The following is a 54,014-nucleotide window of genomic DNA, read 5'->3' on the forward strand; positions in this document are numbered from 1 at the left end:
ACACTAAAGTGCATAGTTTTAACTACTTCTGAGACCAATAAAAAATGAAACAACTAATACAGGAAGTGAAACCCATAGTCCATTGATCCATTCTCCATCGTTCATGAAATTAATACCATTAATAGCAAGTACAATTGATATTAAAAGTGCGGACAAACCATAACTATCAAAATCGCAAATTAAAATGTCGTTTTTGAGTAATCTTTTATTACGCAATAGAATAAGCGCTAAAAGCCAACCAACTCACGACTATTTGCTATTGACTGCTGACCATTTAACCCTATCCCCTTGGGCTGCATTTTTCTTTCAAACGGCATACTAAACTTACCATCTGGTTCAATGATCAAACGATGGTTAAGTTCTGGAAAATCTATACGAGTAAGGTCTTTAATTTTATGAATAACGCCATGACTATGGTCGTAGGTCAGTGCTACATTTTTTATTTGCTTGAAAGGGATAATCTCACCTTTTACAAATTCGCCACTTCGAGTTGTATATACTTTTATGATTGGTGTTAATGCATTGGGACCTGTAAGGTTAAATCGCGAATAGGTGGCAAAATTACCCATGCTATAAATAATAAATCTGTTATTATAGATCTCCATGGCTCGGGTAACATGGGGGCCATGACCAAAAATAATATCTGCCCCAGCATCAATCATGGCGTGGGCAAACTCGTACACATTACTGCGATTTTCGCCATAAAACACTTCTTTTTCACGGGTTACGTGCTGGTGTTTGGCTCCCTCTGCTCCACCATGAAAGGACACTATAACAATATCGCAGGAGTCCTTTAGGTGTTTAACGATTCGGATGGCGTTGGGTAAATCATTGATATCCACCGTTCCTGTGTTAGGGGAAAATCCGGCCATTCCTATTTTAAGTCCCTTGGCAGTAATCGTATCTGTTGGTTTATCTAACAGTCCGGCCCAGGCTATATTCATTTTATCTAAATGATATCGGGTGGTAGTCATACCCAACTGACCAAAATCGCGAATATGGTTATTGGCCATATTCAGAAAATCGAAACCCATTTCTTTCAGTGTCAATCCGTATTTCTCAGGCATTTTAAAGGCGTAACATTTGGTGGTATCTTTACATCGTTTAACTACAGGACCTTCATCTAACAAACAGGTTTCCAGATTACCGAAGGTTACATCTCCGCTCTTGAGATAAGGAATCGCTTCCGACACGTAAGGCAAAGGGTCGTTATTGGGTGGCAAATATTCTTTCTTCGGAAAATCGGTTCCCAACATCATATCGCCCACTCCAATAAATGAAATTAAAGTATCGTTTTGTGCCTGAACAACAGATAGTCCAGCAAAAAGGGAAAGAGTAAGTATAAAAAGTAACCTCATAGTTTAAATAATTTGACTTCAAAAATAAGATTAATGCGACAGAGAACTTACTTTTAACAAAAAAAGTTCAACTCGATAATGGATTCAATATGAATAGCCCAATACGAAGTGCAGGGAACACAATAATTCACCTTTTTACAAGCACAAAGAGCTTGAATAATTAGAAGTTATTTTCAAGATGAATGGACAACGATATCAATTCACATTTCAAACATTTACTTTACACCAAAACTTTGTAAAAAATCTGCCAGCACCACCTCTCTGTTTAAATTCATTTTTTTACGTAGCCTACTTCGTGTGGTATTAATTCCCTCTACCCCAATACCCATTATCTGCGCCATATCTTTGCTCGAAAATCCTAAGTTAATAAATGCACAAATTTTTAAGTCGGTGGCTGTTAACTTAGGAAACTCAGCTTGCAACGAAGTATAAAACACATTATTCACTGCTGTAAAATGCGTTTCGAACTCTTTCCACTTCTTCGATTTATCGAAATTAAGCGATTTAATAATTTGCTTAATAATAGGAACATTCTCCTTTTTCACTTCTAAGGATTCCAGTTTCTTTTTAATTTCCTGCTGTTGCGTATCTCGTTCAATCAGTTGCAAGGCAGATGAAAGCAACTCCTTATTTTTTATTTCAAGAATAGCATCTTGCTGTTGCTTTAAATATTTTTGCTCTAGATAATACGCCTGTGCCTTTCGTTTAAAATACAACCAAATTAACACTACAATTATTAAAAGAAGAAAACATGCCACCAGCAACTTAACCAACCAAAATTGTTTTTCCTTTTGCAACATGGCCAGCTTCTGCGATTTTATTTCTTCCTCATGATTTCTTAATTGCATTTCGTATTGGTCCTTAATCTCAAATAACTTTTTATTCTGCGCACTGGTGCTACTAAAAACACTATCGCTTAAAGCTTTTGCTTGCACTATATAATCATACGCCAACTGAGCATTTCCTTCTTTTGCATAAATATCCGAAAGACCATTGAGTATATCCACTTTGTTAGATATATGAACTTTATGAAAATCTATCAGATCTATAGCCTTATGATAAAAATAGATGGCAGAATCAGCTTGGCTTTTACGCTGGTAGTAACGCCCTCGATATTCGTACAGCAGACAAAAAACACTGGCCTTTTTATTCTCAAATGCCAAATTCACCTCATGCATAATAGCATCAGCCTCCTTTAATTTGTACATTTTAATATATAATTGAGCCAACTGAAGTTTGGTATAATGCTGCTTATGCCTATCGAAACCCTCGCGCTGAAATAACTCTAAGGCTTTTAATATATGTCCTTCTGCTTTACTCAGATTTTGGCTCGTCTCTGTTTCTAACCATCCTCTATACGAATGTAATCGCCCCTCAAAGTCAGCCTTCTTTATTTCATCCTCAACGTAGGCATCTATCAACTGAAAAGACTTATCAATCGTTTTCTCTGCCGTTACAAACTGCTCATAAATCATGTATAACGTAATTATCTTCTGCAGTAAAATAATATGCTGCTCTGCGTACTTAGAAGATTGAACGTAAGGCAACAAACCCCAGGCAACATCATACGATTTTTGATACTGAGCAATACCCGAGTAAATACTGACTTGTTGTTGTTTAATTTTTATTATCTGAACAGTATCCTTTTGCGCTTCAAAAAACGCTATGCACTCATTGTAATATTCCAAAGCTTTGGGTGCATCCGAATAACGAAATTGCTCAGCCTTTTTCAGGATAGAATCAGCCTCTTTTTTAGTTAATGATTTTGCTTCCGACAACTGAAAACAAAAAACTAACAAGCCACATAACACAAACCATCTACTTTTAAAAACTGCAAGATGCATAAATTGCTAATCATTTATTAGTGAGGATGTAAATATAAACACAAATACCCATTGCTTATATGAATGAGCCACATTTTTATTTTTTGCTTAGCTTAAACTATGCCTAAATATTTTAACTTTAGATGAATAAGAATGTCCTTTAAGCTCAATTAAAAAATGCGAAACAAAAGTTTACATCATGAAATTTAATTACACGAAGAATCTTACTTTATTAATCACTGCTTTAACGCTTCTATTTAGTAGCTGTGTTCAACAAAAAGAAACCAGTTCAACTCCTCCTTTCTCAAGTCCTGAGCTAGATGCTAAAGTCGAAAAGCTCATGTCGACCATGACACTCGACGAAAAACTTGCTCAAATTGAAGGTATTCGCCCCATGGATATTATGGAAGATGGAAAAATATCGCTTGAAAAATGCAGAGAGGTGATACCTCATGGAATTGGTCATTTCTGTCAATTTTCATCTGGCCTAACCATGAGCCCCAACGAACTTAGGGATTTTGTTAGAGAGATACAGCACTATTTAATGACAGAAACCAAGACTAAAATTCCAGCTATCTTTCATGAGGAAGCCATTACCGGTTTCTCTACACAAGGAGCTACTACCTATCCACAACAAATAGGTATGGGCTGTGCTTGGAATCCGGATTTGATAAAGAAAATCACCAATACTACACGATTAAATATGAGGGCCGCAGGTGCTACGTTTGCCCTTTCCCCTATGTTAGATATCAGCAGGACTGCTCATTGGGAACGAATTGAAGAAAGCTATGGAGAGGACGCCTACTTAACTTCGCGCTTAGGTGTAGCTTTTATAAAAGGTTTACAAGGTGAGGATTTAAGTACTGGCGTGGCGGCTACCACCAAACACTTTGCTGGTTATGGTACACAAAACGATAATCCTAAAGAATTATACGAAGAATATATTATGCCGCACGAAGCTGCCTTTAAAATAGCGGGTGCCAAAAGTGTGATGCCATCGTATGGAAAATATAAAGGGAAAGCCGTGGCTATCAGCAACGAAATGCTTACAGATATTCTTCGCGATCATTTAAAATTTGATGGTTTAGTGGTAAGCGACTACGGTGCCGTTAACTTAGTTTACAAAGGGCACAAGCAAGCCAAATCGTCTAAAGAAGCAGCGGTTCTTTCTTTAAAAGCAGGTATCGATCTTGAATTAGCCAAACCCATTGCTTTCCCATTGTTACCTGAAGCGATTGAAGAAGGAATGATTACTATAGAAGAGGTTGATGCGGCTGTAAAACGCTCACTCATTATGAAAGCTAAATTGGGCTTACTGGATGAAAAACCACAAATTGGTAAAGATGGTGATTTAGATTTCGACCCGCCAGCTTATCGTCAGTTGGCTTATGAAGCGGCTTGTCAGTCAATTGTTCTATTAAAAAATAATGGAGTTCTTCCATTAAAAAAGGAAGTGAAGAAAATTGCCTTGGTAGGTCCTAATGCAGCTACCGTTCAAAATCTTTTGGGCGATTATACTTACCAATCTATGATTTCATTTTGGTGGAGCACTCCCTTTGACCCGAACAACCCAAAATTAGTTAGCTTAAAAGAAGGATTGCAAAACAAATTAGCCAGCGATATTCAGGTACAACACGAAAGAGGTTGCGATTGGAGTACTCCTCTAGAAATGGAAGTGAATACAGATGGGCTAGGCGACGACCGCTTGAGCAAAATAAAAATTCTGGCCATAAAAGGTCTGCCTCAACCAGATTTAGATAATGCGGTAAAAATTGCTTCTGAGAGTGATGTAATTATTGCTGCTGTTGGCGAAAATTTATATTTATGTGGCGAAGGCCGTAAACGAAAAGGCATTAAATTACCCGGCGAACAGGAGCAATTTGTTGAAAAACTATTGGCAACCGGAAAGCCTGTTATCCTTGTCATGTTTGGTGGACGTCAACAAGTAGTGAGTAAGCTTGAAGATAAATGTGCTGCTATTATTCAGGCATGGTTTCCTGGAGAGGAAGGTGGAAATGCTGTAGCCGACATTATTGTTGGAAATGTAAACCCTTCCGGAAAACTTTGTGTCACCTACCCAAGTTCTGAAGAAAAACAGGAGATCAATTATAAATCGGGATATAACACCATTACACCTCAATATCCTTTTGGTTACGGGCTTTCATACACGCAGTTTAACTACTTCGATTTGACATCACAACCAAGTGCAAAACTTACAGATGAGTTTCTTCAAATTTCGTGTAAGGTAAAGAATACTGGCTCCATGGACGGTACTGAAATTGCCCAACTTTATTTATCGCCTTTAGATGCTTCATCCACTATGAAACCAATTCAATTAAAAGGATTTCAGAGAGTAGAATTAAAAACTGGAGAAGAAAAACAAATCACTTGGAAGTTCTCTCCGCAACAATTGGCACAGTTTAAAAATAATCAATGGGTATTAGAAGGTGGCCAATACGAATTTAAAATTGGTGCATCCAGTACAGACATCAGATTAACCACTGTTGTTAATATTGAAGGAGATAAGCAAGTATTAGAAAACGGTCGAACTGTCTTCTTTTCGGTAAATCAGTAATATCTATATGATGAATAAAATACTTATCACATTATTTTTTTCGCTCCTACTATCTATAACCTTTCAATCTGCTCTTTTTTCTCAAGACATTGAGCGCACAAGGCCTGCTGAATGGGATGGACTGGTAGAGGGAGCTAGATTTATGGATCGTTTTTTACCCATGCCCGCTGTGGGTGAGTTATCATCCGAAAATTGGGGTGCCGATGGGGTTAACCCCCGTTACACGGATAATGGAATAGAAGACAACACTTGGTCGTATTGGGGCGGAAATATTATTCAAGATAAAGATGGTAAATATCATCAGTATTTATGTCGCTGGCGCGAAGATGCTCCCAAAGGACATATGCAATGGCCACATTCGCATGTGGTGCACGCCATTTCTGATAACAAATTGGGACCATTTAAGGTCGTTGATTCCATAGGTAAAGGTCATAACCCAGAAATTCAACAGTTAAAAGATGGTCGTTATTTTTTATATGTCAATGGAGGGTACTATTTATCTCATTCACTTGATGGGCCATGGCAGTATAACAAATTTACTTACGATCAGCGTCAAAGGCCTATTTTTGACCACTTAGCCAATTTTACTTTTGCTAAACGCGAAGATGGCTCTTTTTTAATGGTTTGTCGAGGAGGAGGAATTTGGTTAAGTCCAGATGGACTTCCTCCCTACTTTCAGGTCAGTGAAAAAAGCGCTTATCCACCTTACGATGGCCGCTACGAAGACCCTGTGGTTTGGCGAACAAATATTCAATATCATATGATTGTAAATGATTGGCTAGGAAGAATAGCTTATTACCTGCGATCAAAAGATGGAATTAACTGGAAACTTGATGCAGGAGAAGCCTACGAACCCGGAATTGCTCGTCATAAAAATGGCCATATTGAAAATTGGTACAAGTTTGAACGGATTAAAATGCTCCAAGACGAATATGGTAGAGCCATTCAAGCTAATTTTGCTGTTGCCGACACCATCAAAAAGCAAGATCTGGGAAGCGACAAGTACAGCTCAAAGAATCTGGGCATTCCATTAACCATTGGTCGTTTAATTAGTATTTTAAATACAGATAAAATAGATAGCCAAACGGAAACTATTGAAGTATTGGTAAAAGCGGAAGACGGTTTCAACCCTCATCGCGACATGAATATTAAGTCATTAAGATTCGGTGCCAGTGAAACGGTTAATTTTGGCAAAGGTTGTAAAGTGATTAAAACAGAAAAACAAGGTGAGAACTTAATACTCATTTTTGACGCAGAAGGCCACGACTTTAACTATGAAAATTTTGCGGCTAAACTATTAGGCAAAACCCGAAAAGGAAAATTACTATTTGGCTACGCACGTTTACCTTGGTTAAATTACCAACAACAAGCGTTGTCTGCAAAATATCCCGGGTTGACCTTAAACGGTAAAAAACTAAAAGTAGATGTCGAGATTCAAAACTTTGGACAAGTAAACTCAGTGCCCTCCGATGTTAAAATTGAGTATAATAAAAATGGACAATGGCATAAATTAGTAACAGGTAAAGTACCTGTTTTAAAACCATTTGAAAAAAATACGCTTAGTTTAAATACAACTAAATTTGCCCAAAGTGGCGAACCAGCCTTGGTTAGAGTTACCTTGCTTCAACCACAACAAAAACCAATAATACTCGAAGGTAAAGTCATCATTAGATAATCTTAAAACACATAATAAAAGTCGGTATTGTTATTGCAAAACAATATCGACTTTTATTATTTTACATCCCCAATCTGCATCTCATCATTCTATTCATTGTACTTTTATTAAAAATGAAGTAATATTGTTGTTGGAAAACAATATTGGCTATTAAGTAATTGCTAATAGCAAACAACCAATGACAATTATAACATGCCTTACAAACAGCCAAAAATAGAAAAGATGTACTACACTATTGGTGAAGTAGCTAATATGTTTGATGTTAAAACTTCATTAATTCGTTTTTGGGAAAAGGAGTTTGCCATTATAAAACCTTTTAAAAACAAAAAGGGCAATCGCTTATTTACACCAAGCGATGTCGACAATTTTCACCTGATATTTCATTTGGTGAAGGAAAAAGGCATGACTTTAAAAGGAGCGCAGAAAAAACTAGAAGAAAACCACGACGATACGGTCAATAATTTTGAGGTAATATCAAAACTTAAAGACATTAAATCGGTTTTACTTGAAATGAAAGAAAATCTGGAGAAAGATGACGAACTAAAGGCTGATAGTTAAAACCTTCCTTTCATTTTTCACTCATCAGATCCAACTTACTTATTTTATGCAAATAAAAGATATCACTCAAATATTGGAGGACTTTGCCCCTTTGTCCTTTCAGGAAAGCTATGATAATGCAGGGCTTATTATTGGCAACAATAAAACTGAAGTTTCGGGCGTATTAATCTCCTTAGACATTACCGAAGAAGTAATTGATGAAGCCATAGAGCTAGGCTATAACTTTGTTTTAGCTCATCATCCCATTGCCATGGGCGGTGTAAAACGTTTTAATGGAAATAACTATACTGAGCGAATAATTATCAAAGCCATTAAAAACGATATTGCCATATATGCTGGTCACACTAATGTGGATAGCGTACTTCAAGGGGTAAACGGAAAAATTTGTGAGAAGATTGGTTTGAAAGATTGCAAAATTCTTGACCCTAAAAAAAATGAGCTTTTTAAAATAGTTTGTTTTGCTCCTGCAGATAAAGCCGAAGAAGTAAGATCTGCAATGTTTAATGCAGGTTCGGGCAATATTGGTAATTACGACTCGTGTAGTTTTAATATTGAAGGCAAGGGTACATTTAAAGCAAACAGCAGCGCTAATCCTTATGTAGGAGAAAGAGGCAAATTACATACTGAAGATGAAATTCGTATTGAAACGGTCGTCCCTGCTCATTTGAAAAGAAAAGTAGTTTCTGCTATGATAAAATCGCACCCATACGAAGAAGTAGCATACGATATTTATGCTTTAGATAATATTTATGAACAAGCAGGTTCTGGTATGTATGGCGAATTAAAAACGGCCGAAGATGAATTGACTTTTCTGAGAAGAATAAAGGAAACTTTTGGTGCTGGAACGGTTAGATATACCAATCTTTTAAACAAACCCATTAAAAAAGTGGCCGTTTGTGGAGGAGCTGGAAGTTTTTTAATTAATAAAGCCAAAAGTGTTGGAGCAGACATTTTTATTAGCGGAGACTTTAAATACCACCAGTTTTCGGATGCTGAAAACGAAATAATTATAGCCGATATTGGGCACTTTGAAAGCGAACAATTTACTAAAGAAGTTTTTTTTGAGCTACTTACAAAAAAAATACCTAATTTTGCGGTTCGTTTATCGAAAGTAAATACAAATCCTATTAAATATTTGTAGCAGAATGGCAAAGAAAAATCAAAACGCTGAAATGTCTGTAGAAGAAAAGTTAAAGGCATTATATGACTTACAAAAAGTGGCAACTGAGGTTGACAAGATTAGAACACTTAGAGGTGAGTTACCACTTGAAGTACAGGATTTGGAAGACGAAATTGAAGGTCTTGAGACCCGTATTTCCAATTACGACAATGAAGTAAAAGCGTTAAACGATTCTATTTCTGGAAAGAAAAATGAGATTAAAGAATCGGGTGTACTAATTAAAAAGTACGAAGCCCAACAAAATAACGTTCGTAATAACCGCGAATTTGACTCATTGTCTAAAGAAATTGAATTCCAAAAGCTTGAAATAGAATTAAGCGAAAAAAGAATTAAAGAGTTTGCAGCTGAACTTAAAAACAAAGAAGCTGTTATTGGTTCTTCGAAAGAACTTTTTGAAGATAGAAAAGCTGACCTTGCAGCCAAAAAGAAAGAGCTTACTGATATTGTAGGTGAAACTCAGGTTGACGAGGAAAAGAAAATTGAAAAAATTGCTTTAATCGAAAGTAATATTGACGAGCGCTTGTTAACTGCATTTAAACGTATTCGTTCTAATGCTATCAACGGCTTAGCTGTTGTAACAGTTGAGCGTGATGCTTGTGGAGGTTGTTTTAATAAAATTCCACCGCAGCGTCAGTTAGATATTAAATCGCACAAAAAAGTAATCGTTTGTGAGTACTGTGGTCGTATTTTAGTAGATGCCGAAATTGACCAAGAGCCTGTTAAAGAATAATCGAAAGATTTTAATATATATGAAAGGTCACTTTTTTAAGTGGCCTTTTTTATTGCTTCACATTTCCTTTCTCACTATGTTTGTTATACCAACATTATTTCGGAATTAACTCTAAATAATTTAAGAGGTTTAGCATTTAATCAAGGTAAAAAGTAAATGCATAAATATGCTGAAGCTTTTTAAGAAGAGTTTATGCTAAAGAATAAAATTATTGAGCTAATTGGAATGTAATATTGGTATCTGTCTAGAACACAAACTATAAATTTCTTGTTTTGAGAATAGCTGTCGTTAACATACTTACTGCAATTATCTTATTTATTGCAGCACCGCAAGGCTATGCTCAACACTCACCTATCTTTGAAGAGACTTTACATGCGTTGTTAAATCTCAACCAACAGACATCGGACTCTCTATTACCGAAAAACACCTCAGCAGAACAAGCCTATTTAAAGCATTATAATTTATTCATTAATACAATGATTAAGAATGGTGCTACAGAAGAGTACGAAAACCGTTTTAAGGCGTTTAATGATACTTTACTGAAGTACGAAAACAAAAGACAAAGCAACTTTGCTTTTTTATCTGAAATGCACTTACAAAAAGGAATAATTGAGTACAAAAAAGACAAAGGTGGAGCGGCTGTATTTTCATTTTACAAGGCCTATAAATATTGGAAAAAGAGCACAGAACAATATCCTAAATATTTGGGCAATCTTAAATTAAATGGCATATTCAACCTACTCATGAGCAATATGCCACAACCGTATAAAAAATGGGCAGGATGGATTGGCTTTGAAGGAAATCACAAACTCGGCATAACTTATCTACAACAATACGTCAAAGAAACTAATACACAACTCGGCTCTAGTCAAGAAGCATTAATTTACTTGGGATTCTCCTACCTTAAATTCTTGGATGACCAACTGTTGACAAGTGAATATATTTTAAATCATATAGGCAATGAGAATCTTCCTTTAACCCAGTTTGTAATTTCACGATGTGCCTTTAAAATACGAAAACCTCAATTGGCTATTGAAAACATTAAATGCATTGGTGAAAATTCAGGATTACCTTTTTGCTATTTAAAAGGAAAATGGGCCGTTTTTAACCAAGACAGTGTGGCATACCAATATCTTAATCGTTATATCCTTGAAGTTAAGTCTGAACAGTTTAAAGCAGATGCGCACCGATATCTTAGTTGGCTTCATCTTTTAAATGGAGACACCATACGATATCAACAACAGAAAAATATCATTAAACAGCATGCCAACTTTCCAACTAGTGAGGATAAACAAGCGCTTTACGAGAGCAATTTAGCTATACCCAATGTACAACTATTAAAAGCTCGCCTTTTATTTGATGCAGGCTCATATCAAAAATCTTTGGAGTGTTTAATGGATATTACACCTGACGAATTAACACTAGCGACGCATAAGGTTGAATTTCAATATAGAATAGGAAGGTGCTATCACCTACTACAACAAAATGACAAGGCTATATTTCACTATAGCGAATCGATAAAACTTGGCGACGAAGATGTTCGGTACTACGCACCTTATGCAGCGCTTTACGCCGCTGAATTGGAAATAGCAAACAACACTACTCATGCTAAGTTTTTTATGGAGGAAGCAAAACGATTGAACAATGGTGAGTACAAAAACTCCATTGAGCAAAAACTAGCGCATCTTTCGAAAATACTAAATCTATAAACTAAAAATATTTTAGGCTAACTACTAAAGCTTTCTCAAAAGTTTAGCTAATAGGCTAACTTTCCGTATTTGCAGCAAACTACTCTGTTACAAACTCCTTTCTATATCAGGCATTCACTCAGTATATGAACTACTTATGAGCATTATTTTTATATAACTATTTTGAATATTTATATTTTTATTATTAACTTACCTACACTTAAGTAAAACTAAACCACATAACTATGAAAGCGACTTTACTTTTATGTATTGCATTTTTTATTTCTACGTCTGCAATAAGTCAATTATCTATTGACCAAACAGGAGCCAATTACACCATCGATTTTGACAATTCAGTATCAGGAATCAACGATGGAGCATTTGCGGGTTCAGGATTTACACCAACTCCATCAACTGGTCAATTAAATTCGAATGGAATTATTGCTACTGGTCTTTCTGATGGAGATATTAATTTTGGAGACTCAAATGAAACAGCTGATTTTGCCAGAGGCACTTCTAATGGTGGTATAGGAACTGGGGGAATTTATTCCTTTGAAACAACTACTAATAATTTCGCTTTGGGTATTCAACCAATTGGCTCAGACTTTACGCCTGGATCATTTATTATAAAAATATTCAATAATACAGGTCAGGAAATTAACGCCATTACCTTATCCTATGATATTTTAGTATATAACGACCAAAACAGAGCTAATAGCTTTAATCTCGCATATTCTACAGACAACAACTCCTACACTAACATTAGTGACCTTGATTATACTTCGCCAGAAGCTGCGAATGGGTCACCATCATGGATTATGACAAACAAAAACACCACTATCTCAGAAACTATTAGTGATGGAGGTTTGATGTACTTAAAATGGAATTCTGATGATGTGAGTGGCAGTGGTTCAAGAGATGAATTTGCATTAGATAATATTATTGTAAATGCATCCTTATCTAACAACATTAAAAATGTAGAGCATCCCTTAAAAGTATACCCTACGCCATTTAATAATCACCTTACAATCAAAGGCAACAACATTGAATCTGTAACATTAATTGACCTAACTGGAAAAACTATCCTTCAACGAGAAAAAATATCTGCTACGGAGATGATTTTACCAACAAGCCAACTTTCAAATGGTATTTACTTAGTACGGATTGCAAAATACAATGGTACTATTATCACTAAAAAAGTGATGAAAAAATGATTCAAATAACAACACCGTACGACTTTTTCCTTGCGGTGATATCATTTAATCTGCCACCTGATGCCCCACTTTTGTAATAATCAGATATAGTATTGAAAAGCCAATTACAACCAGTAACCAAGAAGGCACTCCAAAGGCTCCCGGAATGGTTCCTATAATTAATGATACTGCGCCTACAACAAGTGCATAAGGCAACTGCGTTCGTACGTGAGCTAAATGGTTACACGAACTTGCCAAAGAACTTAATATCGTAGTATCTGAAATAGGTGAACAATGGTCTCCTAAAACAGAACCTGCTAATACAGTAGAAACAACATTATAAAAAATGGGTAATGCAGTATCTAAATCAAGACCTGCATCCATCGAAATCTTCCAGCATGCAGGTAATATCAATGGATAAATAATAGCCATCGTTCCCCACGAAGAGCCTGTACTAAATGCAATTAATGCAGAAAAAACAAAAGCCAATGCAGGCACCCACTGCGGACTAAGCTCTATGCTTCTCATCGCATCTGTAATAAATGAAGCAGTATGTAAATCCTCTGTAATTAAAGCAATACTCCATGCTAACACCAAAACTAATACTGCGTTAAACATTGTTTTAAAACCATTAATCAGTCCCTCAATAGCATCTCTTAAATTTAATATTTTTTGAAAAGTAGAAAGTAGCAATGCCGCCAATACTCCTCCTAACGAAGACCAAATTAATGCTTTAAACGAATCTGCATTTCCTATAATCACGGATAGTTTAGTGCTAATACCAATAGAACTGTCTTTCCAAATTGTGGCATCAAAACCTGTATAAATCAATCCAACAATGGTTCCTATAACAACAATCATGACAGGAATAAAAGCATTATACCAACGACCTTTTACATCGCTACTAACTTCAATTTCCTTAACTATTTGGGGCGTATGCGTTGGTTTATTTAAATCCCTTACTCCATCACGTCTTGATCTTTGTTCAGCCTTGAGCATCGGTCCAAAGTCTCGTTTCTTTAGAATTAACATCAATACAAAACCTAAAGTAAAGATTGGGTAAAAGGCATAATTTAAAGAATTCAAAAATACTTGATATGCCGACTTTTCGATACCCAATTGGTTAATCCCCTCACTGATATAACTTAATTCGGCACCAATCCATGTGGTTATAAATGCGATAGATGCAATAGGTGCAGACGTTGAATCTACAATGTAGGCGAGTTTTTCTCTTGAAATTTTCAGTTTGTCCGTCACAGGACGCATGGTATTGCCCACTACCAATGTATTGGCATAATCATCAAAAAATATAATTAATCCCATTAACCAAGTAATAAATTGACCTGAGCGCGGACTCTTGGCATATTTAGATAGAATATTGACTACCCCTTTCATTCCTCCATTCAGCGTAATTAAGGCTACCATTCCTCCTATCAACATAGAAAAAATAATAATTGAGAGATGGTCTGAATCCAATAGCGCAGATAAAGCATAGGTATCTACCACACTAAACAGGCCTTTGAACAAGCTCATAAAAAAAGAAAAACCTTTATATTTCCATATGATGGTAGTTCCAACCATTAAACCAACAAACAAAGATGAGAATACTTCCTTGGTGAGTAAGGCCATTAAAATGGCTATTAAAGGTGGCAAAATGGAAAACCAGAGCGGAATTGGATGTAACGGAATAGAATCCTTTTTTTGACGCCCCACAAAAACACTTAACTCCGACTTACCTTTAGGGTGGATAGTTGCGGACAGTATATTTTGTGACCAACTGTAATCGATTAGCTCATCATTCAGTTTAACTTTAACTTCACTCTTTAACGAATCTGGTAAATCCTTAAAAACAATATTAAGCTCCGTATCCACTGACGAAACTAATATATCTGGCAACTGAATATCAAACGATGATTTTTCGGCGTATAGACCACTAAAAAAGGAGGTCAGAAAAATAATTAGTAGTGTTCTTACAAAAGGCATCCAACAATAATTAGGTTAATGATAATGTTAAAGGCAAATATAACTGAATCTTTATTTAGTCACCATGACATTTGAATCTAACTTGAATATCAGCTTTTTAATAAATAAATAGGTTCTATATTTTTCATCACACTTCACTTAATACATTAAAAATCAGGAAATAATTTTTATTAAAGCGGATTAATTATTAATTTGAGGTTAAGATTTTTACAATTATGAGGCAAATAGATTTTAATATTTTCGAAACCCAATTGCCAAAATTACGGCCTACTAAAGGAAGGATTCTCATTGCAGACCCATTTTTAAAAGGCCCATATTTTGGGAGGTCTATCGTATTAATAACGGAGCATGGCACACAAGGTGCTGTAGGTTTTGTCCTAAATAAAACCAGTAATGTTTATCCCGATGAAGTAATTGATGATTTATTATCGTTTAAAGGAGAGCTATTCATTGGCGGTCCCGTTTCATCTGATACGCTTCACTTTATTCATACCTTAGGAAATAAAATTCCGGGTTCTATAAAAATTACCGATACCATTTATTGGGGTGGAGATTTCGAAAAGCTTAAAGAACTCATCAATGAGGATAAAGCTAATTTTAAGCAGGTAAAGTTTTTTGCTGGTTACTCAGGTTGGTCTGGTCAACAATTAGAAGACGAAATTGATGAAAGCTCTTGGATTGTAACTGAGATAGATGACAATATGATTATGAATAATAGCACTTCTGACATCTGGAAAAATACGATTGAAAGCCTTGGTGATGTGTATAAAACTTGGTCAAGCTTTCCTGAAGACCCAACCTACAACTAAACTTACCAAAAGTTTACTTGTAGGTATACTCATTTAATGCTTGATGAATCGTTTTAGTGAGCTGACAAAAATACCTTTTATCTTTGAATCCAACCACCCACTGAATCCCCTGTATTGCATTGCTTATAAAAACTTCGTCCGCTGCGAGTAAATCATCCTCGCTTGCTCCCTGCACCTCAATTACATTTGCTATGTTTCTCTCCTTAATCATACTTACAAGCACCTTCCTCATCACCCCATCCACACAAGCAGAATATACCGATGGCGTAAAAATCAATCCATCCTTTATCCAAAATAAATTAGAGCTATTGGCCTCAATAATTAATCCTTTATCATTTAATAGCAAGCAATCGTCCCAAGCATTTTCCTTTTTAAAAGAAGCTGCCAAAACATATTGCAATGAGTTCCCATTTTTAAAGAAAGAAATCGGGCTATATTGTTTCTTCATTTCTGGATAAGTACCAACTAACAAGCCCTTTTCATTTAAAACGTAGCTATTATCAACAAGCTTAGACGATTCAACGAGAACGTTTACAGTATTTTTATTAGGCGTATATAATCCTTCTCCATCACGAAACACTTGCAACCTGACTCTGGAAGCTCCAAAACTCTTTTCTTTTTGTAATAATTTTACGATTAACTGCTCTAATTCATCCTGTCTTGGTAAAGATGAAATATCCATCTTTAAATTCATCATCGCTTTTATCAAGCGCTTATAATGGAGTTGAAAATGCAAAGGGTAATGCCCACTACAGCGAATCGTTTCAAAAATAGCATCTCCATATTTAAAAGCCCTATTATTAAAAGTAATAGGCACCTGATTAACAGGATAAACCTTGCCGTTATAGCTGACAAAATCAGACATAATTATTCGCTTAATGATATTATTTCGCTAACGATTCTATAGATAGAAGTATTTTTATCCACCTTAAAACAAGCCTTCAATCCTGCTGCTTTACCTGCATCAACATCTCGTTGCGCATCTCCTATTAAATAGGATTGATTAGCATCAATACATACCTCATCAAAGGCTTTCAATAGCATACCAGGTTTTGGCTTACGGCAATCGCAATCTGAAACAGAATCATGGTGCGGACAATAATATATCGCATCAAACTCAGCACCTTTTGCCTTTAAGTGAAACTGCATATATTCATGCAGCCCTTCAACATCCTTCGTAGTATATTCACCTTTTGCAACACCACCCTGATTGGTAATTAGAATTATCTTAAAACCAGCATCTTTTAATAATAGAATAGATTTTTCAATATCTGGATTGAAAATAAAATCCGCTCTGCGAAAAACATAATAATGTCCTTCATCACTATTCACAACTCCATCCCTATCTATAAATACAGCCTTATTCATCTTAAAATGAAATTAGTTTTTGAATGAAATCGAGAAATAAAGATGGCTTGTAAATGATAGGAAATATAAACCCGAACACAGCTCCCCAAAAGTGCGCATCATGACCTACATTATCCATATTTTTTTGCGACATATACTTGGAGTAAATCAAATACAATATTCCGAAAACTATTCCTGGTATCGGAATAGGAATCAGCATTAAATATAAAGGATTATAGGGGTCGAAAAATATACTGGCAAAAACAACTGCTGATACAGCACCAGAAGCCCCAACTGCACTATAGTAATGGTTGTCTTTTTCTTTAAATAAAGAGTATAAGCTAGAAAAAACTAAACCCGAGAAGAACAATAATAAAAACATAACAATACCCCTCCCTGAAAAAGCATCATTAAAATAATATATAACCGCCTGACCAAATGAATACAACACAAACATATTCACAAGCAAGTGAGGCCACGATCCATGTAAAAAACCATGCGATACTAAACGAATATATTCCTTTCGATGCATAATCATATATGCATTGAATTTGTATTTATTAAAAATATTTTGTTGACTAAAAGCAGTCACGCTGATAATTACAATGACTCCTATTAGGATAATTAGTACGTTCATAAATGAAAATAATAGATTTCGAAATCAGTAATGAAAACTATAAACAGGTCTTACCGACTAGTGCATTATTTTAAAAATCATTTCTTTCAACAAGTCTCCTGTATCGGCAGAAACATTACCAAAGCCCTTACTCTTCATATCAAATTCGCGTAGTATTGAAATTACAGAAACTACCTTGCGACCAGAATAATTACGTGCCCCTATTGCATAATCTTGTACAAAGTATGGGTTAATACCTAATTCCTTAGCAACATTTGCTTTACCTTTATCTCCCAAGTAATAGTAAATCATTAGTTTTGAAAAATAATTAAACAACACAGAAATGGTAGCCTGAATGGGATGGTCTTTCGGGTTTTTAGCAAATACTTTGATAATTTTATTGGCCTTAAGAATATCCTTAGCAAGGATGGCTTTCTGTAATTCAAAGCTATTATAATCCTTACTCAAGCCAATATTTTTTTCTATATGCTCTGGCGTAATTTGAGTAACGCCTGCACCTACAGCTACTTTAAGTTTATCTAGCTCCTTAACTATTTTAGATAAGTCGGTACCTAAAGCATCCGCCAAAAGCGAACTGGCCTTCATGTCAATAGCTAAGTTCTCCTGTTTTAAATAACCAGTAATCCAGGCGGAAACCTGGTTATCGTACATTTTTTTGAATTCGAAAATACCATTACTTTTCTTCAGAATCGTTCCTAGCTTTTTCCTTTTATCTAGCGTTTTGTACTTATAATTAACCACCAAAATAGTAGAACTCAGAGGGGCACTGGCATAATGCTGTAATTCTTCAATTTTATCCAAAGACTGTGCTTCTTTAACTACGACAACTTGATATTGAGACATCATTGGATACCTCCTAGCAGCCATAACAATAGTAGCGGCATCAACATCTTTACCGTAGTAAATAGATTGATTAAAGCCCTTCTCCTCTTCGGTTAAAACATTATCAATAATATAATTTGTTATTGCGTCAATATAATAAGTCTCCTCACCCATTAAAAAATAAATGGGTTTGAACTGGCGGTTTTTGAGGTCCGCCATTATTTGCTGAAATTCCTTCATAAAAGCATCACTTTGACGCAAAAATACTATTAATTATCAAACAATAGGTGCTTCACCGATTTTCCTCCAGAACTGATTTCTTTTAAGGAGTCAATTCCAATTTGAAGATGCTGTTCTACATACTCTACCGTTACTTTTTTATCGCTTGCATCTGTTTTAATACCAGTTGAAATCATCGGTTGATCAGAAACCAATAGCAATGCACCTGCAGGAATTTCGTTTACAAAACCTACTGTAAAAATAGTAGCCGTTTCCATATCAATGGCCATGGCTCTGGTTTTTTCGAGATAGCGTTTAAAACGCTCATCGTATTCCCAAACTCTTTTATTGGTAGTAAAAACAGTACCTGTCCAATAATCACGAGCATTATCCCTGATGGTGGTAGATACCGCTCTTTGTAAACTAAAAGCAGGCAACGCAGGAACTTCGGCTGGCAAATAATCGTTCGATGTTCCTTCATTTCGGATAGCCGCTAAAGGAATGATTAAATCTCCTAACTGATTTTTCTTTTTCAGTCCGCCACACTTGCCTATAAACAATACTGCTTTGGGCGATATAGCGCTTAATAAATCCATGATAGTTGCCGCATTAGGGCTTCCCATTCCAAAATTAATGATAGTTACTCCATCGGCACTCGCATTTGGCATATTACTGTCTTCTCCAACAACAGGAACATTATGCCATTCTGCAAACAAATCAACATAATGCTGAAAATTAGTCAACAATATATATGGGGTAAAATCTTCTAATTTCCTATTGGTATATCGCGGAAGCCAATTATCCACAATCTCTTTCTTTGTCTTCATACTTATATATTTTTACCAAAAATTAAAAGCTATTGTTTTAATTTTCGTTTAAATGTATTACAAAAATAAACTTTTTCATAAACCGACCAATTGGTCTAGTGTTAATTTATCTTTAATCATTATCAATAATAGTGTCCTCTATTTAATATATCTTTGCATACCATGGACTACATGCAAGAGCTCAATTTACCTAAATATCAGTTTTCAACCTCCATAACAGAGGGAAAAGTAAAGATTTTTGATCGGATACGAAAAAAGAAAGTAGCACTAACTCCAGAAGAATGGGTGCGTCAGAATTTTATTGCCTTTTTAATCGAAGAAAAAGGTTTTCCTGCTTCATTAATTGCAATTGAAGCTAAAGTTAATGTAAATGGCCTATCACAAAGAGCAGATATCGTGGTTTACAATCGACTTGGTCAGGCTATTTTTATCGTAGAATGCAAAGCCCCTTCCGTTAAAATAACACAAGACACGTTTGCACAGGCTTGTCGATACAACATCATTTTACAGACTCGTGTAATATGTGTTACGAATGGTTTAAACCATTATTGTGCTTTATTAGATAGTTCGGGAACCCAATATAATTTTTTAGAAGAAATTCCTCTATACGATCAATTGAAAACTAGATAAGTTTTATACACTAGGAATTTATTAATTGATAGAATCCTTCATCCACATAATTACGACCAACTTTCCGCCACTTTTTTCGGACTCCAGTTTGTTCAAAACCATTTCTTTCAAACAGGCGAATACTTTTCTCATTATTACATGCAACAGAACAATACAATTGCATTATTCCTAAAGTGTTAAAACAATAATGGATAAACAGTTTTAATGCCTCTGATGCGAAGCCCTGTCCTTCAAAATCTTTATGAACCATGATTCCAACCCCTGCCCTATTATGATACGGATCAAAATCAAACAGATCAATCATCCCCAAAGGCTGAGGATGATCTTCTTCTGTTTCTATAATAAGCTTAAGCTCTTTTGATTGATAAATATCCAAGTTAATGGCTTGGATGTATTGATTTAGTTGGTGTTTTGAAAATGGCTTCAGCGTATCGGAATATACCCATAAAGCCATATCATTTTCCCAACGGTATAATACATCAACGTCTTTTGGCTCTATAGCTCTTAAAGCAACATTCTTGCTCACCTTACTCAGCAGCTTTCATTTCATCCAACTGCCAGAAATAACGTACAAATGGGTCATCATACCCTGTTGCTTCGTTTACTTCCTGCTTCACTTTTTTGGCGTCTTTAAATGCTTTGAAACTACCATATACATATCTATAGTTTCCGTCTTTACACTTATAAACCATTATTTTATTAACATCAAGATTTTTGTACTTATCGTAGTTCTTCAAAGGTTCCTTTAATGTAACAAACTGAACTGTATATTTTCCACCTACAGCCTTTTCCCCTGTATTAGAGCCTGTATGAATTCCTTCAGTTGGTGTATCTTCTGGTTTCTCTTCAGGATACAATCCCGTCACAGCAATCTCACCATGGTTATATGATTTTTCTAGGAATGAATAAGTCATATCACGACCAACTGTAATATCTTTATTTAAAGGTTTAATACTCGCACCTTCATAGCTTATATCATACGATTTATCCGCTTCAAGAATAAGCAGATACTCACCAGAAACTGGATTTGGTCTATACTCTCCAACTAACTCTTCCTGACCTTTTTCTTTTACGTTAATGACTACCTCGTCCCAAGGATATTCTCTTCCTGCATTTAACTTTCCTTTTATAACAGCTAGCCTATCAATTTCTGGTTCTTCATATTCAATCATATATAAATCAGATCCACCATAGTTTTCTTCAAAACGCGAAGATGCTAAGTAAGCTCTGTTTTCAGCTACTGTCGGCACAAAAAAGAAATCATCATCAGGCGTATTGATTGGGTAACCCATGTTCACAGGCTCAGACCAACTACTATCCGCATTCATCTGACTAAAAAAGATATCGAACTTACCCATTGTTTTATGTCCTTCAGAACTAAAAAATAATGTTTTACCATCAGGGTGAATCATCGGCGTTTCCTCATCTAATTCGGTATTAATATCTGCACCTAAGTTTCTTGGTATTCCCCATTGACCATTAGGCAATTTTCGAACCATGTAAATATCCAAACCACCTTCTCCACCTTTTCTATCACTGGTAAAAAACAACACAGATTTATCTGCATTTATCGAAGCGTGCGTTTCGTTATATCGACTATTAATTCCTTCAGGAAGCATAAATGGCTCACTCCATGTTTCTCCATCAAATTCGCTAACATATAAATTCTGTCCATCAAAATCACTTCTTAACAAATACAACTCTGATCCATCAATAGATAAGCAAACCCCAGACTCGTGCGCATCTCTTTTTAGAACTGAAGTTACCTCTTCTGCTTCTCCCCAATTATCCCAAATATTAAATGCCGAATAAATTTTCTCTGTAAACTGTCCATCAGGCATTATTTGTGAGTATGATGACTTTCTTCTAGAAGTAAATAACATGATTGTTTCGTCAGCATCAACTAGTGGACTATGATCATCATAAGTAGAGTTAATATCTTTTCCTAAGTTATGCACTTCTAACTTAACTGGGTTACTAACTAACTCTATGGCGTTATTCGCGATTTCAATCTCCTTATTAATCGTCGTCTTCAACTGAACTTGTTCCTCATCAATAAAACCTAAAACTTTATTATAAGTAGCGATGGCCTCATCAAACTTGTATAAAAGTTGATTTGATTTAGCCTGAGACAAGTGCAACTCAATACCTATATCGGTATTCCACATATCATCCTCTAACTGAGCAATACCTCTATCAAAGTATGCTACCGCAGAATCCTGCTTTCCAGTATTCTCATAACAATACCCTAGATTATAAAGTCCGTTTAAATTATTTGGCTCTTCCTCAAGCACTTTTTTAAACAAAGGTATAGCTTGTTTATAATCTCCATTTTGGGAGAAATTTACAGCTCTTCCAAACAGCTTTGGCACACTGGAGCTTTTTTGAGCAGAAATCGAAATTGTTACAAATAAAACAATAAACGTTAATAGATTGGTTTTTAGGAACATTGTTATGAGTTTTCAAAATTTTCAACGAAGGTACAAAAATAGCTCAATATAGCACAAAAGCTTTGTATATAACTCTTTAACTTACCTTCATCTTGATTTAATTATCTTTTTTAAGCACTATTGGATCTAAATAAAATGTATATTTTTTTCGAGCAAAAGACCTACGCGAAGGAATTTTAAAATCCTTTAATACAGATTTATATCCATCCATCTCCAGCTCCATATTATATTCTCTGCCTGAAGGAATGATAAAGATATATTTTCCATTATTTGGCGACGGCCTATACACCCCTACCTTTTCTTTAGTTTTAGCATCATAAACTACAAGCTTAGCATTTTCTGCAGGCTCTCCATCAGGCATAAAAACAAAACCTCCTACAACCGTTAAGGCATTAGGATGGTCACCAGTAAATTCTATTAAATAAATATCAGAACCTCCAAATCCATCGTCTCTTTTTGAGGCATAATAAACTCTTTGCTCATCAATGGTTGGCGCAAAAAACAAATCATCAAAAGGCGTATTAATTGGGTATCCTATATTCTCAACACCTCCCCAAGTTCCTTCTTCATCACAAGCAGCCTTAAAGATATCAAAACCACCCATAGAGTTATGTCCCTCTGAACTAAAATACAATATACCACCTTTGGGATGAACGTATGGACTCTCCTCATCAAATATAGTATTTACTTCATCTCCTAGGTTTATAACCTTACCCCATTCGCCACTAGGCAACTTGCTTACTTTATAAATATCCTTACCGCCAAAACCGCCAATTCTGTCACTTGTAAAAAACAAAGTGTTCCCATCCATCGAAAAAGAAGCATGTGTTTCATTCGCCATGGTATTTATTGGCGATGGCAATTTTTCGAGCTCACCCCACTTATCGTTCTTTAATTTGCTGGTATAAATATTCCCAACGATACCATCATTTTGATATATCAACAATGTACCACCATCAGGAGATATTCCTATGGTTGCATTATTACCAGCAGTATTAATACCAAGAGCTCGCGTAGTTATCCATTTTTTATCTCTCCACAAAGAATAGTATACATTCTCGTTATATAAACCTCCAGGTTTTTTATACGATACTTCTGTTTCTCTATTGGAGGTAAACAACAACAAATCCTCCACTACATTAACAATAGGACTGTGCTCATCAAACTCTGTGTTAATAACAGGACCTAGGTTACTTATTTTAAACTCTACAGGATTCTTTTTTAATAAGATGGCATTGTTCACGTATCGAATTTCTCTTTCAATTCGTTCAACAGCTTCCATTCTTTTTTCTGGAATTTGAGATATCAGATCCTGAAAAGTAGATAATGCTTCTTCAAATTGGAAATTCAGGTGATACGCTTGCCCCAAATAAAAACGTGCCTCAATCGCCTCAATACTATTTTTATCAACTATAGGATATTGCGGAATAGCTTTATTTAAAACTTCAATACTTTGTTTTATTCTAGCCTCCGAAAACAAAAAGCACTCGCCCGCTTTAAACTGAACAAAAGCATCTTCCGGATATTCTTTCAATAGTACATCATAAATCTCTGATGCATTCTTATAATTCTCGAATTTTAAAAATTCATCAGCCTTTACAATTTCTTTTTTGTACTCCTTGAGTTGAGCATTTAACTCAACTACAGACAAAAGGAAAAGTAGTACAATCCATATATTCTTCATAAGAACTAATGCGTTTAATGAACTAAAGTATTAACGACTTAAATCTACTTTAAATAATATAATATAGAAGCCCGTATTACAACTGGAAAGATAATACCTTGAAGCCGTTATAAAAATATAGAATTGTTTTTATTCTACAATACTTTTTATCAAAGGGTAATTACCTGGCCTTTGGTGTATTTATTATCGCTTCCTATTATTATTTTATGATCCTCGTCTAAAAACCTATAAGTAAAGCGATCTTTGAAAACGTCCATCACCTCAATCATTTGAGCAAATGTCATCTTATTGATTACAAAAAGCAGTGTTCCAGAAGTAAGCTGATTAATATCTTCAATAATTTCAAGATTGAACCTTGCTTTTATGGTTTTAATCAAATCTTCTTCTGGCAAATAGCTATTTAGTAGTGTAATTCTATTGGGTTCTTGCTCGCTTATTTCACTTGTTGTCAAAAAGCTATGTTTAAAAAAAAATACTATTTTAAACAAGTAAACTCCTAAAAAAATAAAAAGCTTTAATAATAATCCGTACGACCTTTGAAAATGCTTTTCAGCAAACTGAATCATGGCTTTATAAAACCTATTTACATAGGATTTATCTTTCACCGTTGTTTCTCCTTTAAAGTGAATAATGGAAGAATCAGAGAAATAAGAATTATAATAACCTGCTTGAATACTTCTATAAGAGAGATCAATATCTTCTCCATACATAAAAAAATCTTCATCCAATAAACCTATTTCATCGAGCACATCACTTCTAAAACACATAAAAGCACCTGCTAGGATCTCTACACGATTATTCTTCTTTTCGCTTAAATATCCTTTATGGTATTCACTAAATAATTTAGAATGAGGAAATATACCGGATAAACCTGACATCTTTGAAAAAGAAACCCATGGAGATGGAATTCCTCTTTTTGACTCTGGAAGAAAAGCACCAGAACCATCAAGCATCCTTATGCCTAAGCCTCCCATTTTAGGTTGCAAATTCATATATTCCATTATCTTAATCAAAGTATTCTCTGCAATAATGGTATCCGGATTAAGAATAAGAATATACTTGCCTGCAGCCTGCTTTATAGCCTGATTGTTAGCAACAGCAAAACCAGGGTTATTTTTATTGGCTATTAATTTACATTGGGGAAATTCTTGACTGACCATTTGTGGACAGCCATCACTTGAATTGTTATCAACTACAAAAACTTCAGCTTTTATATTTACGGTAGCCGCAAACACACTCTGAAGTGTTAGTCTTAGAAAATCGACTGCATTATAGCTAACTATGACAATAGAAATATCCAACCGCAACTAGTCTCTACAAAATATTGACTTAATAAAATCGCAAAACGGTCTGCGCGAAGCTCGTTCCATTTTACGTTTCATTTTTTCCGTTTCTTCATCAGAACCTAAACCTAAGTCCTGCCAAACTCTTCCCCAGCCATAAAAACCTCCGACATTTCTATCATCTATAAATAAATCTGCATTTATTTTTCGACTGAATTCGTTCTCGTTAAAAACCTCTTCAGGATAACTTCTATTCACGGCAAAAAACTCAACCCCATTTTTACGGCAATATTCAACTGCATCGTCTAATTCTTTACCCGATCGGTAGGTCCATAAAATTAACAAATGACCTGCCTTTTGCATAGCTTTTAAAGTATCAAATGCAAAAAGCATATCCTTTCCTATCGCAGGATATCTATGCTCTACAACGGTTCCATCAAAATCTACAGCTATCGTCATCTTATATAGTTATTTCTTTTATTCTTAACTTAATTGCTCTTGTTCTTCGTCACTTAACTCCAAATCCGAAATTATTCGTTGTCTGGTTGGTGCATGTATAATAAACAAAATAAAAACCAACGCAAACATATATAAAAAAGACTTATCTCCAGTAATTAAATATCCAATCAGGGTTAATAAACCTATCCCCTCCAACATGGCAATTCTAATAATAAAGGCTGTTTTAAACATGTTTATCTTTTTACCCAAATTAAGGTCAACATTTATATGTTTCATCTTTTTTTGATAAAAAATATGACCTACAGGGATACCAACCAATAAAGCTATAATAATGACAGATTTAATTATATTTTGCTCATCAAATTCGTAAATTGACAAAGCTCCCGCTTTAAAAACAAAGTATACTGCAAGTATTGCTGCCGCAGACATCGAACCTAAAATAATCAGATAGATAAGATTAAGTCCTTTATATTGTTGTTTGATTTTCATATCCATTATAATGTCTTTTCAAAAGGTAAACGATTTACTAATGATCTTCCTAAAGTAACCTCATCGGTATATTCCAATTCATCTCCAATAGAAACTCCACGAGCCAAAGTGGTAATTTTCACCTCTATATCACCAAACTTTCGATACAAATAAAAATTAGTGGTATCGCCTTCCATAGTTGTAGGTAAAGCAAAAATAAGCTCTTTAATCTTTCCTTCCTCTACCTTTTCAATTAAAGGTTTAAGCATTAAATCATCCGGTCCAATGCCATCCATAGGAGAAATAACACCACCTAATACGTGATAAATACCAAAATATTGTTGTGTGTTTTCTATGGCCATAACATCCTTAATATTTTCCACCACACACACTGTTTCATGGTCTCTCTTGGGGCTAGCACAAATATCACATAGCTCTGCATCCGAAATATTGTAACACGATTTACAATAAACAATTTCCTCTCTCAACCTACGTAAAGAATCTGCAAAACGTAGAACGTCATTCTTTTCCTGCTTAAGCAGAAATAAAACCAAACGCAAAGCTGTTTTTTTACCTACACCTGGTAGTTGAGAAAACTCTTTAACTGCACTTTCAAGTATTTGCGATGGATAACTTTCCGAGTTCATCTTTTAGTCATTAAAAACGCCCAAAGTTAAAAAAATAATCAAGCAAGGAAGACATTCAGAAATCATAGATTAATTAAGATTGCTTTGTTTTTATATATTTGCTTCTCAACAAACACAAATTATCCAATGACACCTCTTCATACAGGACTTTTAGTTGCTTTTTACTTTATTATTTTAATGATTATTTCGTATGTAACTGGACGAAAATCAGACAACAAAAGCTTTTTTTTAGGTAATCGACAGTCTCCTTGGTATATAGTATCCATCGGAATGATTGGAGCCAGCCTATCTGGCGTAACTTTTATTTCGGTTCCTGGATGGGTTAAAGCAACACAGTTTAACTACCTACAAATGGTAGGAGGATATTTTTTGGGTTATTTGGTGATTGCTCATGTTCTTTTACCTGTCTATTACAAGCTTAATCTGACATCTATTTATACTTACCTTCAGCAACGCTTTGGAAACTACGCTTACAAAACAGGCGCCTGGTTATTTCTGATTTCCAGAACCATTGGAGCATCTGCCCGTTTATACCTGATGGCTAATGTTCTTCAAATCAGCCTTTTTAACGCTTTAAATATACCCTTTGCTGTTACCGTTATTATTACAATATCACTTATCTGGCTTTACACATTTAGGGGTGGTATAAAAACCATTATTTGGACAGATACATTACAGACTATCTTCATGCTAACATCTGTCATCATCACCATCATATACATCGCCAAATCAATGGATTTAACAGCTTACGGGGTTGTTCAACTAATAAACGATAGTGAATTATCTAAGGTATTTGTTTTTGACGATTGGAGTTCGAAACAGCATTTTGTAAAACAATTTATTACGGGTGCTTTCATCACTATTGTAATGACTGGATTAGATCAAGATATGATGCAAAAAAACTTATCTTGTAAGAATCTAAAGGATGCTCAAAAGAACATGAAGTGGTACGGTTTTGCTTTTATTCCAACCAATATTCTGTTTTTATCGTTAGGGGTATTATTATACACTTTTGCCCAACAACAAGGCCTTAGCCTACCCGAACGCTCAGACGATTTATTCCCCATGATTGTGAATAGCGGAAAACTGCCTGCTGTAGTGGGTGTATTTTTTATCATTGGTTTGGTAGCTGCTGCATACAGTAGTGCCGACTCAGCCTTAACCTCATTAACCACTTCATTTTCTGTAGATATTTTAGGTAGCACAGAAAACAACAATGTACTTACCAAAAGAACCAGAATAATTGTACATCTATCATTCTCTATTTTGCTAATGTTGGTTATTATTCTTTTTAGGGTATTTAAAGCAGATAGTATTATTAGTACCATTTTTACTTTAGCAGGATATACTTACGGACCGTTATTAGGCATGTACGCATTTGGTTTATTTACTAAACTTAAAGTAAATGATATGTACGTGCCCATTGTAGCTATCGCAACACCAATTATTATAGGAATACTTGATCATCAATCGATGAGTTGGTTTAGTTTTCAACTGGGGTATGAAAAATTAATATTAGCTGGCTTGTTGACTTTTGTAGGATTGCTATTAATTCAAAAAAGAGATACGATCTAAGAATAACAGATATAATTGAATTTATCATGACAAAACTACTTCACCTCTTAAAATTAGATAAAATACTATTAGGCCTTTTTATAGCTATAAATGTTATTTTCGTTTACAAATATGGAAGTAGGCAAAACTTTATTAATTATAATATTATAATTCTTGGATATCTATCTTTGCTTCTAGTCATAACCTATTTTTACAAAAAAGAATTTTTCAAATTATCTAACAAAGCTATAAATGCAATCTTTGTTTCAATTTCGTTTATTACAATACTACTATACGTTGGGATTAACATTGCCATTGATAAAAACACTTTGAATGTAGACCGGTGGGCCGCCTTAGAAATTTCTATTGAAGCAATTACCAAGGGAATATATCCATACACAAGAGTTGACTTTGCGGGCAATATGAGTTCTAATTTTCCAGCTTTAGCATACATTGCGCTACCATTTTACCTAATCGGTGACGTTGGCTTCCTTCAGGTATTTAGCTTCATCGTCTTTTCCACCTTTTTGTTTCGATATACCAAGAAAAAAGAAGTCGCTCTATATATATTACTATTATTTGTATCGTCTCCTGCCATACTATGGGAAGTATTTGCAAAAAGTGATTTACATAGTAATCTGATACTAGTTTCTGCATTTATTATCTGGTGGCAAAATAAAACGAATAACAATCCTTTTACAAAACCTGTTATTCTTGGAATTATTATAGCTTTTTTACTTCTAACAAGAGGAGTACTGGTGATACCTTTAACCATATTCTTGTTTAAGCCTTTTGTATTCGAACCACTTTCTAACCAACTTAAATTCATATTTTCATTTGCCATATCCATAATAATAATCTGCATCCCAACCGCGTTAACCGCTCCTGACATTGACACTATAATTAACTATAACCCGCTTGTACTTCAGACCAATAAAACCTTATCAGTTCTATATATTTTTCTCTTTTTACCATTTATTTTGTCATTTACAATCAAAGGACTTTCCTCATTATTTGGTTATAGTGGATTAATAGTGTTAGCAATAACTACAATTACATTTATTTACACAATTTTTATATCTGGATTCTCTGCGACAATACATGAGCATTTGTATGACATTTCCTATCTGAGTATGGCAATCCCCTTTATTCTGATGCATATTGCTCTAAAGTCATATATTATAAAAGGAAAATAATATTAATTCAACACTATGTATTTTAAAAAATATTTCATAATATTGTAACACGCTTGTCTATCGAACACCAAATTAAATTTAATGCAAATAATTAAACGTCCTCTAAATGATGTTCGCATTAAATACATTCACGGTGTCGCTAATCATTATTTTATTTATTTTTTAATTAATTTATCATTCAAAACAAAAATGCTATGAGTGAGTATTTTAACAAGGTAAAAGATTACCTTATGGAATTAGAATATCGTATTATTACTGAAGATGCTGCAGAAGAATTAGTAGTTATTGAAAAAGAAGAAGACGGTATTAGTAACGTGGTTATCGATTGCGAAGACAGCATTGTTATCATCGAAGGCCTTTTATTTGAAATGAACACTGGTTCGGAGGATATTTACAAATCCTTATTAATGAAAAACCGCGAAATTGTACATGGTGCATTTACATTAGACGAAACAGGTAAGAAAGTAATTTTTCGAGACACTTTACAATTAGAGAACCTAGACTTAAATGAGCTAGAAGCTACTCTAAACTCTTTAAAACTATTATTGTCAGAGTACTCGTCGGAATTAATTGATTTTTCAAAAGCTTAAAACAGAAACAAATGGGAATTTTTAATAGAATATTTAAAGTAGGTCAAGCAGAAGCTCATTCTGTAGTAGATAAATTGGAAGACCCAATTAAAATGACCGAGCAAGGTATCCGTGATTTAAAAAAGGATTTAGATAAGAGCTTACAAGCTTTAGCTGAGGTCAAAGCCATGTCTATTCGAAGCAAAAAGGATTTGAACACCAATAAAGAAATGGCTAAAAACTACGAGCAGAAAGCTATTTTATTGATTCAAAAAGCTGAAAAAGGCGATTTAGAGGCTGGCGAGGCTGACCGTTTAGCTACAGAAGCCCTAACACGTAAAGAAGAAGCTGTAACAGAGGCTTCAAGAGCACAAACTGAAGTGGATCGTTTTGACTCTAACATTGCTAATTTAGATAAAAACATCAAAAAGCTTAAAAGTACCATTACGAGTTATGAAAATGAACTTCGTACTTTAAAAGCTCGTGCCAGAGTAAGCAGTGCTACGCAAAAAATCAACAAGCAATTAAGCGGTATTGATAGTTCCGGAACTGTTTCTATGTTGGAAAAAATGAAAGAAAAAGTAGCACAACAAGAAGCTATGAGCGAAGCTTATGGAGAAATTGCTGGCGAAAACAAAAGCATCGATGATGAAATTGATGATGTTCTTTCTGAAAACAATGTAAAAGCATCTAACTCTTTAGAAGAGCTAAAAGCTAAAATGAAACAACAATAGTTTAATAAAACTTGATAACCAGCGCAAATTACATTCATCCTTATGGGTAACTTAGTGATTTGCTCTGGCCATGCAGGTTTCATCTCATAAAAAACAAACATGGGTATCTTTGATATTTTTAAAAGTAAAGAACCTCATTACGATAGCACCAATATCCGAGTTCAAGACTTGGATGTTGGTTTTGTTTTTGATTACGACCTTGCCACATGGGAGGTTCAAGCTATTTATGAGTACGATTGGGGCGATGATTATTTCACGCGCGAATTTAAAATTAGCGATGGCTCTTCAACCAAATATTTGGGTATAGAAGAGGATGATGAGTTAGAAATAACTTTATCAGAAAGAATCAAAGTCAGAAAGCTCGATGAAGATTTAATGGAAACATTAATGGAACGTCAACAACCACCTAAAAAAATCGTCTACGATGAAATTACCTACCGTCTAGATGCTGAATCTCCTGGATATTTCCATGATATTGCTAAAGGTGACAATTGGGAAGAGTTTCGTTCGTGGGATTTCGAAGACAAATCAGGAAAACATATATTAACCATTGAACAATGGGGCGAAAAGGAATTTGAAGCTTCCATTGGAATTACCCTAAAGGAATTCGAAATTTCGAATATACTACCAGCTTCTAAATAACCCCTAATAATCAATTCAAATGAATAACGGAATTGCAAAAATTATTATCGTAGTTATTATTGGTTTTTTTGTATTAAAAACCTGTAGCAACCGAAGGTCATCCAGAAATAACACTTCGGATTATGCACAACAAACTGCGCAAAACTGGGTAAAATCACCAGTTGACGATTTAATCAAAACTCTTTCTAATGAAAGAAATTTTTCTATTGTCCTTTTAGATATGGATTCTAAAGGCGGAAAATATCTGCATCAATACAATGTTATTGTTGAAAAACCAGATACTGTTTTAGCAAAAGAAACAGACTGGAAAGAGGTTCCTGAAACTTTCTTCGCCCAAAATGTAGATAACATGGGTATGGAAATCGCCTCTAAAAAAGACGGTAAGGTCTCTAAAGTAGCTGCTCCTGCAGGATACAGTAATTACATTGGCAACGAAAAATATGGACAATGGCGCCAAAGAGATGGACACTCCTTTTGGGAGTTTTATGGCCGTTACGCCTTTATGTCTTCTATGTTTAACATGATGGCCTACCCTGTTCGTCGCTCGTATTGGAACGATTACCATGGCGGTGGTTACTATGGTTCCAGACCATATTACGGATACCAAGGAGCCAGAACTTACGGCACCCAATCATATACAACCCGCTCTGGAAGAACAACCTCTTGGGGTTCTAAACCTTCTAGTTTTAAATCTCAGGTAAGAAGCCAGGTTTCTCGTTCATCAAGTAGTAGTAAATCAAAAAGTTACTCTTCAGGATCTAGCTATGGAAGTTCAAAAAAATCCAGAAGCTCATCCAGATACAGTAGTTCATCATCCAGAAGCCGAAGTGGTGGATTTGGTAAATAATAGAAACCTAAACCTGAAAATATATACAACATGAATTTATCAGATATTACAACAATATTATACGATGCTGTGGCATATATTGCTGTTGGTTTCGTTATTTTCTTTTTAGGAAAGCTAGTTTACCAAATGGTTAACCGAGGTTTTAGCATTAAAGAAGAGCTAGTTGAAAAAGATAATCTGGCTTTTGCTTTTGCACACGTAGGTTATTTTATTGGATTATTACTTGCCATAGGAAGTGCCATTGTTGGTCCTTCAAATGGTTTGGTGCAAGACATTATCGATATCCTTGTTTATGGGGTTTTAGCTATCATTCTGCTAAATCTTTCTATCTGGCTCAACGATAAAATTCTTCTTCGCAAGTTTTCTGTTAAGAAAGAAATTATTACTGACCGCAACTCGGGTACAGGAATAATAGAGGGTGCTGTTTCAATAGCTTCTGGATTAATTATTTTTGGTGCTGTAAGTGGCGAGAGCGAAGTGGGTGATTGGACGCATGGAATTTTAACCGCAGTAGTTTTCTGGGCTGTTGGTCAAGTAGCTTTATTTATTGCCTCAGCAGTTTATCAATTAATTACTCCTTACGACGTACATGATCATATTGAAAAAGATAATGTGGCTGTTGGTGTTGGTTTTGCTGGAGCCTTAGTTGCTATTGCAAATTTAATTCGTCATGGAATAGCTGGAGATTTTGAAGGTTGGATGCCAACTTTTACAGAAGCTGGTTTTGAACTTGTATTAGGTATTATCCTATTGCCTGTAATGCGATTTTTAACCGATAAGATTCTATTACCAGGTCAGCGATTAACTGACGAGATAGTAAATCAAGAACACCCGAACGTAGGCGCAGCCATTATTGAAGCGTTTGCTTATGTGGGCGGATCGGTGCTAATTACCTGGTGTTTGTAAAACTATAACAAATAGCATTAGTTGGTTGATAAAATTATTATCATCAATCATTACGTAACTCATTATAACTTTGTGTTTCTCTATGGTCATTATTTACCATAGAGAAACACAAACCCTTATCTACTCTGACTTCTTTTGAAGTAATACTTCCTTTAATGTTTAAGATTAAAAACCGATACTCGGCCATTTTGATGGCTGCTATTTTCGCCACTGGATTTAGTGGTATTGTGGCTGAATACCTATTGTCTACTTTAGCCACTCATTTCCTTGGAGATTCTACCATGCAGTGGGCACTCATCGTGTCAACCATGATGTTTTCGATGGGCTTAGGAAGTAGAATAAGTAAATCCTTTGAAACAAGGTTAACCGAGAAATTTCTGATACTGGAATTTATACTCTCTTTGGTTGTTTCATTTGTTCCATTGATTGTTTATACCGCCTCGGCATATATACAATCTCTTTCTATTTTAATTTATTCTTGCAGTATTGCTATAGGTATCCTTATTGGAATGGAGATTCCTTTGGTAACACGTATTAACGACCAATACGAAGACTTACGGGTTAATATATCTAATGTACTCGAAAACGATTATTACGGAAGTTTAATTGGGGGAGTTTTCTTTGCTTTTATCGGCATACCTTTTCTAGGCATTAACTATACGCCATTTGTATTAGGACTGGTTAACTTCTCTGTAGCTATTGCCGTCTTTATTTTTCTCAAGAAATTTATTGACCCTGCATTTAAAATGCTATTCAATATAGGCATTGTAGTTATAACCATTGTTTTAGTAGGTGGTGTATTTATGGCCGACCCAATTATTCAGTATGGCGAACAGAAAAAATACAAAGACAAAGTAGTTTATGCAGAACAAACCAAATATCAACGCATAGTAATTACGCAATGGCAAAATGATTTTTGGCTATATCTTAACGGAAATGAGCAGCTTTGCTCTATGGACGAGATGATGTATCACGAACCCTTGGTTCATCCCGCTATGAGCCTTCATCCGCACCCTAAAGAAGTACTTGTTTTAGGTGGTGGTGACGGTTGTGCAGTACGAGAAATTTTAAAATACCCAGCTACTGATAAAATAACCTTGGTAGATTTAGATCCTGCAATGACTAATCTTGGAAAAGAACATCCACTTTTAACCGAAATTAACCAAGGAGCCATGCATCATGAAAAGGTTGAGGTTTTAAATAAAGATGGATTTACCTTTTTAAGTGAAAACAAATATTTCTACGATGTAATCATCATAGATTTACCAGATCCTAGAACCATTGAACTAAACAGATTATATTCTGAAGAATTCTATCGTATTGCATATAAACATTTACGTCCTGGAGGAATTATAATTACACAAGCAGGCAGTCCATATTTTGCTACCAAAGCATTTAAATGTATTGTAAAAACAATGGAGAGTGCAGGTTTTAAAACCATTCCACTACATAACCATATTATTTCATTGGGTGAATGGGGATGGAGTTTTGGTGTTAAAAGTAGCAGTGATGTAGACTTGAAAAATTCTTTGCAGAAGCTCAAGTTTGAGCATATAGAAACCGAATGGATAAATAATGAAGCTATGCAATTAATCACATCTTTTGGAAAGGATATTTACCCAGGACAAAATGATTCTGTTGCTGTAAATAAAATACATGAGCCTGTATTGTACAAGTATTATTTAAAAGGTAATTGGGATTTGTATTAAATTGAATGAGCAATTAAACGCTTCAAAGTTTAATCTGGTTAATCCGTAAGATAAAAGAATACGAAATGAATAATATACAACATAAAAATCTTCCTCCTAAAATATTTAATCTTAAAGGATGGATTAAATTGATTCATGAAGAAGAATTGAAAGTTTTATTTGACAAGACTTTAAGCAAGAGTGGATTTACATCCTTAAACTACTCTTCTCATCAGTTTCCGGTGGCTGGATTTACCGCTTTTTGGCTATTGGCCGAATCACATTTAGCTCTGCATACTTTTACCGAAAATGGTTGGTGTTACATAGAGCTTTCGAGTTGTAATAAAGAAAAAACAATTCAATTTAAACAACTAACTAATCAACTGTCTTTTGAAGTAAAATGGGATGACGAAATACAACTTAGTGAACCTAGCCTTGCTCCTGAACTAACTTTGTAAACTCAAATATCTTTAAATAAAAATCTATGGGACTATTTTCTTCTTTACTGGGTAATGCAGGTGTTGTGGATAACACCAAACTGCTAACTGAATACGAAAGTTTATTTACCGAAAACGAAAGCGTTGAGATAGGTTTTAAACTGATTAGAGACACCTTCGTTTTTACTAATAAGCGATTAATAATAGTAGATAAACAAGGTGTTACTGGGCGTAAAACAGAATACCTATCTATCCCTTACAAGGTTATTTCAAGATTTAGTATAGAAACAGCTGGAACATTTGATTTAGATGCAGAATTGAAAATCTGGATTTCGAGCGAACAAACACCCAGCATTCAGAAAAAATTCAATAAATCAGTGAATGTATACGACGTACAAAAAGTACTGGCTAAATATGTTTTGAAGTAATAGATAAAAAACATGAAAAACAAAAAACTATTAATTGTTGGCCTTCTCTTTTATTTGGCGCTAATCTACACCATCGCCATCATCGAAAAATCAAATCCCAATGCCAACATCAAAACCTTTAACGACGCCTTATGGTATTCGGTAGTTACCTTAACCACTGTAGGCTATGGCGATTTTTACCCAGTCACTCCTTTTGGTAAAATACTTGGTTTATCTATTATTTTGGGTAGCCTTGGAATATTAGGCTTTTTAATTAGTGAAATAACATACAGATTTAACGCTTATATGGAAAAGAAAAAAACAGGTTATTACGGAACGAAATTCGAAGACCACTACGTAATCATTGGCTGGAGTATTTTTGCTCGTCAAGTGGCCGATCAAATCTATAATGCGGGCCATAAAGTGGCTTTAGTTACTAACTCTAAAGAAGACCTTGAGCTATTTAACGATTTGTATGAGAATGATAATAGTTTTGCGATATATGCAGATTATAAAACCGCCGCGGTATACGAGAAAGTAAATATCAAAAAGAGTAAATCGGTATTTGTTAATTTCAAAGAAGACACTGATACGTTGGTGTTTGTATTAAACATCAAAAAAGAATATCCTGATATAGATATTGTTATAAACTGCACAAACCCTGAATTAAAACAAACCCTTGAAAATACAGGAGTTCAACATGTAGTAGCCAGACATGAAGTTGCTTCAAGAATGGTGGCCAGCTATTTATTTGAACCGCATGTGGCTGAATATACAGCCGATCTTATTTCAACTGGTGTTGATGAACATGATCAGGACATTCAACAATTTGTTGTACTTGAAAATAATCCCTTTAAAGGAATGAATTACTTTGATGCCTTTGTAAAAATGAAAAAGGAATTAAATATTATTCTTATCGGATTGGTGATTGATGGAGTTTTAGTTAAAGATCCCTCTGATGATCAAGCCATATTGGAAGGCAATTATTTAATTGTGATTTCACGTGGAAACGACAAACAAAAACTAGAATCCACATTTGGAGTAAAAGAAGGATTTTAATTTCATATCCTATAGCGAAGTCAAATTAGCTTCGTTATAGGCTGATTTGCTTACACACAAACTATACATAGTAATAAATTTAATCATTGTTGCAAACAAACTACACTTCTGTACTACCAAGGCCTACACGCTAATTTCACCTCTTTCAAAACGTATATAATCAAGCCCTTATAAACCGACTCATTTTTACTATTCTCCTTTCTATATTCTTTTCTTAATCGAATCCTCTCTAAACAAATCATCAGAAAAACTGTTTATTGATAAATAAAATTATTAAATTTAGTATTCAGAAATAGTATAAATACTGAACATTCTTCGTAATGTACAGACTAAACCTTAAAGCTATGTTGTACTTCTTATTAAGAGTTAGCGATAAAGGTATAAGGTCTTCTCACCCCTTATACATTAGAAGTTTAGTATTACTTATAAGTGTTCTTCTATTCACCTCTCCCCATATTTACGCACAAAACGACATCTTTGATGCCAATGGAAATAAAATCAATAAAGAAGCAGCTATTAAAAGAGTAGAAGAACAAATAAAACTGGGTGACTACAAAGAAGCAAGTAGACACTTAAATGCTATTGCTGAAGGTTATTGGAATGGAAAGGATTACTATAATGCTATTGAGTATTACATTAAATCTATTCGACTAAACGAAAAAATTAACAATCAAAGTGGCATTGGCTCTATTTCGAGTAACCTTGGTATGATACATTCGGATCTTAAAGACTATGAAAATGCGCTAAAATACTTCAATACATCTATCCAGATAAGAAAGGATCTACATGAAGTTTCTGGTTTAATTTCTTCGCACATTAACGCCTCTGTTGTATTAAATAACCTTACTCGTTATGATGAATCAATCATCAACTTAAACCAAGCCCTACTATTATCTACTCAAATTAGTGATGCTGATAGGATGAAGAGCTGCTATGGTATGCTAGCCGAAACCTATGAAAAAAAGGGCGATGGGGAAAAAATGATAGAGTATTATAATTTGTATCGTACTTTTCATGAACTGGTAACTAAAAATCAAAATGAAAGAGTTCTAGAACAAGCTCTAGAAAGTGAGTTAAAAGCTCAATTTCATGAGGCTCAAAAACGAATTAAAGAGCTAGAATTAATCAACGCACAACGTCAGCTTGCGGAAAAGGAAAGGGTACTCACTCGAAAAGATACAGTGTACCAAGAACTCATGGCAAAATATACCAAAAGTGAATTAGCAAATACAGTCATTAACAAAAATCTAAAACTAAAAGACTTAAGAATTTTTCAAAGCATAGCTAAACTTAAGCGCGAACAACTTTTTGTGCGTGTACTTATATTCTCCATTATAGCCGTTTGTTTATTACTCACTTTATTATTCTATAGTCATCAACAAAAACGCAAGTCCAACAAACTATTAACAAAACGAAATGAGGAAGTCAATAGGCAGCACGACGAAATTGTTGAGCAACAAAAGGAGCTGGAGCGATACTATAACATCATTACTTTAAGAAATGAACATATTACTAGTAGTATAAGCTATGCCAAATTAATTCAGCAAGCCGTAATAGGAAGAAAAGAAAACTTTAATGATTTATTTAATGATGCCTTTATATTTTTTAGACCCAAAGACATTGTTAGCGGTGATTTTTATTGGTTTAAAAAGGTGAATGGATACTCTATGTTTGCCGTAGTTGATTGCACCGGACATGGTGTCCCTGGCGCTTTCATGTCGATGTTGGGAATTAATTTAATAAACCAAATTACGAATAGTGGCATTCATGAAGTGGATGAAATTTTAAACCATTTAAATGCTGGGGTTAATGAAGCTCTTAATTCTAGCGCTAACGACAATGTTGTAAGCAGAGACGGCATGGACATATCATTAGTTTGTATTGATGAAGCAAACAAACTGATGTACTTCTCGGGCGCTAAACACTCCTTATATTACATTCAGGATAAAAAACTACAGGTACTTAAAGGAGATAGATGCTCCATTGGTAGCATAGATTACGCGGATCGTACAAAAAAGCGCTATACCAAGCAACAAGTTGATATCTCAAAGCCTACATCTATATATGCTTTCTCAGATGGAATTGTAGATCAATTTAATGAGAACGATGATAAAAAGTTTTTACGTTCTAGACTTAGAGCTCTTCTTTTAAAAGTTCATTTAAAACCTGCTCCAGAACAAAAAGAAATGATAGCAAAAGCTTTTACGGATTGGAAAGGAAAACAAACGCAAACTGACGACATACTGTTGCTTGGCGTTCAGCTTGCCCTAACCTATAAAATAGCAGCCAGCATCCACAATCAGATTGACTTTACGCACAATAAATCTTAATCTACACCTAGAATGAAAACAACTATACAAAGTTTAATATACATGGTTATTATAGCATATTCGATGCAAACATATGCTCAAAAGCCCATTTTGCCAGAACCTACAAACTATGTGGATAGTGTAAATAGGTATTATATGCAAGCTGAGTTACCAGTTTATTTATCCATTTCTAATTCTCCCGATAGTAAAGGAAAAACAATTCCGCCTAGTAATTCTAAAGAAAGGGTGAACGAAAAAAAACCCATTTATATGGATGGGCATGGTATTCATAAAATCAGACATATGGATGGTCCACAGGGCAATACTTTAGACGCTTTTGTAATTTATGCTGATGGAATTGCCCCAAAAACAATTCTTAAATTTAATGATGCATTGCGATACAAAACAAAAGACAAAATTTACTATGCCCCCAATATGTCTGCAGAACTAATTGCTAAAGATGAACTATCAGGTGTAAAAAACACCTATTTATCGGTTAACAAAACCATGTTTAATCGCGATGATATAAGCTTTGAACCGAATAATGAAGGTGATTACCTATTGCAGTACTATTCTACTGACCAGGTGGGAAATGCGGAAGGTATTCAAAAATACAACTTTACAATCGACTTAAGTCCTCCTAAAAGCTATTACAATATAGTGGGTATAGCTAAAGGAAATATTATATCAACTAGCACCCGATTATACCTAACTTCTACCGATAGTTTATCGGGAATCTCAGCAATGTACTGGTATTTCGATAAAGATGAGCCCAAGCTTTATGCTGGTAATGATCTTCCTGTAGCCCAGCTACAAGATGGGTATCATACCGTAAATTATTATGCCATTGATAATGTTGGCAATACCGCTAAAGTGGAACAATTGGAGTTTTACCTAGATAAAACAGCTCCCATTGTTTCGGCTGATGTATTGGGTGATAAATTTATTGTTGGCGACAAAGTGTATTACTCTAGCAGAACCAAATTAAAACTGACTGCCGTAGATAATAAATCGGGCATAAAAGATGTATTATATGCTGTTGATAACAACGATTTCATGCCATATAAAGACCCATTTTATTTACCCAACCAAACAGGCAAACACACGGTTAGGTATTTTGCAAGGGATAATGTTTCTAACGATAAAAACCACTCCGAATATAAGCATATTGTAGGCATTGTTTATGTTGATTTAACAGGCCCTACATTATCTTATAAATACAACGGCCCGAGTTTTAAAAAAGGAAACATGAAGTACATTTCGAGCAAGACGGACATTGTTTTTAATGGATTTGACGGAGAATCGGGTCTAAAAAATATGAAGTATATGCATAATGGAAGTGAGGAAATGGATTACACGGAACCTATTAATATTAAAGATGACGGACTGCACCAAATGACCATTGTTGGTTATGACAATGTGAACAATAGGAATGTAGAAAATTTTGAATTTACGGTGGATAATGTACCTTCTGATATTTTTGTTACTTATTCTGCTTCACCTACCGATACAATCAACAATGTACCTGTATACCCATCGTACACCTCTATATTTTTAGCAGGTACCGACGCAGGTACCGAATGCGATAAAATATTCTATTCAATTAATAAGCAAACTCTAAAACCTTATAACAATAAAATATCAGGTTTTAAAAAGAATACTGATATAGAATTAAAAATTGTGGCCGAGGATAAACTAAAGAACACCTCTGAAATCATTATAACTTTTAAAACAAACGATTTATAAAATACAAAACCCACTTTCTTTATTCATTTCGAAAGCGGGTTTGTTTTTTCATCAGCCTAAATAATTATTTATCTCGCTTTAAAATCTTAGCTCTCCCTATCTCTTTTACTAAAACATAATGGTCTTTCATATATTGCTGATAATATAGGTTTTCCGCTGACTTTCGTCCTCCAAACGGTAAGCGTTCATATTTATTCACTACAAAAGTTGGCTGCACCTCTTCTAACAGATATTTCATTTCTGCCATGGGACTTCCGTGAGTGCCTTTAACAATATCGTATAAATACGGACGAAGTAAATTGGATGGATGTGTAGCAATTTTTGTAGGCGGTTGTATATCCATTAACCAATAACCTATATGGAAGTAAGCAAAAAAGGCATTCTCTAACTCGGGTTCATCTTTTTGAATATAGTCAACCACTTCAAATGTTTCTCCATGATATAAAGTTCCTCGTTTAGCTATACTTTCGCCCATTTTATAATATTCGATATATGCCTCGGCTGGTAGCAATACCAATATCCAAAGTAAAAAACCTGCTTTTCGTATTTTGGAGAAGTTAATAAGGCTTCCTAACTCCAAAATAAAGAACCACATAAATGGATATAATTGAAGCAAATAATGACCATTAACTTTCCCTCCTTTCATCAGCATAAAAAGAACACCTAGGGTAAAAATACTTAGTAGTAAAACATTCTTATCCTTGGCTTTAAAAAAGTTAATTTTGTTTTTGAAAACATAAGTAGAAACAATAATTACAGCACAAGGAATCATACTATTGGATGCTTCCAATACCTTTGACCAAGGAACGTTAGAATAACTCAAAGACCCAATTACTACTGAATTCCACCATACATCTCCTATTCCATTAAACCAATATGGCAGAAAACTAAATGCCGGCGCTACCAAAACTCCTAATAGCAGTAGCAAACCATTTCCAAATATTTGTTTTACCGATAAACGAGATGTTAACAAATAAAAGGCGAACAAAATAAAATATGGATAGGCTAAATTGAGCCTAAACATCATTGCTGTGCCTGCCAACAAACCTGTTAGTAACAAGCCTTTTGCAGAATCTCTATCTTTTATAAACAAATAAATACTCCACACACAAAACAGCATGGCTATATGCTCAGACATAACACCTTGCATGGTACCCAAGAGGCTCGCAAAAACAACATAAAGCAGTCCATTATAGAACCCAAATCGTTCGCTTTTAATCTTTTTGCCAATCAGATAAACAAACCAAGCGGTAAGAAATACCAATACAACACCTGAAAATCGAATCGCTATTAAACTTTTACCAAACAATTGAATAATGGCCCCAAAATAGTAAAATACAAATGGTGGTTTTAAGTCCCACAACTCAGTATAAGGTAAATTTCCATCTATCAAGGATTGTCCCATAATGATGAATGTACTCTCATCATGGTCGATAAAATCTCTGAAAAAGAATGGAAATCGAATTAAAAAAGTAACGATAAAAAAGATTAAAAAGGCAAATACTCCAGATGGATTTGCTAAGTGTTCTTTAAACGATTTGCTTTTTAATTGATATATAATGCCAGCCATATATTGTTACGTAATTGAGCTCCTAAAACTATATAATAATTTTAGAATAACCTTGTGCTAAACGACAACAGCTTTATCTGACTTTTTTAAGAAAAAAACAGAGGAATCATATACCAAAGGAACATTTGAATGAACTGACTCACTACATTAGAGGGCAATACTACTTATTACCACGAGAAAACTGCTTTTTACGGCAGCGAAGTTCTCGTTACCACGGAAACTAGCTTTTTAGCTACTGTAACATCCGGTTTTCCTTTTGTTACAAGGAACTTCCCTAAGGTAAAAAGCATTTAGGCTAACGTACATCTCTGCTCGCCTTGTTTTGTATCAGCTTAGCTCTTGCTTTTACCAGCTTGCTTTACTTTTCTTTCATTTTAATTTATGAATATACCTAGTCAGCTTAGTTTGCTTTTTGTTAGATATCAGAATTAAGTAAAAAACCCCAGGTACAGGATCACTTACTAATAAATAGCAGGAAATTTACCTGGATTTGACTCACTCATAATATCATAAATGGCCTCGTAAACATCCTCCGCATTCGGGTTTGAGAAATAGTCTCCATCCGAACCAAAGGCAGGCCTGTGATCTTTTGCCGTTACGGTTCGTGGTGCTGCATCTAAATATTGAAATGCACCTGCCTTTTCTACCACCTGCTGCATCATAAAGCCCGTAGCTCCACCTGGCACATCCTCATCAAAGAAAACTATTCTATTTGTCTTTTTAACCGATTCCAATATTACGCCGTGTATATCAAAAGGTAATAAGGTTTGCACATCAATTAATTCAACAGAAATACCTATTTCTAACAACTGAGCAACGGCTTCTTGCGCAATTCTAACACATGAACCATAAGTAACTAAAGTTGCATCGTGGCCTACATGCAGAATTTCTGGTATACCTAGGGGCACATTAAAATCTCCAATATTTTCTGGACGAGGTTCCCTAATTCTATAACCATTTAAAGGTTCAATTACCAAAGCAGGGTCGTCGCCTTTGAGCAAGGTATTATACATACCTGCCGCTCGTGTCATATCCCTTGGCACACATACATAAACCCCTCGAATGGAGTTTATCACCATACTCAAAGGAGAACCCGAATGCCAGATCCCCTCTAAACGATGACCGCGTGTTCGTACAATCATAGGTGCTTTTTGACCTCCTTTAGTTCTATAACGAAGCGTTGCCAAATCATCACTCATGGTTTGCAAACCATACATGATATAATCGAAGTACTGAATTTCGGCAATGGGACGTAAACCACGCAAAGCCAATCCCAAACCAGTTCCAATAATGGTTGTTTCACGAATACCCTCATCCCAAATGCGCAATGCTCCATGCTTCTTCTGCAAATTTTCCATGGATTGATTGACACCACCCAATACGCCTGTATCTTCTCCAAAGGTGACCAATTCAGGAATATTACTGAATAAAGCATCAAAATTATCTCGCAGAATTTCTCGTCCTGGAACTTTTACTGGTTCTGCATGATATTTTGGAGGTACAACAGGAACATTTATCGCTGCCTTATCATCCTCCGCATATAATCTATCATTGTACATGATATGGGCACTCTCACGATATGCTGAAATCCACCGTTGCAAGTTCTCCTTTAAACTATCTGGCTTAGCACAAGTATGACAGATATGACGAAGTATCTTTCGGGCGGTGGATAAAATCTCTTTTCGATTAAGCGAGTATGCACTTCTTAATCCATTGATTAAGTTTTTAATCTTGTTATCGTTAATGCCCGAGCAAATACACGATTTTGATTCTATCAGATGAATTAAACTATCTCTTTCTTTATTTAGTGTGCCAATAAATTGTTTCCATGCTTTCTTTTGCGCATCCTTTGCTTCCTCCGAAGCGTTTTTTTCAATCTGCCCACATTCTTCCGAAGTAGCAATACCTCGTTCAATCATCCATGCTTTCATCTTAAGCAAACAATCAAAATCAATTTCCCATTGCAAACGCTCTTCTGACTTGTATCGTTCATGCGAACCTGAAGTAGAATGACCTACAGGCTGTGTAATCTCATCCACATGAAACAAAACGGGCACATGCTCCTTACGACATTTAGCTATACCCTCTTCGTATGCCTGACATAAACCAGCGTAATCCCAACCTTTTAATTTATAGATAATGATTCCTGTTGTATCCTTCACGCCTTTCTCAAGCCCTTTTAATACTTCGGAAATACTTTCTTTTGCTGTCTGTACTTTTTTAGGAACCGAGATACCATAACCATCGTCCCAAACAGACATGGCCATAGGTATTTGATGAACGGCTGCGGCATTCATGGTTTCAAAAAAGTGCCCTTCGGAAGTACTGGCATCACCAATTGTTCCAAAAGCAACTTCGTTACCATCATGACTAAATTTATCGAATTGTTTTAAAGCAGGATTATTACGGTAAAGCTTCGAGGCAAAAGCCAATCCAACCAATCGAGGCATTTGACCTGCTGTAGGCGAAATATCTGATGAAGTGCACTTGATGTCGGCAATATTCTTCCAATCACCATTATCGTTTATAGTGCGCGTTCCAAAATGGTTATTAAATGAGCGACCTCCATTATCAGGATTTAGTTCAGTGTCTGTTTCTCCATATAAAGATGCGAAAAATTCAACAGGCTTTGTCATACCTGCAGCCAGCATAAAAGTTTGGTCGCGATAATAACCAGAACGCCAATCTCCTGCTTTAAACTGCTTAGCCATGGCTATCTGTGCCACTTCCTTTCCATCACCAAAAATACCGAATTTAGCTTTACCATTCAGCACTTCTCTCCTACCTATCAAACTTAAGTTACGACTTAAATGGCCTATACGGTAATCCTCTAATACCTCCTTTTTAAACTCCTCAAAACTGATTTCTGAATTCGATATCATATCTTATTTATAGACTTTTAGATTTTAGACATACTAATTCCTTTAACCTTAAAGGAACTAATAAAAACATCTTTGATTTCACCAAAAATATTTAAAAACTAAATTTTTACCCGACAGAACAAAGCTAATAAGAATAATTCTAAATAAAGCTAACTTGTGTCACCTCTTTGTTTCTCAGTTTTGAAACATATTTTGCCTCACTTTGTTTACTTTATACGAAGTATTTACAGTTAAAAATTTGTGTCAAATTCGGGATAAGAAGTAAAAAAACTTATTTTTGCGCATTCAATTTATAAAATCAAGAAGCTATGTTTTTGAAGGTATTATTGCTAAGTGTTGTGTTGATTGGGATAGTTTTTGTTTTGATGGCAATTGGCATTTTAATAAAAAAGGGAGGTAAATTTCCTAATCTTCATATTGGAAGTAATAAAGAGATGCAGAAAAGAGGTATTTCGTGTGCTACTACGCAAGATAGACAAGCACAAAAACCTACTATAAAAATTAAGCCCTTACATTTAGGTGGAGAAGGTGATAGCCATAGCTTAAGCTGCTAAAAACATTAATCACATAAAAAAACCTTATACTACTGAATCAGTTTTCAGTAGTATAAGGTTTTTCTCGTTCAAGACTTCTTTGTTTTATCGTCCATTATTGATATGAAAATCATCGGGATGAACAATTATTTCCTTATTCAATACATCCCCATTTGAAGATCTAAACTTTCTTGTTTTAACTAATTCTGTAGCAGTTTCAATCCAAACATACCTATGCCTCGAATAAACTTTCTTCATACTATTAGCAGGAACATAGGTAACAGCACCAATTACGTCAATATCAGTATCACCATCTTCGAAATGCTCAATTTCCTGATTATCGTAGTATACCTTTAAGGCAAAATTACAATGGTTCTCAATTCGAATCCTGTAATTCAAATCATCATCTTTTCGGCAACTTGATAGCCATACAATAAATAGAAATGCTGCTGCAATTTTAAGTTTAGTGTAAATGTGTTTCATGGCTTGAGTTTTTTATGATTTGTTAACACAAACCAAATACCATGCCACTCAATACCAACCTTATTATTTTACTATAAATTGCTCAAAGCCCTCGGTATATTTCACCTTATTTTCACCTTTCTTATCTACATATATAAAGTAGCCCTCTATTTTAGGTAGTGATTGAATTACATTCATGCTTTTTTCTAAACCCATGACCATACAAGCGGTAGCATAAGCATCTGCAGTCATACAGTCGGATGCAATTATAGAGGCACTTAATATGGAATGTTGCACAGGATAACCTGTTTTAGGATCGATGGTATGCGCATACTTTTTACCATCTTTTACATAAAAATTACGGTAATTACCGCTAGTGGCCAAACCTACATCACTTAAGGACAATACATCTTGCAATTCTCTTTTTAAGGCAGCTTTATCATCAATAGGTTTATCAATACCTACTCGCCAAGAAATACCTTTATGATTAACTCCGTGCGCTCTTATTTCACCACCTATTTCAACCATAAAATTCTCAATACCTTCTGATGCTAAATAATCAGCCACAACATCTACTCCAAAACCTTTGGCAATAGCACTGGCATCAATAATAATTCCAGGTTTATCTTTATTTAATTGCTCACCATTAAGCTGAACCATATTCATGCCCACATTCAACATTAAGGAATCTATCCGTTCTGGAGTCACCTCATCTTCCTTTTTAAATCCGAATCCCCAAGCATTTACCAATGGTCCAACAGTCATATCAAAAGCTCCATCTGTATTTTTAAAAACCTTTTGACCACTTAAAAAAACCTTCTTCAGCATTTCATCTACAGGAGCACCCGTTTCACTATAGTTAAATTTACTGATGGTAGAAGTATCCTTATAAGTAGACAATGACCAATCTACTTTATTTAATTGCTCAACTACACCTTTATCTAAAGTGTCATTTTCCTGCAGAGGTTGATATATAATATTGTAGTAGGTACCAAAAATTCCACCTTGCATTTTTTGATATGCATGCTCTTGGAGTTGGCACGACAAAAATAGAATGGAAATCGTTATAACAATTAAATACTTCATTTTAGATGATTTTGGAATTAATAGTGCAAAAGTAATGCAATCTACATCTTAAGCAAAGTACTTTAATTATCAGACAAACTAGTTCCTTCTTAAATTTTTCACTCTATACACACTAGCTAAAAACTTTATACGTTTTCATTTGTATAAGTATCAACACAACAACGATTAACACAACATAAAACTGGCATGGTCAGTGCATATAATTTGGTCATTACCACATTAATTCAATTTGCATTGGCTATCAAAGTTTTGCTATTTTAGAACAAATGAAACAACTTACCCTAATAGTCTTCTTAGCTATTGCTGTGCCTTTTAGTATGGCATCCAAGAATAAGGATAAACCAACTTTATTGGTTGGTTTTTACGGTGGTATTAATTTCACTCAGCCAACTGCCATTACTTCTCACCATGTAAATACATCTTTATTCGGAAATCCAACTTATTATGGGAAAGAATATAATTCAACAGGTTCCAATATTGGAAATCAGTTTGGCTTTGTGATGTTTTACCCTGCTTTTGGAAACCTTCATGTCGGTTTGCTTCCCTCCTATTCTGGTTATAAATACACTTATAAAACCCAACAGAATTGGAATGAAACAAGTGGAGCTACATTACTAAACACGACTGAACACACCCAGAAATTAAGATACTTTGAGATTCCTGCGGTAGTTCGTTATTACATTGGAACAGCTAAAGTAAAACCATACGTGGAGGGAATTATTTCTTACGGACTATTGCTTAATGCCAACAAAACTGCCGACACTGAGTATACCAGAACCAACGGCTCCTACTCATCGGTGGTACAAAATACTTCGCTCAAATCTGATTACAGCAATAGTTATATTAAAAGCAAATTCGATATTGGCTTTGGAGGTGGTATTTCTTACGATTTTAATCAAATTATAATCATGCTTGGTGCATCGTATACACAAGGATTACACCATATCAATAATGAGAAAAATAGATATGCTAACGATTTATTTGTAGGAAGTACATATGATGTGCAAGACAACCTAAACTTAAATGCCATCAAAGTCAATCTTTCGCTTGTATTCCCTATTAATAAAATAACCAAACGTTCCGAAGTTGAGTGCAACTACTTTAGAAAAAGCAGAAAAAAATAATTTCTCTACTAAAAAAACACCAAAATAATGAAGCAATTATATATACCTCTATTCATAGGACTGTTGTTAGTAGCCTGCGATATTAAAGACAATTCCGTTTCTCCAAATTATAATTTCACACACGTTTATGTAGATGAAGATGCAAGTAATGCCTACTATCCCGTTGATGCCATGGAAGCAAGCGATGGGAGTATCATTATCTTATCGGCATTAACCAACACTTTAAATACAAATTATCCTACCATTCAAATTATAAAAACTAGCGCCAGCGGTCAGCTTATTTGGCAAACAAATGTAGATCCTGCCTTTGTAAGCCCTGTACCTAATCTTATGCAAATTGGTAATGCAATACAGTTTATTTGCATGGATGATAATTCCTTTAAAACGAAGCTGATGAATATTAACCTTTCTACAGGCATGGTAAATGAAATTGGTGAAAATGAAAAAACTTATCCACTCGCTGCTCACTACGCCGAAACAAGCAATTCTATAGTTGTATTGTCGTATGATGGATTAGGTACAAACACCATTATAAGCGGCTACACACCTGCAATGGGTTTAACATTTAGAGAAAGTACGCCAACCAATAAAGACTTTTCTTACGATATATTTCAACATCTGAAAAAGCAAGGGAACCCTTTCCCATTTTTCATCAACTCATTTGAAAATAGTGGCTCAACTTATTATAGCGTAAATGCATTTTCTAACTATACTCTATCCTTGCTTTTTGTAAATCACAGTAGCGGAACCATTAGTGGCCGCGTTAATGGCTATCAAGAACTAGGTGGAATTGCAGCTTCTATAAATAAGAGCAATGACCTTTTTGCTGTGGCAGAATCTCATTTTAACACAGGAGAGATTTCGATTAATACGGAAGCTTCTATAGATATTAACGGAACCCAAAATGTAACACAACTAAACGCCTTGGGTTTTCCTGAATTAACTTCAGATTCTAATGTGAAGATTATAAAAGAAACCATCAATGAGAAGGAGCTTTTGATTTATGCAGCTACCACTAAAACAAACCAGTTGGCTTTGTACTTTTTTGATGCGCTTAGTAATGAATTGTTACATACAGAGTATCTTGGCCACACCAATCCGGTAGAGATTAGTAGCTTTTTTAAGGCTAATGATGATGGTTTAGTTATTACAGGAAAAACATGGGTTGCAGGACGATATCAGCGGGTTATTCTTTTTAAGGTAGCGACGGATAAAATAAAGTTATAAAAAAGTCAACAGTTGGCAGTTAGTAAAACTCTAACCAAAAACTGTTGACTAAGCGCTGAGAACTGAGCTTACTTCTTCACAATAACCTTTCCGGTTTCGCGATATTGATCGGTGCTAACAGAATATAAATACTGACCCGATGGTATAGAGGCTACGTTTAAACGGAAGTTTTGAACGCCATAATTCAAGCTGGTGAGTTGCTTTTGGAATACTACTCTACCGTTCACATCAAATATTTTAATGACGGAATTACCTGGCATCAGCATATTAAACTGTATGGTTAAAATACTGGAAACTGGATTTGGAAAGGCATAGGCTTTTACATTCATAGCTTCCAACTCCTTTACGCCTATATCTAATCCAAAAATATCAATTCTGTTATCTATGAACTTATCAAAACGGGCTACTTCCAAAGTTTCTTTACTGGCTCCAAACCAGTCTTGCAACACAGAAGTGTAAACCTGACGATAGTCCACCTGAAACTTCATATTACCGCCCTTTAAGTCTGTTAAATCGGGGTTGTCTCCTACGACTTGGCTTTTCACACCCTTACCAAAAACAAACACTGGTGTGGATGTTCCATGATCGGTACCGTAACTTTGGTTAGAATATACCCTACGCCCAAATTCAGTAAAGGTCATGGTTAAAACTTTGTCTTCGAGTCCAAGTTCTGCTAAGTCATCTTGAAAAGCTTTAATGGCAGATGAAAGATGATACATTAATGCAGCGTGAGTTCCCAGCGTAGCATCATGCTCTTCTACTTGGTTTCCGTGTGTATCAAAACCACCCATACGACACATGAATATGCGTGTTTTACTTCCGCCTTTTAATAAACGAGCAATCAATCTTAACTGACCACTAAGCGGATTCTTTTTATATATAGATGGTGTAGGTGCAGGATATTCCGATGGATATTCAATAGAGGAGTTAGAACCACTGTCGTATACTTGTTTTAAGCGCTCGGCATATACATTCGACATGCCTTCGAACTGCCAAAGGTATTCTAGCTCGTCGCCAGCATGACCTTCAGGTTTATAGAAAGTAGCATCATCTACTCCTACGCCATTAATTAAATCGTAAAAAGCGGCTGGACTTTGCACATTCAGGCCAACAGGAATGCCTTCTTCGCGATGAAAAGCCAATGACATGGCACTTCCCATCTCAATGGCAATGGGGTCCTTCATGGTATCACTTGGATAGGCATCCGGATAACCTGGATATTCTAAATCTAAAAATCGCCCCATCCAACCAGAAGCCACGTTAGCGTTATCTTCGGTTCCATCAAGCCCCATAAAAACCAAATCGCGCCCTCTAAAGTGGGAACCATTCATATCGGGGTAACCCACATTTTGAACCACCACAGCTTTACCCTCATCATAAAGCTGCTTGAAATGTAACATATCCGGATGCAAACCAACCTGTCGGCTTTCGGGGATAGATTCATCTACATTAATATAACTTCTAGCACCATGATCCGGAATAGCAATATTGGCTCTGGCATCGTAATACTCGTTGTATTGACCAATGGGCACTAAGGAGTTTAATCCATCGTTACCGCCATGCAGCTGAATGAATATCAACACGTTTTCGTTATCTCCCTCAAGGGAAGCTTGCGCAAAGGCGCCTTTGGATGTCATGGCGCGCAAAGGCACTCCACTTAATGCAATACTACCTGCAGTGGCAGCACCTATATTTCGTATAAAATTTCTTCGTTTCATAAAATAAGTATAAAAACAACAGAATAAAGACAACAGACTAAATCAGTCGTACTGTCTCTAAAACCCAAATTAATAAAGCTGATATTCTGGCGATTGCATAATGGCATTGACCAAAACATTAATGCGCGACTCAACCGTTGATTTGTATTGAGTAGGGTCTGCCAAGTAATTATTCCATTCGCTGGTCCATGCAGAAGCATACAAGCCATCTAAGAATACGTTGGTTAAAAAGAATTCTCTTCTTTCATCTGCTATCGCGAAAGGAATCATCAGCTCAATGAATTTATCTACCATTTCGTTGGCATCAGATGCATTTGAAATGACTCCACTGTTTTCTACCCAGTCCAATAGATCTAACTTTATACCTAAATCTTCTCCTTGACGGTTTACGCCATTGAATAAAAGTTCGGCAAACTGGTAACGGTAGGCTAGCGTATGCGGACGAACCCATGCTCTACTATAAATAGGATATTGATGATAAGCAGGATATCCCGCTACCTCAAAAGGCTCATAGAAGTTAAGGCCTTGGTCTTCGATCATCTGAAAAATACCCGTTTTGTAAGTCTTTTCATATAAGCTTGTCAAGTCGCTTGGGAAAGAAACACCAAAAAGATTAACCGTTCCCATGATAAGTTCGATGGGCGACTTGATGATAGACCCCTTGATATTGTTTGTAGTAAGGGCATCATCGGCATCGTAAAAGTGCTGCGAACTCAACATGGCTTTTACCACGGTTGACATATCGTAATCAGCTGCCTTAAATTGAGCTGCCAATGGCTCAATAACATTCGTTTCTATTTGCTCATCTATTTGATAATATACAAAATGACGATATAGTTTTCGAGTGATGAAACGTGCTGTTTCGTCCTTATCAAAAATCATATCCATCATCTCATCAAACTCTCCTTTTGCCGCTTCCGCTGTGGCAAAATTGCCTTCTAACTCTGCAGGAGAAATGCTTTTATTATCGAAACGTTCGCTAAATATTTTTTCTCCAGCATCGTGCCTTTCTGCTATCATCACACCATTGCTTTCCTGGGTTTTTAACTTACCCGTTGGAAGCAAAGTATCTGGATGAATGGTTTCAAAAGTATCGTCTGTTTGATAGCCCGTTAAAATACGCGTGGCTGCTTTAATATCATCCTCGGTATAGTTGGTATAATCACCCTCCGAAACCTGAGCGCCACGACCAATAGAATAAAGCTCGAACATCTCACGAGCAAAGTTTTCATTAGGACTACTCACATCGTTGGTGGCATTATCCAAATAAATAAGCATGGCATTATCCATGCAGATGTGTTTAAAGAGTTCCTTAAAACTACCCAAAGCAAAATGACGATAAAGTGCATTTTGGTGATAGAGCATTTCGGAAGAATGCACCAAAGTACGACGTACTGGCAGATGCGTATGCAAAAAGTAAGTCAATCGTTCCGAGATACTAGTCCCTGATTTTCGAATTTGCTCCAAATGCCACATGATAAAATAATCCGTAAGTACATCTTGCTCGCTATTACTAGCGGTAGCTTTTGGATTTAACCATGTTGCATTGGTTTTTAAATCGATGGGTAATTCAGGCGATGTTGGATTTGCAAAAAGAATATCCATAGCCTGATCAACAGTAAGTGATGCAAACTGTTGTACCGCTGCTTCAGTAACGCCAAACGTAGCTCGCCTTAATAAGTGCGCTGCATTTTGACGACCCAAAGCACCAGATAATTTGTCTGTTGCTGCCATTGTGTGTTGTGTTGTTGTTGTGTTTGATATAAAACGCAAAATAGTTGTTTAAAGTATAACGAACAATGAATTAGCAATTTGAATGGATAAATTGTTTAACTGGTCTGCTACATTTTTTCTATACCAAAAATATGACGTACGAAGTGCTGTTGATAATTATCCGAAACAAAGAGGTGCATACCTTTGCCTGCCGTGAGGCTCATTGTACTCCTTCATTTTTTCCTTCATTGATTTTTATAACATTCGATAATGCCTATACTAGATTATCTATTATACTCACTCAAACAACTTTTTTTCCTTACGTTTTTACATGAAAACGGAAAAATTAGCCTTTTATGACGCTCAAACTACAACCATCGTCATACACTTCTCTTTATAAAAAAACTACTCACCCACACACAATAACATACATATACTTTTGTCACATCTTTAACTAAGTGTGGCATTATAGCTTCGAACTATGGCATAAAATCTTCTATCTATGTCGTTTTAATTTTTAATCTAGCCTAAAAAAAACTTATAAATAATGATAATAGGTC

Annotated in this window: 46 protein-coding genes; 25 read left to right on the forward strand and 21 right to left on the reverse strand. The window is 35.2% G+C overall.

Annotation, left to right across the window (positions count from 1 at the left end):
• Positions 1–227: 227 nt before the first annotated feature.
• Positions 228–1,358, reverse strand: a complete 1,131-nt coding sequence (locus A8L32_RS17475; protein WP_075591077.1) for a CapA family protein — start codon at positions 1,356–1,358, stop codon at positions 228–230.
• 215 nt (positions 1,359–1,573) lie between these two features.
• On the reverse strand, positions 1,574–3,202 hold the full coding sequence (locus tag A8L32_RS17480) for a helix-turn-helix domain-containing protein (protein ID WP_075591078.1): 1,629 nt from the start codon (positions 3,200–3,202) through the stop codon (positions 1,574–1,576).
• 178 nt (positions 3,203–3,380) lie between these two features.
• Between A8L32_RS17480 and A8L32_RS17485 the strand changes: the two genes are divergently transcribed.
• The 7 genes from A8L32_RS17485 to A8L32_RS17515 all read left to right on the forward strand — a co-directional run bounded on the left by A8L32_RS17485 (position 3,381) and on the right by A8L32_RS17515 (position 12,801).
• The gene (locus A8L32_RS17485; protein WP_075591079.1) at positions 3,381–5,756 is read left to right on the forward strand and encodes a glycoside hydrolase family 3 N-terminal domain-containing protein; all 2,376 of its coding nucleotides are present in this window, start codon (positions 3,381–3,383) and stop codon (positions 5,754–5,756) included.
• Positions 5,757–5,763: 7 nt separating this feature from the next.
• Complete coding sequence (locus tag A8L32_RS17490) at positions 5,764–7,431, forward strand: glycoside hydrolase family protein (RefSeq protein ID WP_198931808.1); 1,668 nt, start codon at positions 5,764–5,766, stop codon at positions 7,429–7,431.
• Between the two features lie 222 nt (positions 7,432–7,653).
• Entirely contained in the window at positions 7,654–7,989 is a 336-nt protein-coding gene (locus tag A8L32_RS17495) for a MerR family transcriptional regulator (protein ID WP_233145499.1), read from the forward strand.
• 46 nt (positions 7,990–8,035) lie between these two features.
• Complete coding sequence (locus tag A8L32_RS17500) at positions 8,036–9,130, forward strand: Nif3-like dinuclear metal center hexameric protein (RefSeq protein ID WP_075591082.1); 1,095 nt, start codon at positions 8,036–8,038, stop codon at positions 9,128–9,130.
• Positions 9,131–9,134: 4 nt separating this feature from the next.
• Positions 9,135–9,899, forward strand: a complete 765-nt coding sequence (locus A8L32_RS17505) for a zinc ribbon domain-containing protein (protein ID WP_075591083.1) — start codon at positions 9,135–9,137, stop codon at positions 9,897–9,899.
• 272 nt (positions 9,900–10,171) lie between these two features.
• Positions 10,172–11,608 carry a hypothetical protein gene (locus A8L32_RS17510; protein WP_075591084.1) on the forward strand — a complete coding sequence of 479 codons (1,437 nt, stop codon included), beginning with the start codon at positions 10,172–10,174 and terminating at the stop codon, positions 11,606–11,608.
• Positions 11,609–11,832: 224 nt separating this feature from the next.
• Positions 11,833–12,801, forward strand: a complete 969-nt coding sequence (locus tag A8L32_RS17515) for a T9SS type A sorting domain-containing protein (RefSeq protein ID WP_075591085.1) — start codon at positions 11,833–11,835, stop codon at positions 12,799–12,801.
• A gap of 45 nt (positions 12,802–12,846) precedes the next feature.
• On the opposite strand, the gene A8L32_RS17520 is transcribed toward A8L32_RS17515, so the two are convergent.
• Positions 12,847–14,763: a Na+/H+ antiporter NhaC family protein gene (locus tag A8L32_RS17520; protein WP_075591086.1), complete on the reverse strand. Its 1,917-nt coding sequence runs from the start codon at positions 14,761–14,763 to the stop codon at positions 12,847–12,849.
• 215 nt (positions 14,764–14,978) lie between these two features.
• Between A8L32_RS17520 and A8L32_RS17525 the strand changes: the two genes are divergently transcribed.
• A complete protein-coding gene (locus tag A8L32_RS17525; RefSeq protein ID WP_075591087.1) occupies positions 14,979–15,572 on the forward strand; it encodes a YqgE/AlgH family protein in 594 nt (197 codons plus the stop codon).
• A gap of 13 nt (positions 15,573–15,585) precedes the next feature.
• Here the strand turns inward: A8L32_RS17525 and A8L32_RS17530 are convergent, their stop codons facing one another.
• The 5 genes from A8L32_RS17530 to A8L32_RS17550 are packed head-to-tail and all read right to left on the reverse strand — an operon-like array spanning position 15,586 to position 19,424.
• Complete coding sequence (locus A8L32_RS17530) at positions 15,586–16,437, reverse strand: aminotransferase class IV (protein ID WP_075591088.1); 852 nt, start codon at positions 16,435–16,437, stop codon at positions 15,586–15,588.
• A 2-nt stretch (positions 16,438–16,439) separates the two neighbouring features.
• Positions 16,440–16,940 (reverse strand): D-glycero-alpha-D-manno-heptose-1,7-bisphosphate 7-phosphatase, encoded by a 501-nt coding sequence (locus A8L32_RS17535; RefSeq protein WP_075591089.1) that lies wholly within the window; start codon positions 16,938–16,940, stop codon positions 16,440–16,442.
• 1 nt (position 16,941) lies between these two features.
• Entirely contained in the window at positions 16,942–17,556 is a 615-nt protein-coding gene (locus tag A8L32_RS17540) for a rhomboid family intramembrane serine protease (RefSeq protein WP_075591090.1), read from the reverse strand.
• Between the two features lie 57 nt (positions 17,557–17,613).
• Positions 17,614–18,618 carry a DNA polymerase III subunit delta gene (holA, locus tag A8L32_RS17545; RefSeq protein WP_075591091.1) on the reverse strand — a complete coding sequence of 335 codons (1,005 nt, stop codon included), beginning with the start codon at positions 18,616–18,618 and terminating at the stop codon, positions 17,614–17,616.
• Positions 18,619–18,647: 29 nt separating this feature from the next.
• Positions 18,648–19,424 carry an AMP nucleosidase gene (locus tag A8L32_RS17550; RefSeq protein ID WP_075591092.1) on the reverse strand — a complete coding sequence of 259 codons (777 nt, stop codon included), beginning with the start codon at positions 19,422–19,424 and terminating at the stop codon, positions 18,648–18,650.
• 162 nt (positions 19,425–19,586) lie between these two features.
• Here A8L32_RS17550 and A8L32_RS17555 point away from each other — a divergent pair, with 162 nt between their 5' ends.
• The gene (locus A8L32_RS17555; RefSeq protein ID WP_233145500.1) at positions 19,587–20,054 is read left to right on the forward strand and encodes a type I restriction enzyme HsdR N-terminal domain-containing protein; all 468 of its coding nucleotides are present in this window, start codon (positions 19,587–19,589) and stop codon (positions 20,052–20,054) included.
• A 10-nt stretch (positions 20,055–20,064) separates the two neighbouring features.
• Here the strand turns inward: A8L32_RS17555 and A8L32_RS17560 are convergent, their stop codons facing one another.
• The 7 genes from A8L32_RS17560 to recR all read right to left on the reverse strand — a co-directional run bounded on the left by A8L32_RS17560 (position 20,065) and on the right by recR (position 27,045).
• Entirely contained in the window at positions 20,065–20,580 is a 516-nt protein-coding gene (locus A8L32_RS17560) for a GNAT family N-acetyltransferase (RefSeq protein WP_075591093.1), read from the reverse strand.
• A 1-nt stretch (position 20,581) separates the two neighbouring features.
• Positions 20,582–22,504 carry a tetratricopeptide repeat protein gene (locus A8L32_RS17565; RefSeq protein WP_075591094.1) on the reverse strand — a complete coding sequence of 641 codons (1,923 nt, stop codon included), beginning with the start codon at positions 22,502–22,504 and terminating at the stop codon, positions 20,582–20,584.
• A gap of 97 nt (positions 22,505–22,601) precedes the next feature.
• On the reverse strand, positions 22,602–24,188 hold the full coding sequence (locus tag A8L32_RS17570) for a tetratricopeptide repeat protein (protein ID WP_075591095.1): 1,587 nt from the start codon (positions 24,186–24,188) through the stop codon (positions 22,602–22,604).
• A 149-nt stretch (positions 24,189–24,337) separates the two neighbouring features.
• A complete protein-coding gene (locus A8L32_RS17575) occupies positions 24,338–25,495 on the reverse strand; it encodes a glycosyltransferase family 2 protein (protein ID WP_083631392.1) in 1,158 nt (385 codons plus the stop codon).
• A complete protein-coding gene (locus A8L32_RS17580) occupies positions 25,496–25,930 on the reverse strand; it encodes a BT0820 family HAD-type phosphatase (protein WP_075591097.1) in 435 nt (144 codons plus the stop codon).
• A gap of 24 nt (positions 25,931–25,954) precedes the next feature.
• Positions 25,955–26,425, reverse strand: coding sequence for a hypothetical protein (locus A8L32_RS17585; RefSeq protein ID WP_075591098.1), 471 nt, complete (start codon positions 26,423–26,425; stop codon positions 25,955–25,957).
• A complete protein-coding gene (gene recR, locus A8L32_RS17590) occupies positions 26,425–27,045 on the reverse strand; it encodes a recombination mediator RecR (RefSeq protein ID WP_075591099.1) in 621 nt (206 codons plus the stop codon). The genes A8L32_RS17585 and recR overlap by 1 nt, the downstream gene beginning before the upstream one ends.
• A gap of 126 nt (positions 27,046–27,171) precedes the next feature.
• On the opposite strand from recR, the gene A8L32_RS17595 reads away from it, so the two are divergent.
• The 13 genes from A8L32_RS17595 to A8L32_RS17655 all read left to right on the forward strand — a co-directional run bounded on the left by A8L32_RS17595 (position 27,172) and on the right by A8L32_RS17655 (position 41,139).
• A complete protein-coding gene (locus A8L32_RS17595) occupies positions 27,172–28,620 on the forward strand; it encodes a sodium:solute symporter (RefSeq protein WP_075591100.1) in 1,449 nt (482 codons plus the stop codon).
• 26 nt (positions 28,621–28,646) lie between these two features.
• Complete coding sequence (locus A8L32_RS17600; RefSeq protein WP_075591101.1) at positions 28,647–29,795, forward strand: hypothetical protein; 1,149 nt, start codon at positions 28,647–28,649, stop codon at positions 29,793–29,795.
• 194 nt (positions 29,796–29,989) lie between these two features.
• A complete protein-coding gene (locus A8L32_RS17605; RefSeq protein ID WP_075591102.1) occupies positions 29,990–30,385 on the forward strand; it encodes a YbjN domain-containing protein in 396 nt (131 codons plus the stop codon).
• A gap of 11 nt (positions 30,386–30,396) precedes the next feature.
• On the forward strand, positions 30,397–31,098 hold the full coding sequence (locus tag A8L32_RS17610) for a PspA/IM30 family protein (protein ID WP_075591103.1): 702 nt from the start codon (positions 30,397–30,399) through the stop codon (positions 31,096–31,098).
• Between the two features lie 99 nt (positions 31,099–31,197).
• Positions 31,198–31,740: a DUF4178 domain-containing protein gene (locus tag A8L32_RS17615; RefSeq protein WP_075591104.1), complete on the forward strand. Its 543-nt coding sequence runs from the start codon at positions 31,198–31,200 to the stop codon at positions 31,738–31,740.
• 19 nt (positions 31,741–31,759) lie between these two features.
• A complete protein-coding gene (locus tag A8L32_RS17620) occupies positions 31,760–32,587 on the forward strand; it encodes a hypothetical protein (RefSeq protein ID WP_143525157.1) in 828 nt (275 codons plus the stop codon).
• A gap of 30 nt (positions 32,588–32,617) precedes the next feature.
• Positions 32,618–33,493, forward strand: a complete 876-nt coding sequence (locus A8L32_RS17625; protein ID WP_075591105.1) for a DUF350 domain-containing protein — start codon at positions 32,618–32,620, stop codon at positions 33,491–33,493.
• 155 nt (positions 33,494–33,648) lie between these two features.
• Entirely contained in the window at positions 33,649–35,202 is a 1,554-nt protein-coding gene (locus A8L32_RS17630) for a polyamine aminopropyltransferase (RefSeq protein WP_075591106.1), read from the forward strand.
• Positions 35,203–35,267: 65 nt separating this feature from the next.
• Positions 35,268–35,639, forward strand: a complete 372-nt coding sequence (locus tag A8L32_RS17635) for an S-adenosylmethionine decarboxylase (RefSeq protein ID WP_075591107.1) — start codon at positions 35,268–35,270, stop codon at positions 35,637–35,639.
• Positions 35,640–35,665: 26 nt separating this feature from the next.
• Positions 35,666–36,046: a PH domain-containing protein gene (locus tag A8L32_RS17640; RefSeq protein ID WP_075591108.1), complete on the forward strand. Its 381-nt coding sequence runs from the start codon at positions 35,666–35,668 to the stop codon at positions 36,044–36,046.
• 12 nt (positions 36,047–36,058) lie between these two features.
• The gene (locus A8L32_RS17645; RefSeq protein WP_075591109.1) at positions 36,059–37,084 is read left to right on the forward strand and encodes a potassium channel family protein; all 1,026 of its coding nucleotides are present in this window, start codon (positions 36,059–36,061) and stop codon (positions 37,082–37,084) included.
• Between the two features lie 344 nt (positions 37,085–37,428).
• The gene (locus tag A8L32_RS17650) at positions 37,429–39,414 is read left to right on the forward strand and encodes a SpoIIE family protein phosphatase (protein WP_075591110.1); all 1,986 of its coding nucleotides are present in this window, start codon (positions 37,429–37,431) and stop codon (positions 39,412–39,414) included.
• Between the two features lie 12 nt (positions 39,415–39,426).
• Positions 39,427–41,139, forward strand: coding sequence for an OmpL47-type beta-barrel domain-containing protein (locus tag A8L32_RS17655; protein ID WP_143525158.1), 1,713 nt, complete (start codon positions 39,427–39,429; stop codon positions 41,137–41,139).
• A gap of 64 nt (positions 41,140–41,203) precedes the next feature.
• Here the strand turns inward: A8L32_RS17655 and A8L32_RS17660 are convergent, their stop codons facing one another.
• Both A8L32_RS17660 and A8L32_RS17665 read right to left on the reverse strand, forming a co-directional pair.
• Complete coding sequence (locus A8L32_RS17660) at positions 41,204–42,709, reverse strand: ArnT family glycosyltransferase (RefSeq protein WP_075591112.1); 1,506 nt, start codon at positions 42,707–42,709, stop codon at positions 41,204–41,206.
• A gap of 461 nt (positions 42,710–43,170) precedes the next feature.
• Positions 43,171–45,591 (reverse strand): alpha-ketoacid dehydrogenase subunit alpha/beta, encoded by a 2,421-nt coding sequence (locus A8L32_RS17665; protein WP_075591113.1) that lies wholly within the window; start codon positions 45,589–45,591, stop codon positions 43,171–43,173.
• A 308-nt stretch (positions 45,592–45,899) separates the two neighbouring features.
• On the opposite strand from A8L32_RS17665, the gene A8L32_RS17670 reads away from it, so the two are divergent.
• A complete protein-coding gene (locus tag A8L32_RS17670) occupies positions 45,900–46,145 on the forward strand; it encodes a hypothetical protein (RefSeq protein ID WP_075591114.1) in 246 nt (81 codons plus the stop codon).
• 84 nt (positions 46,146–46,229) lie between these two features.
• On the opposite strand, the gene A8L32_RS17675 is transcribed toward A8L32_RS17670, so the two are convergent.
• The gene (locus A8L32_RS17675) at positions 46,230–46,607 is read right to left on the reverse strand and encodes a hypothetical protein (RefSeq protein WP_075591115.1); all 378 of its coding nucleotides are present in this window, start codon (positions 46,605–46,607) and stop codon (positions 46,230–46,232) included.
• A gap of 63 nt (positions 46,608–46,670) precedes the next feature.
• A complete protein-coding gene (locus tag A8L32_RS17680; RefSeq protein WP_075591116.1) occupies positions 46,671–47,672 on the reverse strand; it encodes an FAD:protein FMN transferase in 1,002 nt (333 codons plus the stop codon).
• 266 nt (positions 47,673–47,938) lie between these two features.
• On the opposite strand from A8L32_RS17680, the gene A8L32_RS17685 reads away from it, so the two are divergent.
• Together A8L32_RS17685 and A8L32_RS17690 are read left to right on the forward strand one after the other, a co-directional pair.
• Entirely contained in the window at positions 47,939–48,796 is an 858-nt protein-coding gene (locus A8L32_RS17685) for a porin family protein (RefSeq protein ID WP_075591117.1), read from the forward strand.
• 27 nt (positions 48,797–48,823) lie between these two features.
• Positions 48,824–50,023, forward strand: a complete 1,200-nt coding sequence (locus A8L32_RS17690) for a hypothetical protein (protein ID WP_075591118.1) — start codon at positions 48,824–48,826, stop codon at positions 50,021–50,023.
• A 68-nt stretch (positions 50,024–50,091) separates the two neighbouring features.
• Here A8L32_RS17690 and A8L32_RS17695 read toward each other — a convergent pair whose 3' ends face one another.
• Together A8L32_RS17695 and A8L32_RS17700 are read right to left on the reverse strand one after the other, a co-directional pair.
• Positions 50,092–51,741 carry a DUF1501 domain-containing protein gene (locus tag A8L32_RS17695; RefSeq protein WP_075591119.1) on the reverse strand — a complete coding sequence of 550 codons (1,650 nt, stop codon included), beginning with the start codon at positions 51,739–51,741 and terminating at the stop codon, positions 50,092–50,094.
• 69 nt (positions 51,742–51,810) lie between these two features.
• Positions 51,811–53,475, reverse strand: coding sequence for a DUF1800 domain-containing protein (locus A8L32_RS17700; protein ID WP_075591120.1), 1,665 nt, complete (start codon positions 53,473–53,475; stop codon positions 51,811–51,813).
• Positions 53,476–54,014: the final 539 nt, after the last annotated feature.

It is taken from the genome of Labilibacter marinus, from assembly GCF_001659685.2.
Classification (GTDB): domain Bacteria; phylum Bacteroidota; class Bacteroidia; order Bacteroidales; family Marinilabiliaceae; genus Saccharicrinis; species Saccharicrinis marinus.

Bases quoted from the DNA above. Each gene is read 5' to 3' on its own strand.
- A8L32_RS17685 (WP_075591117.1), top strand. From the start codon at position 47,939: ATGAAACAACTTACCCTAATAGTCTTCTTAGCTATTGCTGTGCCTTTT.
- A8L32_RS17600 (WP_075591101.1), top strand. From the start codon at position 28,647: ATGACAAAACTACTTCACCTCTTAAAATTAGATAAAATACTATTAGGC.
- A8L32_RS17670 (WP_075591114.1), top strand. From the start codon at position 45,900: ATGTTTTTGAAGGTATTATTGCTAAGTGTTGTGTTGATTGGGATAGTT.
- A8L32_RS17505 (WP_075591083.1), top strand. From the start codon at position 9,135: ATGGCAAAGAAAAATCAAAACGCTGAAATGTCTGTAGAAGAAAAGTTA.
- A8L32_RS17485 (WP_075591079.1), top strand. From the start codon at position 3,381: ATGAAATTTAATTACACGAAGAATCTTACTTTATTAATCACTGCTTTA.
- A8L32_RS17665 (WP_075591113.1), bottom strand. From the start codon at position 45,591: ATGATATCGAATTCAGAAATCAGTTTTGAGGAGTTTAAAAAGGAGGTA.
- A8L32_RS17580 (WP_075591097.1), bottom strand. From the start codon at position 25,930: ATGACGATAGCTGTAGATTTTGATGGAACCGTTGTAGAGCATAGATAT.
- A8L32_RS17680 (WP_075591116.1), bottom strand. From the start codon at position 47,672: ATGAAGTATTTAATTGTTATAACGATTTCCATTCTATTTTTGTCGTGC.
- A8L32_RS17540 (WP_075591090.1), bottom strand. From the start codon at position 17,556: ATGAACGTACTAATTATCCTAATAGGAGTCATTGTAATTATCAGCGTG.
- A8L32_RS17585 (WP_075591098.1), bottom strand. From the start codon at position 26,425: ATGGATATGAAAATCAAACAACAATATAAAGGACTTAATCTTATCTAT.
- A8L32_RS17595 (WP_075591100.1), top strand. From the start codon at position 27,172: ATGACACCTCTTCATACAGGACTTTTAGTTGCTTTTTACTTTATTATT.
- A8L32_RS17675 (WP_075591115.1), bottom strand. From the start codon at position 46,607: ATGAAACACATTTACACTAAACTTAAAATTGCAGCAGCATTTCTATTT.
- A8L32_RS17490 (WP_198931808.1), top strand. From the start codon at position 5,764: ATGATGAATAAAATACTTATCACATTATTTTTTTCGCTCCTACTATCT.
- A8L32_RS17655 (WP_143525158.1), top strand. From the start codon at position 39,427: ATGAAAACAACTATACAAAGTTTAATATACATGGTTATTATAGCATAT.
- A8L32_RS17565 (WP_075591094.1), bottom strand. From the start codon at position 22,504: ATGTTCCTAAAAACCAATCTATTAACGTTTATTGTTTTATTTGTAACA.
- A8L32_RS17475 (WP_075591077.1), bottom strand. From the start codon at position 1,358: ATGAGGTTACTTTTTATACTTACTCTTTCCCTTTTTGCTGGACTATCT.
- A8L32_RS17480 (WP_075591078.1), bottom strand. From the start codon at position 3,202: ATGCATCTTGCAGTTTTTAAAAGTAGATGGTTTGTGTTATGTGGCTTG.
- A8L32_RS17605 (WP_075591102.1), top strand. From the start codon at position 29,990: ATGAGTGAGTATTTTAACAAGGTAAAAGATTACCTTATGGAATTAGAA.
- A8L32_RS17620 (WP_143525157.1), top strand. From the start codon at position 31,760: ATGAATAACGGAATTGCAAAAATTATTATCGTAGTTATTATTGGTTTT.
- A8L32_RS17610 (WP_075591103.1), top strand. From the start codon at position 30,397: ATGGGAATTTTTAATAGAATATTTAAAGTAGGTCAAGCAGAAGCTCAT.
- recR (WP_075591099.1), bottom strand. From the start codon at position 27,045: ATGAACTCGGAAAGTTATCCATCGCAAATACTTGAAAGTGCAGTTAAA.
- A8L32_RS17630 (WP_075591106.1), top strand. From the start codon at position 33,649: ATGTTTAAGATTAAAAACCGATACTCGGCCATTTTGATGGCTGCTATT.
- A8L32_RS17550 (WP_075591092.1), bottom strand. From the start codon at position 19,424: ATGAAGACAAAGAAAGAGATTGTGGATAATTGGCTTCCGCGATATACC.
- A8L32_RS17525 (WP_075591087.1), top strand. From the start codon at position 14,979: ATGAGGCAAATAGATTTTAATATTTTCGAAACCCAATTGCCAAAATTA.
- A8L32_RS17625 (WP_075591105.1), top strand. From the start codon at position 32,618: ATGAATTTATCAGATATTACAACAATATTATACGATGCTGTGGCATAT.
- A8L32_RS17635 (WP_075591107.1), top strand. From the start codon at position 35,268: ATGAATAATATACAACATAAAAATCTTCCTCCTAAAATATTTAATCTT.
- A8L32_RS17530 (WP_075591088.1), bottom strand. From the start codon at position 16,437: ATGTCTGATTTTGTCAGCTATAACGGCAAGGTTTATCCTGTTAATCAG.
- A8L32_RS17640 (WP_075591108.1), top strand. From the start codon at position 35,666: ATGGGACTATTTTCTTCTTTACTGGGTAATGCAGGTGTTGTGGATAAC.
- A8L32_RS17515 (WP_075591085.1), top strand. From the start codon at position 11,833: ATGAAAGCGACTTTACTTTTATGTATTGCATTTTTTATTTCTACGTCT.
- holA (WP_075591091.1), bottom strand. From the start codon at position 18,618: ATGAAGGAATTTCAGCAAATAATGGCGGACCTCAAAAACCGCCAGTTC.
- A8L32_RS17570 (WP_075591095.1), bottom strand. From the start codon at position 24,188: ATGAAGAATATATGGATTGTACTACTTTTCCTTTTGTCTGTAGTTGAG.
- A8L32_RS17520 (WP_075591086.1), bottom strand. From the start codon at position 14,763: ATGCCTTTTGTAAGAACACTACTAATTATTTTTCTGACCTCCTTTTTT.
- A8L32_RS17615 (WP_075591104.1), top strand. From the start codon at position 31,198: ATGGGTATCTTTGATATTTTTAAAAGTAAAGAACCTCATTACGATAGC.
- A8L32_RS17650 (WP_075591110.1), top strand. From the start codon at position 37,429: ATGTTGTACTTCTTATTAAGAGTTAGCGATAAAGGTATAAGGTCTTCT.
- A8L32_RS17695 (WP_075591119.1), bottom strand. From the start codon at position 51,741: ATGAAACGAAGAAATTTTATACGAAATATAGGTGCTGCCACTGCAGGT.
- A8L32_RS17500 (WP_075591082.1), top strand. From the start codon at position 8,036: ATGCAAATAAAAGATATCACTCAAATATTGGAGGACTTTGCCCCTTTG.
- A8L32_RS17495 (WP_233145499.1), top strand. From the start codon at position 7,654: ATGTACTACACTATTGGTGAAGTAGCTAATATGTTTGATGTTAAAACT.
- A8L32_RS17690 (WP_075591118.1), top strand. From the start codon at position 48,824: ATGAAGCAATTATATATACCTCTATTCATAGGACTGTTGTTAGTAGCC.
- A8L32_RS17555 (WP_233145500.1), top strand. From the start codon at position 19,587: ATGGACTACATGCAAGAGCTCAATTTACCTAAATATCAGTTTTCAACC.
- A8L32_RS17645 (WP_075591109.1), top strand. From the start codon at position 36,059: ATGAAAAACAAAAAACTATTAATTGTTGGCCTTCTCTTTTATTTGGCG.
- A8L32_RS17660 (WP_075591112.1), bottom strand. From the start codon at position 42,709: ATGGCTGGCATTATATATCAATTAAAAAGCAAATCGTTTAAAGAACAC.
- A8L32_RS17700 (WP_075591120.1), bottom strand. From the start codon at position 53,475: ATGGCAGCAACAGACAAATTATCTGGTGCTTTGGGTCGTCAAAATGCA.
- A8L32_RS17535 (WP_075591089.1), bottom strand. From the start codon at position 16,940: ATGAATAAGGCTGTATTTATAGATAGGGATGGAGTTGTGAATAGTGAT.